Source organism: Stenotrophomonas sp. CFBP 13718, from assembly GCF_014842145.1.
Taxonomy (GTDB): Bacteria; Pseudomonadota; Gammaproteobacteria; order Xanthomonadales; family Xanthomonadaceae; genus Stenotrophomonas.
In genome coordinates this window covers 1-57671 of the sequence record NZ_JACYVC010000007.1, presented here as the reverse complement: position 1 = coordinate 57671, position 57671 = coordinate 1, and the positions used below count along the sequence as shown (strand labels likewise).

Annotated in this window: 48 protein-coding genes, 1 tRNA gene and 1 pseudogene (1 of these 50 running past the window's edge); 33 read left to right on the top strand and 17 right to left on the bottom strand. The window is 66.2% G+C overall.

The window, feature by feature from the left end:
* Positions 1–1354: the 3' portion of an ATP-binding cassette domain-containing protein gene (locus IFT58_RS12360; RefSeq protein ID WP_192081009.1), read on the top strand. Its footprint begins 509 nt before the window's first position; only the last 1354 of its 1863 coding nucleotides appear in the window; its start codon lies off the left edge, out of view; it ends in the stop codon at positions 1352–1354.
* A gap of 265 nt (positions 1355–1619) precedes the next feature.
* On the opposite strand, the gene IFT58_RS12355 is transcribed toward IFT58_RS12360, so the two are convergent.
* The gene (locus IFT58_RS12355; protein WP_192095251.1) at positions 1620–2483 is read right to left on the bottom strand and encodes a LysR family transcriptional regulator; all 864 of its coding nucleotides are present in this window, start codon (positions 2481–2483) and stop codon (positions 1620–1622) included.
* Between the two features lie 176 nt (positions 2484–2659).
* Between IFT58_RS12355 and bla the strand changes: the two genes are divergently transcribed.
* Entirely contained in the window at positions 2660–3574 is a 915-nt protein-coding gene (gene bla, locus IFT58_RS12350; protein ID WP_192095249.1) for a class A beta-lactamase, read from the top strand.
* A 161-nt stretch (positions 3575–3735) separates the two neighbouring features.
* Here bla and ggpS read toward each other — a convergent pair whose 3' ends face one another.
* Both ggpS and IFT58_RS12340 read right to left on the bottom strand, forming a co-directional pair.
* Entirely contained in the window at positions 3736–5976 is a 2241-nt protein-coding gene (ggpS, locus tag IFT58_RS12345) for a glucosylglycerol-phosphate synthase (RefSeq protein ID WP_192095404.1), read from the bottom strand.
* Positions 5977–6044: 68 nt separating this feature from the next.
* The gene (locus IFT58_RS12340) at positions 6045–7286 is read right to left on the bottom strand and encodes an MFS transporter (RefSeq protein WP_192095247.1); all 1242 of its coding nucleotides are present in this window, start codon (positions 7284–7286) and stop codon (positions 6045–6047) included.
* A gap of 120 nt (positions 7287–7406) precedes the next feature.
* Here IFT58_RS12340 and IFT58_RS12335 point away from each other — a divergent pair.
* Both IFT58_RS12335 and IFT58_RS12330 read left to right on the top strand, forming a co-directional pair.
* Positions 7407–7607 (top strand): annotated as a pseudogene (locus IFT58_RS12335) (zinc ribbon domain-containing protein); the annotation flags it as partial.
* Positions 7608–7689: 82 nt separating this feature from the next.
* Complete coding sequence (locus IFT58_RS12330) at positions 7690–8331, top strand: hypothetical protein (RefSeq protein WP_192081014.1); 642 nt, start codon at positions 7690–7692, stop codon at positions 8329–8331.
* 219 nt (positions 8332–8550) lie between these two features.
* Here IFT58_RS12330 and IFT58_RS12325 read toward each other — a convergent pair whose 3' ends face one another.
* The gene (locus IFT58_RS12325) at positions 8551–9321 is read right to left on the bottom strand and encodes a DUF3011 domain-containing protein (RefSeq protein WP_192095245.1); all 771 of its coding nucleotides are present in this window, start codon (positions 9319–9321) and stop codon (positions 8551–8553) included.
* Positions 9322–9479: 158 nt separating this feature from the next.
* On the opposite strand from IFT58_RS12325, the gene aspS reads away from it, so the two are divergent.
* Entirely contained in the window at positions 9480–11228 is a 1749-nt protein-coding gene (aspS, locus tag IFT58_RS12320) for an aspartate--tRNA ligase (RefSeq protein WP_192095243.1), read from the top strand.
* Between the two features lie 57 nt (positions 11229–11285).
* The gene (locus IFT58_RS12315; RefSeq protein ID WP_192095242.1) at positions 11286–11840 is read left to right on the top strand and encodes a GNAT family N-acetyltransferase; all 555 of its coding nucleotides are present in this window, start codon (positions 11286–11288) and stop codon (positions 11838–11840) included.
* Between the two features lie 12 nt (positions 11841–11852).
* Here IFT58_RS12315 and IFT58_RS12310 read toward each other — a convergent pair whose 3' ends face one another.
* Positions 11853–13598, bottom strand: coding sequence for a hypothetical protein (locus IFT58_RS12310; RefSeq protein WP_192095239.1), 1746 nt, complete (start codon positions 13596–13598; stop codon positions 11853–11855).
* A 112-nt stretch (positions 13599–13710) separates the two neighbouring features.
* On the bottom strand, positions 13711–14100 hold the full coding sequence (locus IFT58_RS12305) for a hypothetical protein (RefSeq protein WP_192095237.1): 390 nt from the start codon (positions 14098–14100) through the stop codon (positions 13711–13713).
* 349 nt (positions 14101–14449) lie between these two features.
* Between IFT58_RS12305 and IFT58_RS12300 the strand changes: the two genes are divergently transcribed.
* The 17 genes from IFT58_RS12300 to IFT58_RS12220 all read left to right on the top strand — a co-directional run bounded on the left by IFT58_RS12300 (position 14450) and on the right by IFT58_RS12220 (position 28865).
* Positions 14450–15475, top strand: coding sequence for a hypothetical protein (locus tag IFT58_RS12300; protein ID WP_192095233.1), 1026 nt, complete (start codon positions 14450–14452; stop codon positions 15473–15475).
* Entirely contained in the window at positions 15472–16104 is a 633-nt protein-coding gene (locus IFT58_RS12295; RefSeq protein WP_188324738.1) for an alpha/beta fold hydrolase, read from the top strand. Before IFT58_RS12300 ends, IFT58_RS12295 begins: the two co-directional genes overlap by 4 nt.
* A 117-nt stretch (positions 16105–16221) precedes the next feature.
* Positions 16222–16947 carry a YebC/PmpR family DNA-binding transcriptional regulator gene (locus IFT58_RS12290; protein ID WP_192081020.1) on the top strand — a complete coding sequence of 242 codons (726 nt, stop codon included), beginning with the start codon at positions 16222–16224 and terminating at the stop codon, positions 16945–16947.
* A 12-nt stretch (positions 16948–16959) separates the two neighbouring features.
* Complete coding sequence (gene ruvC, locus IFT58_RS12285; RefSeq protein ID WP_188324736.1) at positions 16960–17481, top strand: crossover junction endodeoxyribonuclease RuvC; 522 nt, start codon at positions 16960–16962, stop codon at positions 17479–17481.
* Positions 17482–17494: 13 nt separating this feature from the next.
* Positions 17495–18088, top strand: coding sequence for a Holliday junction branch migration protein RuvA (gene ruvA / locus IFT58_RS12280; RefSeq protein ID WP_188324735.1), 594 nt, complete (start codon positions 17495–17497; stop codon positions 18086–18088).
* A gap of 105 nt (positions 18089–18193) precedes the next feature.
* On the top strand, positions 18194–20044 hold the full coding sequence (locus tag IFT58_RS12275) for a potassium transporter Kup (RefSeq protein WP_192081064.1): 1851 nt from the start codon (positions 18194–18196) through the stop codon (positions 20042–20044).
* A 453-nt stretch (positions 20045–20497) separates the two neighbouring features.
* Positions 20498–21538 (top strand): Holliday junction branch migration DNA helicase RuvB, encoded by a 1041-nt coding sequence (ruvB, locus tag IFT58_RS12270; protein ID WP_188324734.1) that lies wholly within the window; start codon positions 20498–20500, stop codon positions 21536–21538.
* Positions 21531–21989: a tol-pal system-associated acyl-CoA thioesterase gene (gene ybgC, locus IFT58_RS12265; RefSeq protein WP_192095231.1), complete on the top strand. Its 459-nt coding sequence runs from the start codon at positions 21531–21533 to the stop codon at positions 21987–21989. Before ruvB ends, ybgC begins: the two co-directional genes overlap by 8 nt.
* Positions 21986–22762 (top strand): protein TolQ, encoded by a 777-nt coding sequence (gene tolQ / locus IFT58_RS12260; protein WP_192095229.1) that lies wholly within the window; start codon positions 21986–21988, stop codon positions 22760–22762. Before ybgC ends, tolQ begins: the two co-directional genes overlap by 4 nt.
* Positions 22763–22781: 19 nt before the next feature.
* Positions 22782–23207: a protein TolR gene (gene tolR / locus IFT58_RS12255; RefSeq protein ID WP_188324731.1), complete on the top strand. Its 426-nt coding sequence runs from the start codon at positions 22782–22784 to the stop codon at positions 23205–23207.
* The gene (gene tolA / locus IFT58_RS12250; protein WP_192095227.1) at positions 23197–24261 is read left to right on the top strand and encodes a cell envelope integrity protein TolA; all 1065 of its coding nucleotides are present in this window, start codon (positions 23197–23199) and stop codon (positions 24259–24261) included. The genes tolR and tolA overlap by 11 nt, the downstream gene beginning before the upstream one ends.
* A gap of 177 nt (positions 24262–24438) precedes the next feature.
* Positions 24439–25758: a Tol-Pal system beta propeller repeat protein TolB gene (gene tolB / locus IFT58_RS12245; RefSeq protein WP_188324729.1), complete on the top strand. Its 1320-nt coding sequence runs from the start codon at positions 24439–24441 to the stop codon at positions 25756–25758.
* Between the two features lie 64 nt (positions 25759–25822).
* A complete protein-coding gene (gene pal, locus IFT58_RS12240; RefSeq protein WP_188324728.1) occupies positions 25823–26338 on the top strand; it encodes a peptidoglycan-associated lipoprotein Pal in 516 nt (171 codons plus the stop codon).
* A 3-nt stretch (positions 26339–26341) separates the two neighbouring features.
* On the top strand, positions 26342–27160 hold the full coding sequence (gene ybgF, locus IFT58_RS12235; protein ID WP_188324727.1) for a tol-pal system protein YbgF: 819 nt from the start codon (positions 26342–26344) through the stop codon (positions 27158–27160).
* Positions 27161–27236: 76 nt separating this feature from the next.
* Positions 27237–27935, top strand: a complete 699-nt coding sequence (gene queE, locus IFT58_RS12230) for a 7-carboxy-7-deazaguanine synthase QueE (RefSeq protein ID WP_188324726.1) — start codon at positions 27237–27239, stop codon at positions 27933–27935.
* 74 nt (positions 27936–28009) lie between these two features.
* On the top strand, positions 28010–28675 hold the full coding sequence (queC, locus tag IFT58_RS12225; protein WP_192081024.1) for a 7-cyano-7-deazaguanine synthase QueC: 666 nt from the start codon (positions 28010–28012) through the stop codon (positions 28673–28675).
* 114 nt (positions 28676–28789) lie between these two features.
* Positions 28790–28865 (top strand) — tRNA-Lys (locus tag IFT58_RS12220).
* 46 nt (positions 28866–28911) lie between these two features.
* On the opposite strand, the gene IFT58_RS12215 is transcribed toward IFT58_RS12220, so the two are convergent.
* On the bottom strand, positions 28912–29148 hold the full coding sequence (locus IFT58_RS12215; protein ID WP_192095226.1) for a hypothetical protein: 237 nt from the start codon (positions 29146–29148) through the stop codon (positions 28912–28914).
* A 290-nt stretch (positions 29149–29438) separates the two neighbouring features.
* On the opposite strand from IFT58_RS12215, the gene IFT58_RS12210 reads away from it, so the two are divergent.
* Positions 29439–29738 carry a hypothetical protein gene (locus IFT58_RS12210; protein WP_223202892.1) on the top strand — a complete coding sequence of 100 codons (300 nt, stop codon included), beginning with the start codon at positions 29439–29441 and terminating at the stop codon, positions 29736–29738.
* 45 nt (positions 29739–29783) lie between these two features.
* Here the strand turns inward: IFT58_RS12210 and yghX are convergent, their stop codons facing one another.
* Positions 29784–30671 (bottom strand): YghX family hydrolase, encoded by an 888-nt coding sequence (yghX, locus tag IFT58_RS12205; protein ID WP_192095224.1) that lies wholly within the window; start codon positions 30669–30671, stop codon positions 29784–29786.
* 67 nt (positions 30672–30738) lie between these two features.
* Positions 30739–31158 (bottom strand): response regulator, encoded by a 420-nt coding sequence (locus IFT58_RS12200; protein ID WP_188324722.1) that lies wholly within the window; start codon positions 31156–31158, stop codon positions 30739–30741.
* 372 nt (positions 31159–31530) lie between these two features.
* Between IFT58_RS12200 and IFT58_RS12195 the strand changes: the two genes are divergently transcribed.
* Positions 31531–31857 (top strand): zf-TFIIB domain-containing protein, encoded by a 327-nt coding sequence (locus tag IFT58_RS12195; protein ID WP_192095222.1) that lies wholly within the window; start codon positions 31531–31533, stop codon positions 31855–31857.
* Between the two features lie 22 nt (positions 31858–31879).
* Here IFT58_RS12195 and IFT58_RS12190 read toward each other — a convergent pair whose 3' ends face one another.
* The 6 genes from IFT58_RS12190 to IFT58_RS12165 form a co-directional block, all read right to left on the bottom strand.
* On the bottom strand, positions 31880–32395 hold the full coding sequence (locus IFT58_RS12190) for a GNAT family N-acetyltransferase (protein ID WP_192095220.1): 516 nt from the start codon (positions 32393–32395) through the stop codon (positions 31880–31882).
* Positions 32396–32467: 72 nt separating this feature from the next.
* Positions 32468–33355, bottom strand: coding sequence for a copper resistance protein B (locus IFT58_RS12185; protein ID WP_249405698.1), 888 nt, complete (start codon positions 33353–33355; stop codon positions 32468–32470).
* Positions 33356–33417: 62 nt separating this feature from the next.
* Complete coding sequence (locus IFT58_RS12180; protein WP_249405692.1) at positions 33418–35196, bottom strand: copper resistance system multicopper oxidase; 1779 nt, start codon at positions 35194–35196, stop codon at positions 33418–33420.
* 89 nt (positions 35197–35285) lie between these two features.
* Complete coding sequence (locus tag IFT58_RS12175) at positions 35286–35657, bottom strand: CopL family metal-binding regulatory protein (protein ID WP_192095216.1); 372 nt, start codon at positions 35655–35657, stop codon at positions 35286–35288.
* 113 nt (positions 35658–35770) lie between these two features.
* Positions 35771–37579: a DNA helicase RecQ gene (gene recQ, locus IFT58_RS12170; RefSeq protein WP_192095215.1), complete on the bottom strand. Its 1809-nt coding sequence runs from the start codon at positions 37577–37579 to the stop codon at positions 35771–35773.
* Positions 37580–38172: 593 nt separating this feature from the next.
* A complete protein-coding gene (locus tag IFT58_RS12165) occupies positions 38173–38736 on the bottom strand; it encodes a Dps family protein (RefSeq protein ID WP_223202890.1) in 564 nt (187 codons plus the stop codon).
* 89 nt (positions 38737–38825) lie between these two features.
* Between IFT58_RS12165 and hrpA the strand changes: the two genes are divergently transcribed.
* Complete coding sequence (gene hrpA, locus IFT58_RS12160; RefSeq protein ID WP_192095213.1) at positions 38826–42914, top strand: ATP-dependent RNA helicase HrpA; 4089 nt, start codon at positions 38826–38828, stop codon at positions 42912–42914.
* Between the two features lie 502 nt (positions 42915–43416).
* Positions 43417–44388, top strand: a complete 972-nt coding sequence (locus IFT58_RS12155; RefSeq protein ID WP_192095210.1) for a serine protease — start codon at positions 43417–43419, stop codon at positions 44386–44388.
* A gap of 46 nt (positions 44389–44434) precedes the next feature.
* Here IFT58_RS12155 and IFT58_RS12150 read toward each other — a convergent pair whose 3' ends face one another.
* Entirely contained in the window at positions 44435–44947 is a 513-nt protein-coding gene (locus IFT58_RS12150) for a hypothetical protein (RefSeq protein WP_188324714.1), read from the bottom strand.
* 153 nt (positions 44948–45100) lie between these two features.
* On the opposite strand from IFT58_RS12150, the gene IFT58_RS12145 reads away from it, so the two are divergent.
* Positions 45101–47254, top strand: a complete 2154-nt coding sequence (locus IFT58_RS12145) for a RelA/SpoT family protein (protein ID WP_192095208.1) — start codon at positions 45101–45103, stop codon at positions 47252–47254.
* Between the two features lie 30 nt (positions 47255–47284).
* Entirely contained in the window at positions 47285–48847 is a 1563-nt protein-coding gene (locus IFT58_RS12140) for a hypothetical protein (protein ID WP_192095207.1), read from the top strand.
* A gap of 2 nt (positions 48848–48849) precedes the next feature.
* Here IFT58_RS12140 and IFT58_RS12135 read toward each other — a convergent pair whose 3' ends face one another.
* On the bottom strand, positions 48850–50949 hold the full coding sequence (locus tag IFT58_RS12135; protein WP_192095204.1) for a glycosyltransferase: 2100 nt from the start codon (positions 50947–50949) through the stop codon (positions 48850–48852).
* 94 nt (positions 50950–51043) lie between these two features.
* On the opposite strand from IFT58_RS12135, the gene mrcB reads away from it, so the two are divergent.
* From mrcB to tsaB, 4 genes are all read left to right on the top strand, one after another.
* A complete protein-coding gene (gene mrcB / locus IFT58_RS12130; protein WP_192095401.1) occupies positions 51044–53473 on the top strand; it encodes a penicillin-binding protein 1B in 2430 nt (809 codons plus the stop codon).
* Between the two features lie 5 nt (positions 53474–53478).
* Positions 53479–54006 (top strand): hypothetical protein, encoded by a 528-nt coding sequence (locus tag IFT58_RS12125; RefSeq protein ID WP_192081036.1) that lies wholly within the window; start codon positions 53479–53481, stop codon positions 54004–54006.
* Positions 54007–54492: 486 nt separating this feature from the next.
* Positions 54493–56517, top strand: coding sequence for an ATP-dependent DNA helicase (locus tag IFT58_RS12120; RefSeq protein WP_192095202.1), 2025 nt, complete (start codon positions 54493–54495; stop codon positions 56515–56517).
* 14 nt (positions 56518–56531) lie between these two features.
* Complete coding sequence (tsaB, locus tag IFT58_RS12115; RefSeq protein WP_192095201.1) at positions 56532–57236, top strand: tRNA (adenosine(37)-N6)-threonylcarbamoyltransferase complex dimerization subunit type 1 TsaB; 705 nt, start codon at positions 56532–56534, stop codon at positions 57234–57236.
* Positions 57237–57671: the final 435 nt, after the last annotated feature.

The following is a 57671-nucleotide window of genomic DNA, read 5'->3' as shown; positions in this document are numbered from 1 at the left end:
GCTGCTGCTCGATGAGCCGACCAACCATCTGGATCTGGACGCGGTGTACTGGCTGGAGCAGTGGCTGTTGAAGTATCCGGGCACGCTGCTGCTGATCTCGCATGACCGCGAGTTCCTCGACAACGTCGCCACCCATACCCTGCACCTGCATAACGGGGGCGCCAAGCTGTACCCGGGCGGCTACACCGATTTCGAGCGGCAGCGTTCCGAACAGCTGCGCCAGCAGCAGATCGCGCACGAGAAAGAACAGAACGAGCGCGCCCACCTCCAGAGCTTCATCGACCGCTTCAAGGCGACCGCGTCGAAGGCCGCGCAGGCACAGAGCCGCATGAAGCGACTGGCGAAGATGGCCGGCACCGAAGCCGTGCGCGCCGAGCGGGAGTTCCGCATCGAGTTCGCCCCGCCCGCGAAGCTGCCGTTCTCGCTGATCCGGCTGAACCATGTCGAGGCCGGCTACGGCGCCGATTCGGTGATCCTGCACGATGTGGGCTTCGGCCTGGAGGCGGGCCAGCGCATCGGCCTGCTGGGCCCGAACGGCGCCGGCAAGACCACCCTGGTGAAAACCCTGGTGGGCGAACTGAACCCGATCGCGGGTGACCGCGCGGCCCATCCGGACCTGCGTATCGGCTACTTCGCCCAGCACACGGTGGAATCGCTGCATGAAGGGCAGTCGCCGATGGAGCACTTCCGCGACATCGCGCCAGATGCGCCGAACCAGTCGTTCCGGGATTTCCTCGGCAAGTGGAATTTCGCCGGCGACCGTGCCTTCGAGCCGGTGGATGGATTCTCCGGTGGCGAGCGCGCGCGCCTGGCCCTGGCACTGATCGCCTACCAGCAGCCGAACGTGCTGCTGCTCGACGAGCCGACCAATCACCTTGATCTGGAAATGCGCGAAGCGTTGGCCGAGGCGCTGAGTGACTTTGAAGGCGCGATCGTGATGGTGTCGCATGACCGCCATCTGATCGGTCTGGTCTGCGATACGTTCTGGCGCGTGGCCGATGGCGTGGTCGAGCCGTTCGATGGCGATCTGGATGAATATGCATCGTGGCTGCGCACCCGCCCGCAGGCGCAGGGCACCAAGGGCAAGCTGCCCGAGCCGGCCGCCGCTGCGGTCAAGACCGAGCCGGTCGCCCAGGTCGTGCAGAAGAAGGCACCGAACCCGCACAAGCTGGCCGCTGCAGAGGCCAAGGTGGCTGAGCTTGAAGCCAGCCTGGCCGAGTTGGACCGCCAGCTGGCCGACCCGGCCAGCTACGCCGATCCGACGCGGATGGCGGTGCTGGGACGCGACCGCGAAACCACCGCCGCCCAGCTGGAAAAGGCGGAAGCGGCCTGGATGGCGCTGCTGGACGGCTGAGCCGCGGCGGCGCTGATGGTGGCGCTGACGCTGGCGGTAGAGCCGGGGGTAGAGCCGACTTCAGTCGGCTGCCCCGTAAGAACTAATGTCAGTCGGCAGGAAAGAGCAGCCGACTGAAGTCGGCTCTACCAGGACCGCGCCCCCGAGGCCGCGCACGCCCCCGACGCCGACGCCGCCCCCGACGCCGCGCACGCCGCCGACCCCGACGCCGATCACGCCCCCGAGCACGCCCGCAGCCGCAGCCGCGTCCTCACCTCACCCCCCATCACGCGTTCTGCAGCCATTCCCGGAAGCGCGCGGCGGGCTCGCGCTCCGGCCGCGAGCGCAGGCGCGCCAGCCAGTAACTGCCCAGCGCGACGGTCTGCGGGAACGGTTGCAGGAGACGACCCTCGGCCAGTTCCTGCTCGAACATGCATAGCGGCAGCAGGGCCACGCCAGTGCCTCCTGCCGCTGCCGCTGCCAAGGTCAACGAGGAATCAAAGACCGGGCCGCGCGCTTCCACGCCTTGCACGCCGGCAGCCTGCAGCCAGCAGGGCCACTCATCGCTGCGGTACGAACGCAGCAAGGTGAGTTGGGCGAGATCACGCGGGCTGTGCAGCCGACGCGCCACCGCGGGTGCGCAGAGTGGCGCGAATGGCGCGTCGAGCACCTGTGTGCACTCTTGCCCCTGCCAGTCTCCGTCACCGAAGCGGATGGCCAGATCGAGACCTTCCCCGGCCAGGTCGATCCGGTTGTTATGGGTCTGCACGCGCAGCTCGATGTGCGGGTGAGCGCTCTCGAACGAGGACAGGCGTGGCAACAGCCAACCGCACGCGAATGTGCCGACCACCCCGATGGTGAGCACATCCCGCCTGCCGCTGGCGCCACCGAATCGCGCCACCGCCGCCCCGATGCGGTCGAAGGCCTCGTTCAGCACGGGATACAACGCGGCCCCTTCGTCGGTCAGTGCAACGCCGCGTGGCAAGCGGTGGAAAAGCCGCGTACCCAAGCGGCCTTCGAGCTGCCGGATCTGGTGGCTCAGTGCGGCTTGACTGACACACAGCTCCAAGGCGGCACGGGTGAGATTCTGGTGGCGTGCGGCGGCTTCGAACGCACGCAGCGCGGCAAGCGGAAGCTGGGAACGCAGCATAGGGGAGCCGTGAGCAAGGGTTATGGAATCCACTCATTCTAGATTCAATGCGTCGATTTTCAGGGTGGGTTATGGCAGAAGGCATTCATCTGGCTCATGGCTCCTGCTGAAACTATCAGCTGGTTGCGCTGCATGTTCCCTTCGATACTCACGTTTCATCGCACTGGAGATTTCCCATGACCGACCGACGCCGTTTCCTGAAGGCAGGGGGCGCTGCACTCGCCTCGCTGGCTGCTGCTCCCCTGTTGGCACGTACCGCGGCGACGGGGACGCCCGCGGCCGTTTCCGCCGCAGGCGCCATTGCAGAGGCGACGGATTTCGACGCGCTCGAGCGCATCAGTGGCGGGCGCCTCGGTGTGGCCCTGATGGACGCCCAGGGCAAGGTGATCGCCGGGCATCGACAGAAGGAGCTGTTCCCGATGTGCAGCACCTTCAAATGGCTGCTGGGTGCCGCCGCGCTGCATCAGTCCGAGCGCAGTCCTGGCCTGCTGGACCGGCGCATCCCGATGCGGGCGGTTGACCTGATCGAGCATGCGCCCATCACGTCCCGCCATGTGGGCAAGGATCTCACCGTGCGTGATCTGTGCCGGGCAACGATGATGACCAGCGATAATCCGGCGGCCAATCTGCTGTTGCGGCTGCTCGGCGGGCCGGCGGGCATCACCGCTTTCCTGCGGGCCAACGGCGACGACGTGACGCGCAATGACCGCTACGAGCCGGAAATGAACCGCTTCGAGCCCGGTGACCCGCGCGATACGACCAGTCCGGTGGCAACGGCCGGCAGCCTGCGCCGCATCGTGCTGGGCAACGTGCTGAACGACGCATCGCGGCTGCAGTTGACCGATTGGTTGATCGATAACGCGACCGGCGATGCCCGCCTGCGCGCAGGCCTGGGTCAACGCTGGCGTATCGGCGACCGTACCGGGGGGGATGGCAAAAGCATCAGCAATGACATCGCCGTGTTGTGGCCGCTGGCCGGCGGCACGCCGTGGATCCTGACCAGCTACTTGCAGGGGGCGACGGTCGACGGCACGATGCGCGACGTGGTGCTCAAGCAGGTAGGCGTGCTCGCGGATCGAATGATCGCCTGACGCCCTGTAAGCGCCGGGCTGTAGCCGCGCCAGGCTGGGCGACTACAGCCTGGCGCCCTGCTGGCTGATGCAGGCCGTGCGGTGCGCGCGCCGAGCATGGCTCGGCGCTACTTCAGTGCACCGCGCAATGCGCGGTGCCGCCGATTCGGCATTGCGCCTGCTCAGGCGCTCGCTCTGTCCACCGCGTCGAGGAAATCCCGGCCCCAGCGGTCTACATCGTAGTGTTCGACGATGCCATACAACTGGCGCAGGCGACCGCCGGCTTCTTCGTCCGGCATGGACAGGGCCTGCATCAAGCCGGCGGCAAGATCGGCCGGATCATGCGGGTTGGTCAACACGGCGCCCTTCAGCTCGGCTGCTGCTCCCGCGAACTCGCTCAGCACCAGCACGCCGTTGCTGCCTTCGATGCCTTGCGTGGCGACGAACTCTTTCGCCACCAGGTTCAAGCCATCGCGCAGCGGGGTGATCCACATCACCTGTGCGGCGGCGTAATGTGCAACGACCTCCTCGAACGGCAGGGCCTGGGCGAAGAAGCGCACCGGGGTCCAGTCCAGCCGCGCGAAGCGTCCGTTGATGCGACCTACGGCCTGCTCGATCTGGTTCTGCAGGGTGCGGTAGATGGTCATTTCGCGTGCCGCGGGCACACAGACCATCAGCAGCGTGACCTTGCCCTGCTGTTCGGGATGCTGCTCCAGCACGCGTTCGAAGGCTTCCAGCTTGGCGAGCGTGCCCTTGGTGTAGTCCAGCCGCTCCACCGACAGCACCAGCTTGCGCGCCCCGATTTCGCGGCGCAGCTTGAAGATGTCATTGCGCACATCGCTACGCGCCAGCGTGTCGTGGATACGGCCCAGATCGGTGCCGACCGGGTGTGCGCCCAGTGCCACTTCCCGGTCGCCCACGCGCAGGCGCGTGGTCATGGTGTCCAGGCCCACCGCGCAGCCGTAGGTGAGGAAGCGGGGTGCGCAGTTTTCCCACGCCAGCCGCTCCACCGGAGCCGCCCCACGCACCACGTCGACGAAATTCTCGACCTGGCGCGGGATGTGGAAGCCCACGTAGTCACACGCCAGCAGGCTGCCGATGATCTCGCGACGCCACGGCACCACGTTGAACACATCCGCGGAAGGAAAATAGGTGTGATGGAAGAAGGCGATCTTGACGTCCGGGCGCAGCTCGCGCAGGTACGCCGGCACCATCCACAGGTTGTAGTCGTGGATCCACACCGTCGCCCCGTGGGCGGCTTCGGCGGCGGTGGCTTCGGCGAACTTGCGGTTGACCTTCAGGAAGACCTGCCAGTCATCCTCGCGGAAGCGCGCGCGTTCCCAGAACACGTGCAGCATCGGCCAGAAGGCTTCCTTGGAAAAGCGCTTGTAGAAGATGTCCACTTCCTGGCGGCTGAGCGGCACCCGTGTCGCGCGCAAGGTGGGGTACTGCGCTTCGTCTACGGTCACATGTCGCTGGAACGGCCGATGCTTGGGATCATCGATGCCCCAGGCAATCCAGCTGCCCTGTTGCCCGCCTTTGAAAAAACTCAGCAGCGACGGAATGATGCCATTCGGCGAGCGCGGCGGCCGTTGCACCAGCTTGCCGTCTTCGAAGCTCTCATCGAACGGCATACGGTGATAGACCATCAGCAGCTTGGCGCCTTCGTGGGACACCGGCGCCGGTGCGGCCAGGTGCGGATCACGGGCGTCGAGAAGACCGAAGTGTGTGATGGCTTCGAGGATGCCGCCACAGCCGGGTGCTTCGGCATGCAGGGTGCGCTCCTGCCCGTCGGTCGCCTCCAGCAGCGCGGGCTCTGACTGGCCCACGCAGACGCCGCGGAAGCCGGCGACATACATCGACAGGTCGTTGAGTGTGTCGCCGGCCACGAGGATGCGATCGACCTCCAGGTCCAGCGTACGTGCCAGTGCGGCCAGCGTGCGGCCCTTGTCAGTGCCGGGCGGCAGGATGTCCAGGTAACGGTCAGCCGAGTACAGCACGTCGCAGCCGAGCCCGCGCGCGGTCTGTTCGATCTGCGCGCGCAGTGGCGCCAGCGTGTCCGGATCGCAGAAATACGAGCACCGGCGCTCCTGGGGCACATCCTGGCGCTGCAGGGCAGTGAATGGCCGCATGGCCTCGGCGACCACGTGTTCACCGGGCCAGTGCGCATCGATCATGGACTGCAGCGGCTGCACGGGCTGCAGCGTGTGGCCGTCGACCACCGTGGCGCCGACGTCGCAGACGATGTAATCGGGCACCGGGATGGAGGGGTCGGACAACAACGGCATCACCGCTTCCAGGCCGCGGCCGGTGATGAAAATGAGGGAGATGCCGGGATGCTGGTCGATCAACCGGTAGAGGCGGTGCCGTTGCGCGGCGCTGCCGGCAAGGAAGGTGCCATCGAGGTCGGTGGCGAGGATCAGCTGTGGCGGTGCTGCGATTTCAGTAGCGGGGACAGCGGGTTCGGTTGCAAGGGTAGGGTACTCGACAGTCAATGTGTTTCCTTTTCAGGGTGGAGGGGAGTTTCGGTTTCCGGCATCAGCTCCAGCGCGGACGGGGTGGTCCGCACCATCGCGCGGAAGGGAGCCGGATGGGTGCGCAGGCGCGCGTGGCGCAACAGGCGGGTGGCGGTGAAGGCGGCCAGACAGGCCAGCACCACGGCGAAATACAGCGGCAAGGCCGGTGCCCCGAAGCGCGTCATCAGCGCGCCGGCGATGGCCGGCCCGATCGCCGCGCCCACGCCATGGACCAGCAGCAGGCTGCTGCAGCCGGACAGCAGGTCCTCGCTGGCCAGATAATCAAGCATGTGGGCGACCGCGAACGGATACAGCGCGAACACCAGGCCGCCGTAGCAGAACACCAGCAGGAACATCACGTGGATCTGCTGCTGGATCAGTGGCATCGCCGCCAGCACGCCCAACCCAGCGGCTGCCAGGCTGACAGCCAGCAGGCCGATGCGGCGGTCATGCCCGTCGCTGATGCGCCCGAGCGGCCACTGCAGCAGGGCGCCGCCGGCGATGGCAGTCAGCATGAACAACGGCACGCCATCGCCGCTCAGGCCGATCTCGCCGGCGTACACCGGCAGCAGGCCCCAGAAGGGCCCCATGGCAAGCCCGGAGAGGCCGGCAGCCACGGTGGCGACGGGGGCCAGCGTGTAGAGGTTGGCCAATTTCAGGCGCGGCACATTGGGCACATCGGGCTGCTGCAGGCGGGTAGCGGTGACCGGCAGCATCGCGGCGCAGACGAGCAGGGCGGTGACCGTGAACATCTCCGCTGCACCGGCATCGCCGAGCATCAGCAGAACCTGGCCCAAGGCGAGCGCGGACAGGTTGATCATCATGTACAGCGAAAATACGCGGCTGCGTCGTTGTGGATCCGGCTCGGCGTTGAGCCAGCTTTCGATCACCGTGTACAGGCCGACCAGCGCGATGCCGGTGACCACGCGGAGCAGCCCCCAGCCCCATGGGTCGAGCCACAAGGGATGCAGCAGGACGGCCATCGTCGCCAGCGCGGCATGGAAGGCGAAAGCGCGACTGTGGCCCATCCGGCGGATCAGCGGCGGGGCGGTGAACGTGCCGACGAAAAAGCCGGCGAAATAGCCGGACATCACCCAGCCCAGCGCGTTGGCGCTGAAGCCTTCCTGCCCGCCGCGCACGGCCAGCAGGGTGCCGAGCAGGCCGCCGCCGGTAAGCAGCAAAGCCACGCCAAGCAGCAGGGAAGTCAGCCGCAACATGGGTGCGACCTTCGTGGGGAAGGTTGGGCAAACACGTCAACGACCTTAACACAGCGGACCTGACCTCCCTGTTGCAATGGCTTACCATGCGCGGCTCGATACCCCTGCGATGCCAACGCCATGCCGATCTACGCCTTCGCCTGCACCGACTGCGGCCATGCCTTCGACCGTCTGCAGAAAATTGCCGACGCCGACCCCGTCGACTGCCCCCAGTGCGGCAAGTCCACGGTGAAGCGGCAGATCACCGCGCCGTCGTTCCGCCTGGCCGGTGGCGGCTGGTATGAGACCGACTTCGGCAAGAACAAAAAGAACCTCGTCGAGAAGCCTGCCGCGGCGCCGACGAGCAGCGGCGACTGATCACGGCAGGTTTGCGCGGAGTGGCGTGGCTGCGTAGGGTGGAGCGATGAACATGCTTCGACTCATACCCATGATGGGGCTGCTGGCCCTGGCGGGCTGCGATGGAAAATCCCGCGACGTGGTGTCCAACGAGGTGGCTACGGCGCCCGCGGATGCTTTCCTGGCCAGCGTGGCCGCGCACTGCGGCAAGGCCTACGCCGGCGAGATCGTCGAGGATAATCCGGTCGCCACCGGCCCCGACCCGTTCGCCGGCAAGCGCTTGGTGATGCACGTACGCGGCTGCGAGGACACTTCCCGCGAAGTGCGCATTCCGTTTCACGTGGGTGACGACCATTCGCGGACGTGGGTGCTCAGCCGCACCGAGCACGGCCTGCGGCTGAAGCACGACCACCGGCATGAAGACGGCAGCCCCGATGCCATCACCCTGTATGGCGGCGACAGCAAGCCACCGGGTACGGCGGAGCGGCAGCAGTTTCCGGCCGATACCGATTCGGTGGCGATGTTCCGCAAGGCGGACATGCTGGCCTCCACGCACAACACGTGGGCAATGGAAATCAAGCCGGACGAGGAGTTCGTTTACGAGCTCACGCGCCCTGACGGGCGGCGCTTCCGGGTAGTGTTCGACCTGACCCGCCCCGTGGCGCTGCCGCCGGCCCCGTGGGGTGCGGACCGCTCAGCCGCACCCTGAACCCGCGCGCCGTGGTAGCGCCGAGCCATGCTCGGCGGAATGCGTGGACACCCGTGCCGCTGCGCTCGCCGACCATGGGTCGGCGCTACCAGCCTCGGACGCCCGTGCCGCTGCGCTCGCCGACCATGGGTCGGCGCTACCGATCCCGCACGCCCTGGTAGCGCCGAGCCATGCTCGGCGGAATGCGTGGCCGCCCGTGCCGCCTCCGTTGCCGGTGTCTCAGCGCAGGCCGAAGCGGGCGCGGCAGCCGTTGCTGACCCACAGGCTGCCATTGCTGTAGCCCCAGCTCTGGCCCTCGCGACAGGCGCTGCCGGACAGTTGCTGCAGCAGTACCGGCTGGCCGCGGCGGGCTTCCCACGCGCAGGTGCTGCGGCGCTTGTCATTGCTGCTGCAGGTGACACTGTAGTTGGCGTTGCCACTGTTCCAGCCACCGCCCCAGTTGCCGCCGTTGCCTTGCCCGCGCGCTTCCGCGAACTCGGCGCGGCAGCCGCCGTTCACCCATACCGCGCCATCCCGCACGCCCCAGGTGCGCCCTTCCACGCAGGCCGTGCCGGATATCTGGCGGACCAGTCGAGCATTGCGCCAGCCGGCGTTGCAGACGCGCTCGCGGTTGTTCTGGCTCTCGCAGCGGATCGTCCCGCCATTACCGGCGTTGCCGCCGTGACTGCCACCCGGCCGGCCATCATTCCACCCGCCGGAACCGCCTTGGCCGGCGCCTCTCAGTGAGGTGGATATGTCCTGCTTGATGCGCGAAAACGCCCAGCCCGAGCTGACCTGGTCCAGATAGAAGCGCAGTTGGTCGTCCGGAATGCGCCGTCCGTTGGACTGATCCGCATATTCCTGGCTGATCACCCGGATCCGGTCATTGGCCGTGAGCTGGGCGAGGTTTTCCGGCGCGTAGGCACGGGTCCCGACCTGTGCGTGCGCAGCGGGCAGGGCGGTCGAGCCGGCCAAAGCGACGGCCAGACAGGCCAGAGTCCAACGGTTCATGGCGACATCCCCGAGCAGTCGATGGTGCGCGACTATACGAACCGGGTGGATTAAATCCACGTGACCGCGCGGGATTTGCCCCCGGAGGGGGCTGGGCCGCAGAATAACGGGCTTTCCGGCCCCTCCTGGTGCCGGCGTACTCCAGCGGAGCTTCCCCCATGCGTACCCACTTCTGCGGCCTGATCGATGAAACCCTGATCGGCCAGACTGTCACCCTCGCCGGCTGGACCGACGTGGCCCGTAACCAGGGCGGCGTCTGCTTCATCGATCTTCGCGATCATGAGGGCATCGTGCAGGTGACGGTGGAGGTCGACAACGCCGCCGTGTTCGCGGTGGCCGCGTCGCTGGGCTATGAGGACGTGCTGCAGGTGGAGGGCGTCGTGCGTGCCCGCCACGCGGTCAACGACAAGATGCGCACGGGCAAGGTGGAAGTCATCGCCACCGCCATCACCGTGCTCAACAAGGCAGCCCCGCTGCCGTTCCACGCGCATGAAAATCCGGGCGAAGAAACCCGCCTGAAGTACCGCTACCTGGACCTGCGACGCCCGGAGATGCAGCGCATGCAGCGCACCCGCATCAAGCTGGTGCAGGCCCTGCGTCGCCACCTGGATGGCGAAGGCTTCCAGGATATCGAAACCCCGATCCTGACCAAGGCCACCCCCGAGGGCGCCCGCGACTTCCTGGTGCCGGCGCGCATGCACCCGGGTGAGTTCTACGCGTTGCCGCAGAGTCCGCAGCTGTTCAAGCAGATCCTGATGGTGGCCGGCTTTGATCGGTACTACCAGATCGCGCGCTGTTTCCGCGACGAAGCCCTGCGCGCAGATCGCCAGTTGGAGTTCACCCAGCTGGACATGGAGTTCGCTTTCGTGCGCGAGCAGGACGTGCAGGATTTTGTCGAGAACATGATCCGCGGCATCTTCAAGGAAGTGATCGACGTCGAACTGGCGGCGAGCTTCCCGCGCATGACCTGGGCCGAGGCGATGCGTCGTTATGGGTCGGACAAGCCGGACCTGCGCATCGCACTGGAGTTGGTGGACGTGGCCGAGCTGGTCAAGTCCAGTGAGTTCCCGGTGTTCACGGCCGCTGCCCACGATGCCGACGGCCGCGTCGCCGCGCTGCGCATTCCCGGTGGCGCGAGCCTGAGCCGCAAACAGATCGACGAGTATGCCGCGCACGCTGCCAAGTACGGCGCCAAAGGTCTGGCTTACATCAAGATCGCCGACAACGGCGAAGTCAGCTCGCCGATCGCCAAGTTCTTCACTGAAGAAGCCTTCGCCTCGCTGGTCGCCCACGTGGGGGCCGGCAATGGCGATATCGTGTTCTTCGGCGCAGGTGGCTACAACAAGGTGTCCGACTTCATGGGCGCGCTGCGGCTCAAGGCCGGCAAGGAATTCGGCCTGGTCGCCGACAGCTGGGCGCCGCTGTGGGTCACCGATTTCCCGATGTTCGAATGGGACGAGGAGGCGCAGCGTTACGTCGCCCTGCATCACCCCTTCACCGCGCCTGCGGTGGATGACATCGCCGATCTGCGCACGAACGCGAAGACCGCTGTGTCGCGCGGCTACGACATGGTATTGAACGGCAACGAGATCGGCGGCGGTTCGATCCGTATCCATCGCCCCGACATGCAGAGCGCGGTATTCGAACTGCTGGGCATCGACGCGGACGAAGCCCGCGCGAAGTTCGGCTTCCTGCTGGATGCGCTGAACTACGGCGCACCGCCGCATGGCGGCATCGCCTTCGGCATCGACCGCATTGCTGCTTTGATGGCGGGCACCGAATCCATCCGCGATGTCATTCCGTTCCCGAAAACCACCGGTGCGCAGTGCCTGATGACGGATGCACCGTCGCCGATCGCCGATGTGCAGCTGGCAGAAGTGCATATCCAGGTGCGACCGAAGGGCTGACCCGTTTCCTTGGCGTGTCGGCTTCCCGCCGGCACGCTCGCCACCCTGGAGAGCGCCATGACCGCAGGCCACTACGCCATCCGCCGTGCCACTGTCGATGACGCCGCGACCTTGTCGGTGCTGGCAACGCGCACCTTCACGGAAACCTTCGGTCATCTGTATCCGGCACAGCATCTGCAGGTCTTCCTTGACGAGCACTACGTCGTCGAGCGACAGCAGGTGATCCTCGGCCACCCCGACTACGCGGTGTGGTTGCTGGAGCGTGACGGAGTGGCGGTTGGCCATGCCGCGGCAGGACCGTGTGGCCTGCCGCACGCCGAGGTCCAGCCCGGTGACGGGGAACTCAAGCGGCTGTATCTGATCAAGGACGAGCAGAGCTGTGGCTGGGGCAGCCGGCTGCTGGAGACCGCGCTGGCCTGGCTGGAGCGCGACGGCCCGCGTCCGCTGTGGCTGGGCGTGTGGTCGGAAAATTTCGGCGCACAACGCTTCTACGCCCGCTACGGTTTCCACAAAGTGGGCGAATACCTGTTCCCGGTGGGTGAGACCCAGGATCTGGAGTTCATCCTGCGACGGCCGCTGGTCGCTGCCGCCGATCAGCCGGCGACAGCGTAGGCAGGGGCCGGCTCAGCGGGTACGTGGTGCGGCGCTGAACGTTCCGGGCAACGCGGCGGTCTGCGCCGCCGTGCTACGGCTCTGCGTCATCGCCACCAGCAGTTTCAGCTCGTTGCCGCTGAGGATTCCGCTGGACAGGTCGTCCCCCATTCGCGATAGCGACTGCTGCCGATCAGGCCAGGGGCCGTGCACCGGCTCTGCGGCACCCAGATTGAACCTGCGCTGCAACGTCTCGCTGAGCAGGCTGCGCAGCTCGTTGCCACGGTAGGTTTCGCTTTCCTTGTTGCGGTAGCCGGTGGTGTGATGGGTGATCAGCCGGTGGTAGGGAATGACGCCCTGCCAGCAGGCATGGCGGTCTGGCGTGAACATGTCGTGGTGCTCCAGATAGATCACCTGGTGCCCCATCAGCGCGAACGGTTCCAGCGCGCCGCTGCGGATGCCGATTACCGGGCCACCGACGGTGTCCAGCAGCTTGTGCATGAAGTACCACTGGTGTTCACGCGGTGCCAGCACGCGCTCACCGTTCAGTTCGGCCGCCCAGAAACGTCCGACATGTGGATGCAGCTGCGGACGATACGGATGACGGTCGGTGAGCCGATCCTCGCCGCTTTCATCGCGTGCGCGGTTGATGTAGGTATCGGCGATGCAGTACACCGGGGTACCTGCTGCGCCCGGTTTATCTGGGCCCAACGCATCGGCGATCTGCTCGAACATCATCGGTCGGGAGATCGCCTCTGCTTCGCGGGCATTGGCATATTCGCGATCGGCGATCCACAGCGCGGCAGCACCGGGCTGGATGCCCTGTTCGGCAATTACCGTGTCGACGAGCGCGTCGATGCGCGTGCGTTCGGCCGGATCGACCAGTGCGATGAGCTTGTTGCGGACATCGATGCAACGATCCTCGGGCGACATGTCCGTTTCGCGGAAGCGGCGCGCGATCAGCTCGGTGGTGGCGGATATGTGGAACACGTGCGTGCCCTGGTGCTCGGCATCGCCTGCCAATGGCGAGGCCGCACCCTCCACGTGCCTGAAGTCCGCGCGCGTCGCGCTGTCGTCCAGCGACTCACGCGCGTCCTTCAGGCTTTTGCCGGTGTGTTCGTACAGCGACACCCGATCGGCCGCGTCCGCCTGCCCACTGGCGGTGAGAGCGGTGCGGATGACCTCGAAAGCCTCGCGGGCATGGGCCTGCTCGGCCTGGTTGCCGCGGCTGTAGGCGATGGATACGTTGAGCTTTGGATTGATCAACATGGCAAGGATCAGCGAGTAGCGGTCGCCGGTGGCATAGCCGGGCAGGAAGGTGTGGATGCTTGAATCCGGGGCTTCCAGGGCTGCGCTGAAATCCACGTCGCGGGGATGCAGGTAGGGAACGCCCTGGCCCGTGACGGCATCGATCCGATAGCCCTGCCGCAACTTCACATCTTCCAGAGGTACCTGCAGGTCCAGCCGCTGCGCCTGCTCGTGGACCTGCGCCAGCGCGGTGCGGCCGATTTCCTGGCGCACGCTCTGGCTGTCATGCGAATGGTGCTGGTAGGCCTTGAGGTAAAGGTCGCGGGTGGCCTTGTCGGTGGGGTTGGCTGCGGTGAAGAAGGCAGCTGGATGGATCCGCTGCTCCGCGGCAGGGACTTCGACGCTGCCGCCGAGCATCGTCACGCACGCCCAGCCGGCGACGAACTTTCGCGAGTCACGGCCCACGTCGAACTCGGCCGCAGCGCGTGACTGGCTGAGCGCCGGTGCCGAGGGCCCGGCCGCACTGAACAACTGAGAGGCGTGTTCGCAGATGGGAGAGCCTGCGCCACGTGATGGTTCAGCAGGAAGCAGACAGGGGGAGGTCTGGGGAACGCTCAATGTCAGCATGGAGGAGTCCGGAAGTTCAGAGGGAGTGGAGCAGTTGCTGGCGTACGACCTGCAGGCGCTGCAATGCGCCGGGCAGGTCGTCCAGCGCAGGAGAGTTGCTGGCATGGGCCTGTACCAGGCGCAGGACACCGGTCCGTGGATCGAGCGCGATGGATGCGCCGTCCATTACCTGTGGCTGGTGATGGTGGGCCAGCAATGCCCGTAGCTGGTCGGCATCGCAGTGCAAGCCATCATCGGCAAGTTGGCAGTGGATCAGCAGCTGCTCGGCCGAGCACTCCAGGTGCCATTCCACCCCGACGGCGTCGAGCAGCGTGTAGGCTGCGGCGGAAATGTCCAATGGCAAGGGAAGGTGCTGCGCGGCGCGCTGAAGGATCGGCAGTGCCCAGGCTGGCAGAGATGCAGTCATCGACGTGTTCGGGTGCAGGGAGGGAGGCATAGCCTGCACGGTGCGTGTGCCCGTTACGTTGAGGCACGCCTTAATACGGGAAAGTCAATCGAACTTGGCGTTGTCGTAGGCAATTTCACTGCGCATATCGCTCGTATCCGTGGTGAAATCAACGGCCCCGATGATTCTCCAGTACGCGTTCTTTCAAGCGCTCGCTTTCCGCAACGATCGTTGGCGTCGAAAGCGACATCAACGCAGCAGATGCAGACCGGACACCATGCCTCCTTCGCCTTCCTCCCTGCTGGTCCCGCCGGCACCGATTCCTCGTCCCGACCTGCTCTGCGTTTCCGCCACGTCGTCGCGGGGCACAATGAAAAGAATCCGCGTGCACAACGCCAGCCTGCCTCCTGCAGCAGCACGCGCGGCGGAGCACTGGCATGCTGTGGTGAAAGGGCGTCAACTGCGCCGCTCGATTCATGTCACCACGCTGGCGCCGGGGATGGTTGCCGTCCACCTGCAGGCATCGCCGGCGTTGCTCCAGCGCATGGGCCTGCAGCACGCCACGACGGCCGCGCTTGCAGAAGACCCTCCTGACGCAGTGACCAAGCGGCTTGCGTGGATGAGCCTGGATCCCCGTCGTTTCAGTGGCCACGTGGTGCAGGGCGATGCGCTGTTGGACCCCTGCGTGCGTCCCGCGGGCGAGGCGGCGGCAAGGCCGTGCGCGCGGATCAATGGCGGGTACTTCAACTTCCGCCAGCGCGCCTGCGTCGACCGCCCCGAGCATCTGTCCATCGGGCCATTGCGGACGCAGGGCGGAACGCCGCAGCCCACCCTGCCGCTGCCACCGGCCTTTGCCGATGACTATCACGAACTGGGATTCGCGGACGGCTCCTCGCTGGCCTGCGCGCCGCTGCTGGCTGAGCAGGGGGCGCCGGTGTTCGCGGCCAAGGCCAGCGGTAGTCCGCTGTACCAGCTGCCGCGGGATTTCGCCTTCGAGCGGGGCGACCAGGTCGCTCCCGGCGTGCTGTGGCATGCGCATGATGCCAACCCGCGGGCAGCGGTCAGCCTGCCCACCACCGCGGACAGCGGATGTATCCGCCTGGTGGCAGCCCCGATGACCGATCGCGGCTGTGCCGACTCCGGCTGGACCCTGGCGGAATTTTCCGGCGCGCTGGCCCGCCTGGATCGTCTGGGTGGGCAGCACGGACCGCCGAATATCTCGCTCAACCTGGACGGTGGCGAGTCCGTGGCCCTGTTGGCCTGGACCGAAGGGCGACCGGTTCTGGATATCCGGCAGACAGCCCAACCGCGGCAGGTCGGCAACCTGATTGAATTCCGGGCAGCGGCCTGCCTGCGGTCGCCGGAAATGGTCAGATGCGTCAAACTTGGCGGATGAAGCAATCGGTTCTCCTTCTGCATGGCATCTGGAACGCCCGCGCCTGGGTCGGGCCGTTGGCATGGCGGCTGCGCGCGCGCGGCTTCAACGTGGAGACCTTCGGCTACTCCAGCGTGCTGGGAGGGCCGGACATCGCCGTGCCGCAGTTGCTGCAACGCTTGCAGGACAGCGGGCCGGTGTCGCTGGTCGGCCATAGCCTGGGCGGGTTGGTGGCGCTGGAGGCGCTGCGCCGGAATCCCACGCTGCAGGTGCAGCGGGTGGTCTGCCTCGGCTCGCCCCTGCGTGGCAGTGGCACTGCCCGTACGCTGGCCGAGCACGGCTGGGCAGCGGCATTGGGTCGCAGCAGCGAGCTGTTGCTGGACGGCCTGCCCGACTGGCAGGGTGAGGCCAAGGTCGGACTGATCGCCGGCTGTGTACCCCATGGCCTCGGCAGTCTGCTCGGGGTGTTCGACGGGGATTCCGATGGCACCGTGGGGCTGGATGAGACGCGTCTGCCGGGATTGGCCGATCATTGCGTCGTCCGCTGCAGCCACAGTGGCCTGGTCTTCTCGCTGGATGCCGCCCGGCAGACCGCCCAGTTCCTCCGCCACGGGCATTTCCATCCGGGCCGCGACGCCGCGGCAGCCTGAGGACCGCCGGGCCGGGATGGGGGTTCCTGCTGATCCCTTTGCCCGTTCGACACGGTGCAGCCACGGGATCAGGTAGAATCCGCGCCCTGTTCCTGACGCTGCGAAACGGAAGCCCCCATGGGTAGAGGTCCCTCGATTGAAGGCCGCAAGAACGCGTCTGACGCGAAACGCGGCAAGATTTTCACCAAGATCATCCGCGAGATCGGCGTTGCCGCGCGTGGTGGCGGAGGCGACCCCAACAACAACCCGCGGCTGCGCGTGGCGATGGACAAGGCGCTGTCGTCGAACATGTCCAAGGACGTGATCGAACGGGCGATCAAGAAGGCCACCGGCGAGCTGGAAGGCGTCGAGTACGAAGAAATCCGCTACGAAGGCTATGCGCCCGGTGGCGTGGCCGTGATCGTCGACTGCCTGACCGACAACAAGGTGCGCACTGTCGCCGACGTCCGCCATGCCTTCAGCAAGTGCGGTGGCAACATGGGCACCGAAGGGTCGGTTGCCTTCATGTTCAAGCGCTTGGGCGTGCTTCACTTCGCTTCCGGTGCCGACGAAGACACCATCACGGAGGCGGCCATCGAGGCCGGTGCGGACGACATCATCGTCTACCCGGAAGACGGCGCCATCGACGTCGTAACCGCCGCAGACAGCTACCATGCCGTGAAGGATGCGCTGGAATCGGGCGGCTTGAATCCCGATCATGCCGAGATCACCTTCCGCGCGGACAACGATATTGCCGTGGAGGGCGATACCGCCCTGCAGGTGAAAAAGCTGCTGGACATGCTGGAAGACCTCGATGACGTGCAGGATGTCTACTCCAACGCCGATCTCGGCGTGCACGCCTAGACCTGAGACCCCATGACCCGCATCCTCGGCATCGACCCCGGTTCGCAACGTACCGGGGTCGGCATCATCGACGTCGATGCGGCTGGCCGCGTTACCCATGTCCACCATCAGCCGCTGGTGCTGCTGGGCGCTGACGATTTCCCGCAGCGCATGAAGATCCTGGTGCTCGGCCTTGCCGAGCTGATCATCGAGTACCAACCGCAGGAAGTGGCCATCGAAAAGGTGTTCATGGCGCGCAACCCGGACTCCGCCCTGAAGCTGGGCCAGGCGCGCGGCGCCGCCATTTCAGCGGTGGTGATCCGTGACCTGCCGGTGAGCGAGTACGCGGCCAGCGAGATCAAGCTGGCCGTCGTAGGGCGGGGTGGGGCGGAAAAACAACAGGTCCAACACATGGTCGGGCTCATGCTCGGCCTGAAGACGAAGCTGCAGGCCGACGCCGCTGATGCGTTGGCCGTGGCCATCACCCATGCCCATGTACGGGCGACGGCCAACCGCCTGGGGCTCAGTGCCCGCCAGGCGTGGGGCCGGAAATGAGGAGCAACGCTGCATGATCGGTCGCCTGCGTGGAATCGTGGCTTACAAGGCACCGCCGTGGCTGGTGGTGGACGTCAACGGGGTCGGCTATGAGCTGGAGGCCCCGATGAGCACGTTCTATGACCTGCCCGACATCGGCCGTGAGGTGATCCTGTACACGCACTACGCGCAGAAGGAGGACAGCGTGTCGCTGTACGGCTTCCTGCGCGAGGGCGAGCGCCGCCTGTTCCGCGATGTGCAGAAGGTCAGCGGCATCGGTGCGAAGATCGCGCTGGCCGTGCTGTCGGCCGTGACCGTGGAAGAGTTCGTGCGCATGGTCCAGTCCGGTGACATCACCGCGCTGACCCGCATCCCGGGCATCGGCAAGAAGACCGCCGAGCGCATGGTGCTCGAGCTGCGCGACCGCGCTGCCCAGTTGGGCGCCGGTGGCGCATTGCCGTCCAGCAGCGGCCCCGCCGCGGCCGATCCGGTGTCCGAAGCCACCGTGGCGCTCCAGCAGTTGGGCTACAAGCCCGCTGAAGCGGCACGGATGGCGCGCGATGCGCATGCCGACGGCGACGATGTGGCCCAGGTCATCCGCAAGGCGCTGCAGTCGGCGCTACGCTGAGCTGAGCAGTCTTACTCCCCTTCGTTACCTCCACCGAGCCCTTCCATGTCCAGCCCTTCCAACGCGCCTGATGGCACTCATGGCCATGCTCCCACCGGGAGCAGCATGGCCCTGGTCATCGGCGCCATCGGTGTGGTGTTCGGTGACATCGGCACCAGCCCGCTGTACACGCTGAAAGAGGCGTTCTCCGGGCATTACGGGCTGACCAGCGATCACGACACCGTGCTGGGCGTGCTGTCGCTGGCGTTCTGGGCGCTGATCCTGGTGGTGACGCTGAAGTACGTCACCATCATCATGCGCGCCGACAATGACGGCGAAGGCGGGATCATGGCCCTGATGGCGCTGACCCAGCGCACGTTGCGCAAGGGGTCGCGTTCGGCTTACGTGGTCGGCATCCTGGGCATCTTCGGTGCATCGCTGTTCTTCGGCGATGGCGTGATCACGCCGGCCATCTCGGTGCTGGGTGCAGTGGAAGGCCTGGAAATCGCGGCCCCCGGCCTGCACAAGTTCATCCTGCCGATCACCATCGTGGTGCTGTTGGCGGTGTTCGCCGCGCAGCGCTTCGGCACGGAAAAGATCGGCAAGGCATTCGGCCCGATCACCACCGTCTGGTTCCTGTCGTTGGCGGCGATCGGCCTGTACAACATCGTCGATGCGCCGGAAGTGCTGAAGGCCTTCAATCCGTGGTGGGCGATCCGCTTCTTCATGGACCACGGCTGGCACGGGGTGTTCATCCTCGGCGCCGTCGTGCTGGCGGTCACCGGTGGCGAGGCGCTGTATGCGGACATGGGCCACTTCGGCGCCAAGCCGATCCGCCACGCGTGGTACTTCTTCGTGCTGCCGTGCCTGGTGCTGAACTACCTGGGACAGGGCGCGCTGGTGCTCGAGCACCCGGAAGCGGTGAAGAACCCGTTCTTCGAAGCGGTGCCGGACTGGGCGCTGTACCCGATGATCATTCTCGCCACGATGGCGGCGGTGATTGCGTCGCAATCGGTCATCACCGGTGCGTTCTCGGTGTCCCGGCAGGCCATGCAGCTGGGTTACATCCCGCGCATGCGGATCAAGCACACCTCGCACGACACCATCGGCCAGATCTACATTCCCGGCATCAACTGGGGCCTGGCGGTGATGGTCATCGGCCTGGTGCTCGCGTTCCAGAGTTCGTCGAATCTGGCGGTGGCCTACGGCATTTCGGTATCGGGCACGATGCTGATCGACACCCTGCTGCTGGCCTTGGTCGCGCGCAGCCTGTGGCCGAAGTCGCGGCACTGGATCGTCGCGCTGTGCGTGGTGTTCTTCATCATCGATCTGGGCTTCGTGATCGCCAACGGTGCCAAGCTGATGCAGGGTGCCTGGTTCCCGGTGGTACTCGGCATCCTGCTGTTCACCCTGATGCGCACCTGGCGTCGGGGGCGTGAGCTGCTGCGTGACGAGATCCGCAAGGACGGCATCCGCCTGGATACCTTCCTGCCGGGGCTGATGCTGGCGCCGCCGGTACGGGTGCCGGGCACGGCAGTCTTCCTCACCGCCGATCCGACGGTGGCCCCGCATGCGCTGATGCACAACCTGAAGCACAACAAGGTGCTGCACGAACGCAACGTGTTCCTGCACGTGGTCACCCTGCCGGTGCCCTACGCGGCGGAGGGCCAGCGGCTGAAGATCGAGTCGGTGGGGGATGATTTCCATCGGGTCTACGTGAAGTTCGGCTTCATGGAGACGCCTGACGTGCCGCTGGCGCTGATGCGCTCGTGCGACCACGGGGGCATCTACTTCGATCCGATGGACACCACGTTCTTCGCCAGCCGCGAAACGATCGTGGCGACGGCCAACCGCGGCATGCCGATCTGGCGCGACAAGCTGTTCGCGCTGATGCATCGCAATGCGGCGCCGGCGACCGGCTTCTTCCGTATTCCCGGCAACCGGCTGGTCGAACTGGGCGCGCAGGTCGAGATCTAGTTTTCTTCCGCTGCGCTCGACTTCGAAGCGGGAGCAACGGCAACGGCAACGGCAGAAGCAACGGCAACGGCAGAAGCAAAGGCAAAAGCCGCACGGCCGCATGTCGGCGGGGCGGGGTGGGTTGGCGGGGGACGGCAAAAACTGCGTCCTGCGTGCCTCGTTTCGTGCCATCCATGGCACTCAACGCCCNGCTACCGCTTTTCTTCTTTTTTTTTACGCGGCTGGCGGCCACGGAATGTGTCAGGGGGCCGGGCGGTGGGGCTGGGCGGGGGCGTTGAGCGCCATGGATGGCGCGAAACGAGCGCTACATGGACGTACTTGTGCGCGTCCCCCGACCAGCCCCACCGCCCGGATCCCAGCTGCAGCTTGAAAGCAGCCAGCCGCGAGGGGGTCTCACCCGTTCGACGGCCGCCAATCGCACGGGACGCGATCGATTTGCCGCATAATCACCGGATGACCGAGCACCGCATCATCGGCGCCGACGCCACCCGCGAGGATGACGCCGTCGACGCCAGCATCCGCCCCAAACGCATGGCCGACTACCTCGGCCAGGTGCCGGTGCGCGAGCAGATGGACATCTACATCCAGGCCGCCAAGGCGCGCGGTGACGCGCTGGACCACGTGTTGATCTTCGGCCCGCCCGGGCTGGGCAAGACCACGCTCAGCCATGTCATCGCCAACGAACTGGGCGTTGCCCTGCGCGTGACGTCCGGGCCGGTGATCGAAAAGGCCGGTGACCTGGCCGCGCTGCTGACCAACCTGCAGCCGCACGATGTGCTGTTCATCGATGAGATCCATCGCCTGTCGCCGGTCATCGAGGAAGTGCTGTATCCGGCGATGGAAGATTTCCAGATCGACATCATGATCGGCGAAGGCCCGGCGGCCCGCTCGATCAAGCTCGACCTGCCCCCGTTTACGCTGATCGGCGCCACCACCCGCGCCGGTCTGCTCACCGCCCCGCTGCGTGATCGCTTCGGCATCATCCAGCGTCTGGAGTTCTATACCGCCGAAGAACTGACGCGCATCGTGCGCCGCTCGGCAAAGATCCTCGGCATCGACTGCACGGCAGACGGGGCAGGGGAGATCGCACGGCGGTCGCGGGGTACCCCGCGTATCGCCAACCGGTTGCTGCGCCGCGTGCGCGACTACGCTCAGGTCAAAGCCAACGGGCACATCGATGAGGATGTGGCCAAGGCCGCGATGGTGATGCTGAAAGTCGATCCGGAAGGCTTTGACGAGCTGGATCGCCGTTTCCTGCGCACCCTGGTGGACTACTTCGAAGGCGGCCCGGTCGGCGTGGAGTCGATGGCGGCGGCGCTGTCCGAAGAGCGGGGGACATTGGAGGATGTGGTGGAACCGTATCTGATCCAGCAGGGCTTCCTGGTGCGGACCGCCCGTGGCCGGATGGCCACGCACCGCGCGTATCGCCACCTTGGGCTCAAGCCGAAGGTCGCCCCCGTGGATCTTTTCAGCGAGCCATCCGACAATGAGTGAGGCGCGGTTCAGTTGGCCGACACGCATTTACTGGGAAGATACCGACGCAGGTGGCGTGGTCTACCACGCGCGGTACGTGGCCTTCATGGAACGGGCGCGTACGGAATGGATGCGGGCGCTGGGCTTCGGCCAGGAGCGCATGCGCAGCGAGCACGGCATGGTGTTTGCGGTCCGCTCCATGGAGATGGATTTCATCAAGCCGGCAAGGCTGGACGATGCACTGGCGGTCACCGCGACGCTGGTGCAGTGCAAGCGTGCCAGCCTGGTCTTCGCCCAGCAGGTGCTGCGCGACGGTCAGTTGCTGCTGGACGCGAAGGTGAGGATTGCCGCACTGGATGCGCAGACCTTCCGCCCGCGCGGCATGGACGACGCGCTGCTGTTGGCGCTGAAACCACATCAACACCCTGATACTCCGAACAATCCTGATTTGCAGACTGAGGAACAACGATGATCGCAATGCTTCTGGGCCTGCAGGCCACGGTGGTCGAGGCGCTGCCGGAGGACGTCACCAGCGCCGCCGCCGAAACCGCCGCACAGGCCTCGCGCAGCGGCATCAATTACTGGGAGCTGATGACCAAAGCCAGCATCCCGGTGATTCTCATCGTGCTGCTGCTGCTGGCCGGCTCCTTCATCAGCTGGGTCATCATCTTCCGCAAGGCCCGTGTGTTCTCGCAGGCGACCCGCGAGGCCGACGAGTTCGAGAACCGGTTCTGGTCGGGCGCCGACCTGGGCAAGCTGTATTCCTCGGCCACCGACCGCAACCGCAGCGTGGCGGGCCTGGAGGCGATCTTCGAGGCAGGTTTCCGCGAGTACAACCGTCTGCGTGACCGTCGCGGACTGGACGGGCGTGCGTTGCTGGAAGGCGCACAGCGCGCCATGCGCACCACCTACACCCGCGAAGTGGACCGGCTGGAACGTAATCTGGAGCTGCTCGCCAACATCGGCTCCACCGCCCCCTACGTGGGCCTGGTCGGGACCGTGTTCGGCATCATGGTCACCATGCACGACATGGTCAACAGCGGCGAGCAGGCCGGCATCGCATCCGTCGCACCGGGCATCTCCGAAGCCCTGTTCGCCACGGCCATCGGTCTGTTCGTGGCCATTCCAGCCGTCTGGGCCTACAACCGCTTCACCACCCGCGTCGAGCGCATGGCGGTCCGGTTTGAAACGTTCGCCGATGAGTTCAGCTCCATCCTGCAGCGCCAGACCGGCGTAGACGACTGAACCCACCGAGGAGCCCGCCATGAGTGCTATCGGTCGCCGCAAGCGTCGCAAGCTCAAATCTGAAATCAACGTCGTGCCGTACATCGACGTCATGCTGGTGTTGTTGATCATCTTCATGGTCACCGCGCCGCTGCTGACGCTGAGCTACGACGTCGACCTGCCGCGTTCCAATGCCAAGGCACTGGACAGCAAGCAGAATCCGATCATCGTGGCCGTCCGCCAGGATGGCCAGCTCAGCCTGAAGCTGCCTGATGACAAGGAGCCCAAGGCCATGGGCGCCGAGGAGCTGCAGGCGCGGCTGGGCGGCATCGTGGCGCAGGACAAGGACGTACGCGTCATCCTGGCAGCGGACCGTGCCGTCGCCTACCAGAAGGTGATGGATGCCATGGACGCGTTGAAGCGCGCGAAAGTAGAAAAGCTCAGCCTGGCCAGCGATGCACAGTGACGCCCTGCCACCGCCGCGCAAGGAAGAGAGCGACTGGGGTTGGCCGGTTGGCTTGGCCCTGCTCATCCATCTGCTGCTCGCACTGATCTTCATCGTGGCCTGGCTGTGGTCGCCCGAGCGCTCCACCGATGCGGCAGCCGGCGATCCCGGCGTGCAGGCCGAGATGGCATCGGCCGCTGAAATGTCCGAGGCGCGTCAGGCGCTGCGCCAGTCCGAACGGCTGGAGACGCTGCCGGAGCCGATTCCCGAACCCATCGCCGAGCCCGAGCCGGTGCCGGAAGACACCGTACCGCCGCCGCAGCCGTTGCCCGAACCGCGCCCGATGGACGCGCCGACGCAGCAGCAGGCCCAAGCGCAGGAGCGCGTCGCGCAGCCGGACAAGGTCGACCAGGATGCGGTCAGCGCGTTGGCCATTTCGCAGGAAAAGGCCAAGCAGGAGCAGGAGGCCAAGCGTCGTCAGGAGCAGATCGATCTGACCGAGCGCAAGCGCCAGGAAGAGGCCGAGCAGCGCGCCCGACTGGCCAAGCAGCAGGAAGCTGACCGGCAGAAGAAGATTGCCGAGGATGAGCGCAAAGCCAACGAGACCAAGGCAGAGGCGGAGAAGCAGAAGAAGATCGCCGACCTGCGTTCACGCCGCGAGCAGGCCGAGAAGGAAGCGAAGCTGGCTGAGCAGCGGCTGCGCCAGGTCGCTGCCGCGAGGAATGCAGCGGCGGCCAGCTCGAGCGCCAGCGCCAATTCCACTGCGCAGCCGGCAGGTGGCGCGGGCGGAACCAGTGACGATCTGACCGCCAAGTACGCCGCGGCGATCCAGGCCAAGGTGCAGGATGCCTGGATCCGTCCGGAGAACATCGCCAGCGGCCAGCGTTGCCAGATCGTCATCACCCAGCTGCGTGGCGGCCGGGTGCTGTCGGCCAAGGTCGGCGCGAACTGTCCGTACGATGAGGCCGGCAAGCGCTCGATCGAGGCGGCGGTACTCAACGCGCAGCCGCTGCCCTATGCCGGCTTCGAGCAGGTGTTCAACCGCGAGCTGATCCTCAACTTCCGCCCGGATTGAGTGCCCCGGTAGTGACGGTCGCTGGCCGTCACAGGCTGCGGCCCAGCCTGTTGACGGCCAGCGGCCGTCATTGCCGGTGAGCAGCGACCTTGCTTTCACATGGGTCTGGTTCATGATTGCGAAACCATTCACCTCCATCCTGCTATCCCTCGCTGTGGTTCTTCGACTGAGCATTCCATGAAAAAGATGCCCCGCTGGTTCGTCGCGTTCGCGGCTTTGTTGCTTCCCTTCGCCGCGCTTGCGCAGCAGAAGGGCCTTGAGATCGATATCGTGGGCGGTAGTGCCTCTGCCACGCCGGTCACCGTGGTGCCGATGCCCTACGAGGGGTCGGCCGCTGCGCCGCAGACGGATGTAGCGTCCGTCATCCGTGCCGACCTGGACCGGTCCGGCCAGTTCCGCACCCTGCCCGAAGCCCAGATCGTCGAGAAGCCCACCCGCGGCGCGGACATCCAGTTCCCGACGTGGCGCGCGCTGAAGCAGAACTACATCGTGGTCGGCCGCGTGCAGGATGCCGGTGCCGGCGCCTACCGCGTCGAATACGAACTGTATGACGTGCCGAAGGGTGAGCGTCTGCTCGGCTTGGCAATGACCGCCCGCGGCAACGCGATGCGCGATGTGGCTCATCAGATGGCCGATGCCATCTACGAGAAGATCACCGGTGTACGCGGTGCCTTCTGGACCCGCATCGCCTATGTCACCGCCAGCGGTCGCGGCGATGCCATGCGCTATGCGCTGATGGTGGCCGACTCGGATGGCTACAACCCGCAGACGATCGTGCGCTCTGCCGAGCCGCTGCTCTCGCCGTCGTGGAGCCCGGATGGCGGCAAGCTGGCCTACGTGAGCTTCGAGCGTGGCAATTCGGCGATCTACATCCAGAACATCGCCACCGGCGCGCGTGAGCTGGTCACCAGCTTCCGCGGCATCAACAGCGCCCCCGCGTTCTCGCCGGATGGCCGCAAGCTGGCCCTGACGCTTTCGCGCTCGGGCAACCCGGAGGTCTACGCGATGGACCTGGGCAGCAAGCAGTTGACCCAGCTGACCAACCACCTGGCCATCGATACCGAGCCGACCTGGTCGCCGGATGGCAGCGCGGTGTACTTCACCTCCGATCGCGGTGGTCGTCCGCAGGTCTATAAGGTCTCCGCCAGTGGTGGCAGCGCAGAGCGCGTGACTTTCCAGGGCAACTACAACGCCAAGCCGTCGGTCTCCTACGATGGCAAGAAGATCGCCGTGGCGCAGGGCTCGGGGAACAGCTACAAGGTCGCGATGATGGACAGCTCGCTGGGCTCGCCGCGCTGGAGCACGCTCTCCACCGGCTCGCTCGATGAGTCGCCCAGCTTCGCGCCGAATGCCAGCATGGTGCTGTATGCCGCACGCGAGGGTGGTCGCGGTGTGCTGTATGCGGTGTCAGCCGATGCGCGCGTCCGCCAGCGCCTGGTGCTCGCCGATGGTGATGTTCGTGAGCCGGCATGGTCGCCTTACCGTACCAAGCGCTAAAAGAGTGTTAATATTTTCCTAGATTTACCCCATTCACCGGCTTAGGAGCCTCAAAGGTATCGCCATGAACAAGACCACCAACGTTCTGCTTGTTTCCCTGTTGTCCGTGGCCGTCCTGGCCGGTTGCTCGAAGAAAGTGAAGGAAGTCCCGGCCGAAACGACCGCACCGGCGACCACCACGCAGCCGTCGGGTCCGTCGACCTCCGGCCTGTACGGCCCGGGCGACCTGGACACCGACGCTTGCCTGCGCCAGCGCGTTGTCTACTTCGACCTGGACCAGGATTCGGTCAAGCCGGAGTTCCAGGCCATCATGGCGTGCCATGCGAAGTACCTGCGTGACCGCCCGTCCTCGCGCATCACCCTGCAGGGCCACACCGATGAGCGCGGTTCGCGCGCTTACAACCAGGCACTGGGCGAGCGTCGTGGTAACGGCGTGAACTCGGCTCTGGCTGCCAACGGCGGTTCGGCTTCGCAGCTGACCGTGGTGTCCTACGGTGAAGAGCGTCCGGTCTGCACCGATTCGGCCGAGTCCTGCTATTCGCAGAACCGTCGCGTCGAAATCGTCTACACCGCGCAGTAATACATGCGCATCGGCATCAATCTGATGCTGGTCGTGGCGGCAGCCTTCATGGCTGCCGCTCCGGCGTACGCGCAGCGGCAGAGCCTCGCCGACCGCGTTGGCACCATCGAGCAGCAGCTGTACAACAACAGTGCCAACCAGGACCTGTTGAACCAGATCACCGAGCTCCGCCAGCAGGTCCGGCAGATGCAGGGTACGATCGAACAGCTGCAGCACGACAGCGCACAGCTCAAGCAGGGTAACCAGGACGCTTTCCTGGATCTGGACGAACGCCTGAACCGCCTCGAAGGTGGTGCAGCGCCGGTCGTCCCCACGGCACCCGGCAGCAATGCACCGCTTCCGCCGGTTCCGGCTGTACAGCCACCCGCAGCGGCCACTTCCGAGCGGCCGCCTTCGGTACACGGTGATGCCGGCAGCCTGGCCGTCAGCGGTGATGAGCGCACGACGTACAACGTGGCCTTCGACGCACTGAAGGCGGGCAAGTATGACGACTCCGCGCAGCTGTTCCTCAGCTTCCTGGAGCTGTATCCCAACGGGGTATATGCCCCCAACGCGCTGTACTGGTTGGGCGAAAGCTATTACGCCACACGTAACTACCCGATGGCCGAGAGCCGGTTCCGTGAACTGATCTCGCGTTATCCCACGCACGACAAGGCATCCGGTGGCTTGCTGAAAGTTGGTCTTTCCCAGTTTGGCGCAGGCCAGGTGGAACAGGCCGAGCAGACCCTGGAAGGTGTCGTATCGCAGTACCCGGGCTCGGACGCCGCGCGCACCGCGCAGGATCGCCTGCAATCCATCCGGCTGGGCCAGCAGATCCGCTGATCGTGCCGCAGGATGCTTCACCAGTAGAGCCGGGCCATGCCCGGCTGCTCTCGTTTAAGAACACCAAGAAATCCGAATGCTCATTACGCCCGCCAACGCCGTCGCCACCCCCAGTGACATCGTTCAATCGCCCCTGTCGCGACTGAAGATCACCGAGATATTCACTTCGTTGCAGGGCGAAGCGGATACCGCTGGCTGGCCGACCGTGTTCGTGCGGCTGACCGGCTGCCCGCTGCGCTGCCAGTACTGCGATACCGCGTACGCCTTCCACGGTGGCACCTGGTGGGATATCGACGACATCGTCGCCGAGGTGCTCGCGCAGGGCGTGCGGCATGTCTGCGTGACCGGCGGCGAGCCGCTGGCGCAGAAGCGCTGCCTGATCCTGCTGCAGAAGCTGTGCGACGCCGGCATGGACGTGTCACTGGAAACATCGGGCGCGCTGGATGTGTCCGAGGTGGATCCGCGGGTGTCGCGCGTGGTCGACCTGAAGACGCCCGGTTCGGCCGAGATGGCCCGCAACAAGCTGGAAAACCTGCCGCTGCTGACGGCCCGTGACCAGGTGAAGTTTGTCATCTGCAGCCGCGAGGACTACGACTGGGCGAAGGCCATGGTCGTGGAGCATCAGCTGGCCGAACGCACCATGGTGCTGTTCTCGCCCAGCAAAGGAGAGATCACCGCACGTGACCTGGCCGACTGGATCGTGGCTGACCGCCTGCCGGTGCGCTTCCAGATGCAGCTGCACAAGATTCTGTGGAATGACGAGCCGGGCAGGTAACCGGCCACGTCGCCCTGCAACACCCCGGCGCGGGACAGCGTGCTGGCTCTTTCCCCCAACCGGATGATTCACCCATGAAGAAGGCAGTAGTGCTTCTCTCCGGCGGCATGGACTCAGCCGCCGTCATCGCGCTCGCCCAGGAGCAGGGCTTCGCCGTGCACGCCCTCAGCGTGCGCTATGGCCAACGCCACACCTCCGAGCTGGATGCCGCCGTGCGCGTGGCTGCGGCCCAGGGCGTCATCGTGCACAAGACCGTGGATGTCGACCTGCGCAGCATCGGCGGTTCGGCGCTGACCGCCGACATCGACGTGCCCGAAGCGGGCGGCGAGGGCATCCCGGTCACCTACGTGCCGGCACGCAACACCATCATGCTGTCCCTCGCGCTGGGCTGGGCGGAAGTGCTCGGCGCCAATGACATTTTCTGCGGCGTCAACGCGGTCGATTACTCGGGCTACCCCGATTGCCGCCCCGAGTTCATCGCCGCATTCCAGGCGCTGGCCAACCTGGCCACCAAGGCCGGCGTGGAAGGCGCAGGGATCACCGTGCATGCGCCGCTGCAGTTCATGAGCAAGGCGCAGATCGTCAGCGAAGGCGTGCGCCTGGGCGTGGACTTCGGGCTGACGGTGTCGTGCTACAACGCAGATGCCAGCGGCGCGGCGTGCGGTCACTGCGATGCCTGCCGCCTGCGCGCGCAGGGCTTCACCGATGCCGGTGTGGTCGACCCGACGCACTACGCCTGACGCTGCAGCACAGGGTGAGTGGCGGGGGTCGGGCTTTACGCGTTTACCCCCTTCACCCGGCCGCCTAAATCAGGGTAGAATGCACGCCCTCCGCTGCGAAGCGGGGGCAGCAATGGGCCGTTAGCTCAGTTGGTAGAGCAGAAGACTTTTAATCTTTTGGTCGATGGTTCGAATCCATCACGGCCCACCATTGCAGGCTTCACCATCAAAGCGCCCAAGTGGCGCTTTTTTGTTGCCTACAGGTGATCGAAATCGAAGCCCGACTGCTCAGGCATCCCCGACGAATCGGGCCTGCCGCGCGGCGCCAGATAGTTGATGACCGACCACAGCGCGTAGACCAGCGTCGCTGCGCCCAGCGTCCGCGCTGCCATCCGTCGCGTTCGCTGCACGACCTCCACACGTTCGTCCCGGCGGTTCGGCGGCAGCTCACGGTTCTGCACCATCAGCACCACCACCGGGTCGTGCAGTTCCATCACCGGCTTTCCGCTCGGAAGCTGCAGCACGATAGAAGGCCGTCGCATCGCGGGTCCGCTATCGGGGTGATGCGCACCGGGTGTGGCCTCCACGTTGCTTCTCTCGTTGGAAGAGAACACACGTTGGCAGGAGTCGGGTTGGGCGCGCTACCGGAAACCGCGCACCACGCTGAGGATTCGCAGTACTCGCTACTGCAACAAAGAGGGCTTCATGGCAGGTGCGGCGTCTCATTCAGAGCTGACATTGCAGGCGAGTATGGTCAAGACTGGTTCGGGAGGACAGCACACAGATGGCGAAGCATGAACGACAGGACATGGCTGAAATACGGTGGTTGAGTTTCAGGTTGCGCAATGGGCAGTCGATCGCACCCGCGAAGCTGCGCGCAGGTTGGGCGGCCGCTGCCGCTGTACCGGGGATCTCGGTCCGCCGTGAAGATATCGAAAGTGGCACCATCGTCTACGCGCTCTATGGGCCGAGCAGCCTCAATGCGCCACAGGTGGCCGAGATGCGCATGCGCCAGTTCCTCATGGACGAAGGCTACACCTTCACCATGGGTACGCTCGGCGCTCGCCCGGGCATCCGCCTGTAGACCCTCACCGCGTGATGCCGGGCCAGGCCCGGCGCACTGCGCTGCTTACGCGAGATAGCGACGGAACCAGGCGAGCGTCCTGTCCCACGCCAGCGTGGCGGCGGCCTCGTCATAGCGTGGCGTGGAATCATTGTGGAAGCCATGGTTCGTGCGGGGGTATACGTAGGCCTCGTACGTTTTGCCCGCCGCCTTCAGTGCCGCCTCGTAGGCTGGCCATGTCGCATTGACGTTGTCGTCTTTTTCGGCGAAGTGCAGCAGCAGGGGGGCGTTGATCTTCGTGACATCCTCCGGCCTGGCCTGACGACCGTAGAACGGCACTGCCGCGTCCAGTTCCGGATAGGCCACGGCGGCCGCGTTGGACACCCCGCCGCCGTAGCAGAAGCCGGTAATGCCGACCTTGCCGGTGCCCAGCGCTGAACTGCGCAGGTATTCAATGGCGGCGAAGAAGTCGTTCATCAGCTTCTGCGGATCCACCTGGGCCTGCAGTTCGCGTCCGCGCACGTCGTTGCCGGGGTAGCCGCCCACCGAACTCAGGCCATCCGGTGCCAGGGCAATGAAGCCGGCCTTCGCCACGCGGCGTGCAACGTCTTCGATATAAGGATTGAGGCCACGGTTCTCGTGCACGACCACAATGCTGGGCAGCTTGCCGGCTGCTTTGGCGGGTTTCACCAGATAGCCACGCACCTGGCCATGGCCGTTCGGTGAGGGGTACTGGATGTACTCGGCCACGATGTCCGGATCAGTGAACTGCACCTGCTGGGCAAGCGCGTAATCCGGGCTGAGGGATGCCAGCAGAGTGGTGGCCGTGACGCCGACCACGGCGAACGCTGCCGCACGATCCAGGAAATCACGTCGGCTCAGCCGACCGTGCACGTAGCCGTCGTAGAGCTCCAACAGATCGGGATGGAAATCCTTGGCAGTCAGTCGGGTCATGCGCGGCGCATCCGTTGGCAGGCAGGGAATGCTGAATCTACCACCGCTGGGGCATGGTCTGACGGCCTCAGGCGGCCTGCGGGGTGTCGTGGGCCATGCCTTCATGGGTGTGGCGGAAGCACACCCGGATGGCGTCCAGCAGCTCGCTCATGTTGTACGGCTTGGGCAGGAAGTGGATGCCTTGGTGCAGCAACGGCAGCACCTCGTGCTGGCACATGCCGGAGGTGACCAGAATGGGCAGGCGCGGGAACGCGTCACGCACCCGGTTCGCGGTTTCAATGCCGCTGATGCCGCCCAGGCAGACGTCGGTGAACAACAGGTCGAAGCGTTCGCCGGCATTGAGCAGGCCCAGCGCGGCTTCTGCCGAACTGACACCGACCACTTCGCAGGCCTGACTTTCAAGGGTAAGGCGGCTGAGTTCGAGGGTTTCCTCGGAATCTTCGATCAACAGCACGCGCGGCTGGACATTCTGCTTGGACAACAACATGACGCATGACTCCGTACAGCGGGTGGAACAGCTCCGTCCAGGGCTCACGGTCCCCGGCGGCGGGCAGATTATGCGGTCCGCCCCGGTGAGTTCTGCGTGCAGGAATCGAAACGCGGGTGTTACAGCGGGGTGGGGATCACGCATCGCAGGGCATCAAGCGACAACGTGCCACGACGGCCGGCGCGGCAGGGCAGGCAGGACGGGGCCAGCGTTGCAGTGCAGCATCCATTCGGGCGGCAAGGGCCCACTTTCGTGTTGCCGCCGCAGCAGGACCTGCGCCGGAGGTCGATGTGTCGATCGTCATGCCTGTTGCCATCCAGTCATCACGCGCCGGGTAGAGTGCGTGTTCCCTTCCCGGCAGGAGCGCCAGCAATGCTGTGCCCCGTATGCAAGACCCAGGCGCTTACCATGTCCGAACGCCAGGGCATCGAGATCGATTACTGCCCGCAATGCCGTGGCGTGTGGCTGGACCGTGGCGAACTGGACAAGATCATCGAGCGTTCGGCATCGGCGCCGGCCGTCCCGCCGCCCGCACCGGTCCAAGCGGCAGCGCCCGCTTACAGCCAGCCGCCGCCGCCGGTAGCCGTGCAGCACCGCGATACGCGTCATCTTGGCCAGAACCCTTACAACCCGCAGGGCCAGCACGGCTACAAGAAGAAAAAGAAGGAAGGGTTCCTGTCCGAACTGTTCGACTTCTGATCGAGCAGCAGGCACGCCGCCCCTAAGCGGGGCGGCGCAGGATGAATTCCAGGTCGCGCGACGCGCCCACGATGAAATCGTACTCGCCGACTTTGCTGCAGCCATGACGTGCGTAGAAGCGCTGCGCACCGTGATTCTCCGACCACACGCCCACCCACAGCGTGCGCCGTCGCGGCTGATCAAGCCACACAAGGAACGCGTCCATCAGGCGCGCGCCGTGGCCGCCGTTCTGGTGGCTGGCCTGAACGTACAGGCGTTTCAGTTCGATGTCGCCCGGCCGTGCCAGCGTATGCGGCAGGCTGTTGGGGCCAGCCGCCAGATAACCCACTGCGATGCCATCCTCCTCCAGCAGCCACGCGGCGCTGCTGGGATCGGCCAGTTCAGCGCGTTGCGGCATTGGACTGTAATGCGCCTGCAGGAAGTCCTGCAGGTCCTGCGCAGGATACGAGTCGCCGAAGGTTTCGGTGTAGGTCGCGATGGCGATGGTCGACAGCGCGTCGGCATCATCGACGCCGGCGCGGCGCAGGGTGACGGGCATGGGGGCAGGGCAGCAGTCAGCGGGGCCGCAGTTTACTGCCCCGGTGCGTGGCGCGCACCGGGGCGGCATGGATCAGAACCACATCCTGATGCCGGCAACCCAGCGTGTGTCACGCGCGTGGTCGCCCGTGGCATCGGCATGATCGGCACTGTCGCCGAATCGACGCTCATGGGTGATGCCGATGTAAGGGGCGAAGCGTCGGCTGAACTCGTAACGCAGGCGCAGTCCTGCTTCCGCTTTGTTCACCCCTCGCCCGATGCCTCGCTCTGGCTCATCGCGCGCAGCCAGGGTGGCCTCGAGCATGGGCTGCAGGACGAGGCGGTTGGTCAGAAGCACTTCGTACTCCACTTCGGCCTTCGCCATCACCTGTCCACCCGATCCGAGATACAGCGTTGCCGCCGTTTCGAACTTGTACGGTGCCAGGCCCTGGATACCCAGCGCCGCCCAGCTGCGTGACGGTCCGGTACCGACGTCCTGCTTCATGCCGGCCACCACGTCCCACCACGGTGAAATGCTGCGGCCGTACAGCAGCTCTACATCCGCCGTGCCGGTGCGCCCGCCGCTGCGCTCGCCTTCGCTGCGAAGCCACAGGCGGTTGATGTCACCACCGATCCAGCCACTGGCCTCCCACGCTTGGCTGCTGCCGTGGCGACCTTCCCCGTGCTCCAGGCGATCCACGCGCAGCAGGCTGTGGACGGAAGGTGCATGCTGCATGGCATCGTGGCGGATGGGTGGAAACGCGGCCACCCGATCCGCATCGGTCACGGCGGGGATGGGAACGCGCGGTTGCGCGGGCGCGGCCTGCCTGTGCGCGGCCCCTGTCGAGTCATCCCCCTGCTCATGCGCTGTGTCCGAATGGTCCATCGAGGAATGATCCATCGAGGAGTGGTCCATCGTGGAGTGGTCCATCGCAGCGGCAGGTGGCGCGGCAGGGTGGTCATGCGGGTGCGATTGCGCCATGGCGGCAAACGGGGCCAAGGCGACGAGCGTCAGCGCGCTGCGCTGGAGGGCCGTATGCAGGCTCATTCTTCGATCCTCACTTCGCGCATCATGCCGGCTTCCATGTGGTACAGCAGATGGCAATGGAAGGCCCAGCGGCCCAGTGCATCGGCCCGCACGCGGTAGCTGCGGCGGGTGCCCGGTGGCATGTCGACGGTGTGCTTGCGCAGGTGGAAGTTACCCTGCGCGTCCTCCACGTCACTCCACACGCCGTGCAGGTGGATGGGATGCTGCATCATGGTGTCGTTGACCAGCACGATGCGCATGCGCTCGCCATAGTTGAGCCGCAGGGGCTCGGCACCGGCGAAGGGGATGCCGTCGAACGACCAGGCGAACTTCTCCATGTTGCCGGTGAGATGCAGCTCGACCTCGCGGCCCGGCTCGCGACCATCGGGGTCATCGAACAGGCTGCGCATCGCGCCGTAGGTCAGTACCTCGCGGCCATTGTCGCGCAGGCCGATCCCCGGATCGTCGAGCTTCGGGTCGGTCGCGCTGCTTTGCATGTCCACCAGTGGATTGCCGCGTTCGCTGGCCGGGTGTGTCACGGCGACCGCCGTCGTGCCGTGCGACGCGTGCGCGCCGTGGTCCATGCCGGCCATGTCGTGGTCCATCCCGGCGGCCGCACCATGACCCATGCCGTGGCCCATGTCTGCCATGGTCAACAGCGGGCGCTGATCGCGTTCCGGCACTGGCGCCTGCAGGCCATGGCGCACGGCCAGCGTACCGGCGGCGAAGCCGGTGCGGCCCATGTCCTGGCAGAAGATCGTGTAGGCATCCTGGCCGCTGGGCTCTACCAGGACGTCGAACGTCTCTGCAGGCGCTATGCGGAATTCGTCGATGCTGACGGGATGGATGTACTGGCCGTCGGCCGCGACGACCGTCATCTTCAGACCGGGGATGCGCACATCGAAGTACGTCATGGCCGCGCCGTTGATGAAGCGCAGCAGTACTTTCTCGCCACTGCGGAACAGCCCGGTCCAGTTGCCGGCCGGCGCTGTGCCATTCATCAGGTAGGTATACGTGTGCGCGTTGACATCGGAGATGTCGGTGGGGGTCATGCGCATGCGTCCCCACATGCCACGGTCGGACAACGCCGCGCTCCAGCCGTCGCGGCGGACATCGCGCACGAAGTCGGGCAGCGTCCGCTTGTAGTAGTTGTCATGCTCGGCCAGCTTCTTCATGCGCCGGAACAGTGCACCGGGATCCAGGTCGGTCCAGTCGGAGAGCAGGACGACATGCTCGCGATCGAACGCGTAGGGCGGCGGCGCAGCGGGATCGATGATCAGCGCACCGTACAGCCCGGCCTGCTCCTGGAACATCGAATGGCTGTGATACCAGTAGGTGCCCGACTGGTTCAGGGTGAAGCGGTAGTGGTAGGCCTCGCCGGGCGCGATGCCGTTGAAACTCAGGCCCGGCACGCCGTCCATGTTGGCGGGCAGCAGGATGCCGTGCCAGTGGATCGAGGTGGGATGGTGGGCCAGCGTGTTGCGCACGTGGATGTCGACGGTCTGGCCTTCGCGCCAACGCAGGACCGGGGCCGGCAGGCTGCCGTTGACCGTGATCGCCGGGCGGGTCCGGCCGGTGAAGTTCGCGGCTGATTCGCCGATGGCCAAGTCGATGCGGGAGTGGCTGAGCACCCGTGGCGCACCCGCCAGACCCGGCCCCGCCGCCGCGAAGGCACGCGGCGTGATACCCGCCGCGGCGATGCCGGCGACCACGCCACCAGCCGCCAGCCCCTGCACGAACAGGCGGCGCGACGGCATCGCGGGCAGGCGCCCGCTGTAAGAAGAAGAAACACTCATGTTGGAAACTCCAGACGCAGGAGGTCACCGGCCGTGCCGTAAGGGCAGCGGGCCAGCGTCGAATCACGCTCGGGGCGTGCGCGTTGGACTCAACCGATGGGAGGACGTTGGATGCGCTGCAGCGAGGGCGTTGGAATATCCGTGGCGTGTTGCGGGAACGGGCCTGCATCGGCAGGCGCCACAGGCAACAGCAGGGCGCCCGTAGCCGCCAGCGCAGGCTGCTGTGCGCATGCACGCAGGCAGTCCTTCAGCTTGCAGTGACTGTCGTCGATGGGCGCCTGCAACTGGCTGGCGAGCGGCTCTGCGGCCATGTCGGCGTGCGTGTGGCACGGCGGCGCCGTCTTGGCTGCGGTTTCAGCCGTCGCGGGCATGGCTTGGGCACTGGCCATGGCGACGTTCAGCCCGTTGAACAGCAGGCTGAGCATCAACACTACGCGCAGCAGGGTGGAGGCAACGGACATGGGCGTACTTTAGCGGGAACCGGCGGCGGCTGCAGCCGCGGTCTGAACGGTCGGTTCAACGCTGGACCCGCACCAGGGCGGTGAGGGACGCGCGTTGTCAGTGCTGCTGGGGATCACCCTTCTTCGCGCACCACGTCGATCAGCTTGGGGCCATAGCGTGCGAGCTTGGTACCGCCGATGCCGCCCACGCGGGCCAGCTCGTCCAACGAGGTCGGCCGTTGTTCGGCGATGTTGCGCAGCGTGCTGTCGTGGAAGATGACAAACGCCGGCACGTTCTGCTCGCGGGCCAGCTCGGCGCGCAGCGTGCGCAGTGCGTTGAACAGCAGCAGGTCCTGCGGCAGCACTGACAGACCGCTGCCGCTGCGCGGGGTGCTGCGTTCGCGGCTGCTGCTGGGCGCGCTGTCACGCCGCATGCTGATCTGCCGCTGGCCTTTGAGTACGTCCCGGCTGGCATCGGTGAGGCGCAGGCCGCCGTGGCCGGCGGTATCCACCTCGAGCAGGCTCGTCGCCACCAACTGCCGGAACACGCTGCGCCACGTGCGGCTGTCCAGGTCCTTGCCGATGCCGTAGGTACTAAGCTTTTCATGCCCGCTCTGGCGGACTTTTTCATTCTCGCTGCCACGCAGGATGTCGATCAGATGGCCCACGCCGTAGCGTTGGCCGCTGCGATACACACAGCTGAGCGCCTTCTGCGCGGGGACGGTGGCGTCCCATGCGGCAGGCGGGGTCAGGCAGTTGTCGCAGTTGCCGCAGGGTTGCGGATAGGTCTCGCCAAACCCGGCAAGCAGCACCTGGCGGCGGCATTGCATGGATTCGCAGTAGCCCAGCAGGTGGTCCAGCTTGGAACGTTCAAGCTGCTTGCGCTCCTCGCCTGCTTCGGACTGCTCGATCATCTGCTTCAGCAGCACCACGTCGCCCAGTCCGTAGCAGAGCCAGGCCTCGGCCGGCTCCCCGTCGCGGCCGGCGCGCCCGGTTTCCTGGTAATACCCTTCCATCGACTTGGGCAGGTCGGTATGGGCGACGAAGCGCACGTCGGGTTTGTCGATCCCCATGCCGAAGGCGATGGTCGCGCACATCACGATGCCGTCTTCGCGCAGGAAGCGGCGCTGGTTGTTGGCGCGCACCTCTGCGGGCAGACCGGCGTGGTAGGGCAGCGAGGTGAAGCCTTGGCTGGACAGGAACTCGGCGGTTTCTTCGACCTTGCGCCGGGACATGCAGTAGACGATGCCGGCCTCGTTGCGGTGGCTGGCCAGGAAAGCGGTCAACTGCTGCCGCGCGTTGTCCTTCTGCACGACGGTGTAACGGATGTTCGGCCGGTCGAAGGAGCTGACGAAGTGGCGTGCCTGGGACAGGTCCAGGCGCTCGGCGATCTCACGTTGGGTGGGCGGATCGGCGGTAGCGGTCAGGGCCAGCCGCGGAATCTCCGGCCAGCGTTCGTGTAGCACGGTGAGCTGGCGGTATTCGGGGCGGAAGTCGTGGCCCCACTGCGATACGCAGTGGGCTTCATCGATGGCGAACAAGGCGATGCGGCTGCGCGAGAGCAGGGACAGGAAGCGTCCGGTCAGCAGCCGTTCGGGGGCGACATAGAGCATGTCGAGGTCGCCGGCCAGCAGGTCGCGCTCCACCCGGGCGGCGGTTTCGCCATCCAGGGTGGAATTGAGGAATTCAGCGCGCACGCCAAGCTGGCGCAGGGCTTCGACCTGGTCCTGCATCAAGGCGATAAGCGGCGAGATGATGATCCCGCAGCCGTCGCGCAGCAGCGCGGGCACCTGGTAGCAGAGTGACTTGCCACCGCCAGTGGGCATCAGGACAAGGGCGTCATGGCCGGCAGCGACGTGCTCGACGATGTCCCGTTGCGGGCCGCGGAAGTCGTCGTAACCAAAGACGCGGCGGAGCAGCTCGTGCGCGGGACTGGAAGGCATCCCGATAGTTTACCCCGTCGGGCGACTGCAGGTTTACCGGCAACGGCAACGTCAACGGCAATGGCAAAGGCAACGGCAAAGGCAAAAGCAACGGCAACGGCAAAAGCAACGGCAACGGCTGCAGGGCCTTGGGTTGGCGAGGCGGGGTGGGTTGGCGGGGGACGGCAAAAACTGCATCCATGCGGGCCTTGTTTCGCGCCATCCATGGCGCTCAACACCCCCGCCAACCCACCCCGCCCCGCCTTCGACAGGTCCATGGCGGCCATGGAACCGTCGGCATGCGGTCATCGGTAGCGCCGACCCATGGTCGGCGAGCGCAGCGGGCCGTTGGCGTGAACATTCCGCCGAGCACGGCTCGGCGCTACCACGGCAATCCTCGCCATCCAGCCGGGTGCAAGCCCCCTTTGTTAAGGGGGCGCGCCGAAGGCGGGGGGATAGGAGGAATGCGCGGGCAGGAGCCGGGCGGCGCAGCCGTTCGGCTCCTGCTAAGGGGGCGCGCCGACAGGCGCGGGGATAGGCCGGCGAGTGTTGCAGGGCCCATGATTCCGCTCGCGGAATCATGGAAATCCCGTAGGGGCGAAGCCGCGAAGGGATTACTGCAGCAGCGAACGCAGCATCCAGGCGTACTTCTCGTGGGTCTGCAGGCGCTGGGTCATCAGGTCTTCGGTGGGGGCGTCGTCGGCGTCGTCCGCGACGTCCAGTACCTGGCGGGCGGTGCGGCAGACCGCCTCGTTGGCGACCACCAACTGGCGTACCATCTCACGCCAGTCGGCGCTGTTGGTCAGGCCCGCTTCTTCCGGGATCGAAGTCAGCGCGGCGAACTCGCGGTACGAACCGGGAGCATTGAAGCCCAGGGCGCGGATGCGCTCGGCGACTTCGTCCAGTGCGGCCCACTGTTCGGTGTACTGCGTTTCGAACATGGTGTGCAGCGAGTTGAACATCGACCCGGTCACGTTCCAATGGAAGTTGTGGGTCTTCAGGTACAAGGTGAACGCATCCGCCTGATAGCGCGAGAGGCCATCGGCGATCTTCTTGCGCTCTGCTTCCTTGATCCCGATATCAATGCCAGGTGCCGACGGGGCGGCATCGGCCAGCTTCTGCTTGCCGGTTTTTTCCTTGGCCGCCGGGGCCTTGGTGACACTCTTGGTCTTTGCCATGGGGACGTTTCTCCTTGTGGGTGAGATGATCTCTACGATAGACCAGAACTAATGACTGGTCGCTTTCAAAAAATCAAACGAATCGATTGATGAAGTCTATTGAAAAAAACCAGGCGTCCAGCCTGCGCGATCAGCGGGCCGCCCTCGACGGCGCCATGACCCGGGACCGCTCGCGATTGCTCGCGCTGTTGTCCCGTTGGCAGGCGAAGCCGGGCGACGCTGGCCTGAAGTCGGCCTTCGAACAGGCGCTGCAGGCCTCGTTGCAGCGCCGGCAGGCGCGTGCCCGGCAGAAACCGGCCATCACTCTGGACCCGCAACTGCCTATCGCGCGTGAAGCCGAGGCGATCACGGCGCTGATCCGCGACCACCAGGTTGTCGTGATCGCCGGTGAGACCGGTTCGGGCAAGACGACCCAGCTGCCCAAGCTGTGCCTGGCCGCGGGCCGCGGAGAGGCCGGCATGATCGGCTGCACCCAGCCGCGGCGGATCGCCGCACGGGCGGTGGCCACCCGCGTCGCCCAAGAGCTGAAGAGCGAGCTGGGCCAGCTGGTCGGCTATCAGGTGCGCTTCAACGACAAGGTCAGCGAAGAGAGCCGTATCAAGTTCATGACCGACGGCATCCTGCTGGCGGAAATCGCCAGTGACCGGTGGTTGTCGCGCTACGACACGATCATCGTGGATGAGGCGCACGAGCGCAGCCTCAACATCGATTTCCTGCTGGGCTATCTGAAGCAGCTGCTGAAGAAGCGTCCGGACCTCAAGCTGATCGTGACCTCGGCCACCATCGATACGGGTCGCTTCGCCGAGCACTTCGACAATGCGCCGGTGATCAGCGTCGAAGGCCGTACCTTCCCCGTGGACGTGCGTTACCGGCCGCTGGAAGGCGAGGGGGAAGCGCAGGGCGAGCGCACGGTCAACGATGCGATCGTCGGTGCCATCGACGAGATCACCCGGCTGGACGCGCGGGGCGATGTGCTGATCTTCCTGCCAGGCGAGCGCGAGATCCGCGACGCCCACCAGTCGCTGGAGCGTCGCAAGTACCGCCAGACCGAGGTGCTGCCGCTGTATGCGCGGCTGTCCAACCAGGACCAGGACCGGGTATTCAATCCGGGTCCGAACCGTCGCATCGTGCTGGCGACCAACGTGGCCGAAACCTCATTGACCGTGCCACGTATCCGCTACGTCGTGGATCCGGGGTTCGCCCGGGTCAAGCGCTACAGCCCGCGGCAGAAACTTGATCGCCTGCACATCGAACCGATTTCGCAGGCCAGCGCCAACCAGCGTAAAGGGCGCTGCGGGCGCGTGTCCGAGGGCATCTGTTACCGCCTGTATGCCGAGCCCGATTTCCTGGCCCGGCCGGAGTTCACCGATCCGGAAATCCGCCGCTCCAGCCTGTCCGGGGTGATCCTGCGCATGCTGCAGCTGGGCTTGGGTCGCATCGAGGACTTCCCGTTCCTGGAGGCGCCGGACGAACGCGCCGTGGCCGATGGGTGGCAGCAGCTTGCCGAGCTCGGCGCGGTCGATACCGAGCGGCGCCTGACGGCAGTGGGACGGCAGATGGCGCGGCTGCCGGTGGACGTCAAGCTGGCCCGCATGCTGGTCGCAGCGCAGGCCGCCGGTTGCCTGAAGCCGATGCTGGTGATCGCATCCTTCCTCGGGATCCAGGATCCGCGGGAGCGTCCGCCCGAGGCGCGCGGTGCGGCCGATACGGCGCATGCGCAGTTTGCCGATGGACGTTCTGAGTTCGTGGGTGTCCTGCGATTGTGGGATGCCTACCGGCAAGCACACGAAGACATGACCCAGTCCAAGCTGCGCGACTGGTGTGGGCGCAACTTCCTCGGCTTCCTGCGCATGCGCGAGTGGCGGGAGCTGCATCGACAGCTGCGCCTGCTGTGCGAAGAGCTGGGGTGGGCGGAGGAAGGCAACGAGGCCTCGATGGCGCCGTTGCTGGCCGGCAGCAAGGCGCCCCCCGCGAGCACCGACGACGCCACGGCGATCAAGGCGACGCGCGGCCAGTTGCACCGCGCCGCGCGGCTGGCACGCGAGGGCAAGCCTGCCGAGCAGGCGCCTGCGCCGGTGGCGGCAAGTGCCCGCAAAGACCAGGCGCCAGAGGGCGGCGGCTTCAGCGAGCGTGCACGTGCCGCTGCCTACCAGACCCTGCATCGCGCGCTGATCGCCGGCCTGCCGACGCAGATCGGCCACCGCACGGAGAAAGGCGACTTCCAGGCCCCACGGCAGCGGCGCTTCCAGCCGTTCCCGGGATCCACGCTGGCCAAGCGGCCGCCGCCGTGGCTGCTCGCCGCCACCTTGCTGGACACCCAGAAAATATGGGGCCTGACCAACGCGTCGATCGAGCCGGACTGGGTGATCGCCGAGCTGCCCCATCTTCTGCTGCGTCGACACTTCGATCCGCATTGGTCGCGCGCGCAGGGTCAGGTGCTGGCGTCGGAGCAGATCAGCCTGTTCGGGTTGGTGCTGGCCCCGAAGAAGCCGGTGCATTACGGGCGCATCGAGCCGTCCGAAGCGCACGACATCTTTGTCCGTCAGGCCTTGGTGACCGGCGAAATCAACACCCGCGCCAGCGTCATCGCCGACAACCAGAAAGTGCTGGAGCAGGCGCGCGAAGAGGAGGCCAAGCTGCGGCGTGCCGGGATCGTCGCCGACGAAGGCTGGCAGGCGCGCTGGTACCTGGATCGCATTCCGTCGGAAATACATTCCGCCGCGGGGCTGGATGCATGGTGGAAGAGTCTGTCGCCTGCGCAGCGCCATGGCGTGAGCTGGTCACTGATCGACCTGCTGCCGGGCGAGGGCAGCGAGGAGGACCGATTCCCGAAGTACTTGTCGCTGGGCGATGCACGGCTGCCGCTGCACTACCGGTTCGAGCCGGGAGCGGACGACGATGGCGTGACGCTGGACGTACCGTTGCACCTGCTCAATGCGTTGGACCCGGTGCAACTGGGCTGGCTGGCGCCCGGTTTCGTGGCCGACAAGGCCACCGGGTTGATCCGCAGCCTGCCCAAGGCGATGCGGCGCAATTACGTGCCCGCACCTGATTTCGCACGTGCGTTCGCCGAAGCATTCCCGCAGCCCAGCGCCGATGACATCCGCGGTGAGCTGGCGCGCTTCCTGTCGCGTGCAACCGGTGCGTCCGTGGCGCTCGTCGATTTCGACCTCGACGCAGTGGACACGCACCTGCACATGAACCTGCGGCTGCGCGACGAGCACGGCAAGGTGTTGGCCACCTCGCGCGATCTGGATGGTCTGCGCGCCCGCTTTGGCGACAAGGCCGGGCAGGCGTTCGCGGCGCGTGCGGGCCGTGACATGGCGGAGGAGGGGCTGCGCGAGTTCCCCACCACGCCGATTCCCCTGCAGGTTCCCGGCGAGGCGGGCGTGCCGGCTTACCCTGCGCTGGTGGACGAGGGGGACAGCGCCGCGCTGCGCATCTTCGCCGACCGGCAGCAGGCAGCCGACGCGCATCCAAAGGGCGTGCGGCGCCTGCTGGAGATCGCCTTGGGCGAAAAAACCAAGCAGGCCCGCAAGCAGCTTCCCGTCTCCCCCAAGACCGGCCTGCTGTATGCCGCCATCGAATCACAGGAGCGGCTGCGGGGTGACATTGTCGATGCAGCGATGAACGCGGTGCTGGCCGATGGCCTGGCCGACATCCGCGATCCCCAGGCGTTCGCGCAGCGACGGGACAGTGCCATCAAGACGCTGTTCGGCGAAGCGATGGAGCGCCTGAAGCTGGCGGAATCCATCCTTGGGCTGGTGGCGGAACTGAAGCCGGCGCTGGAAGCACCGTTGATGGGGTGGGCGCGCGGCAACCTCGATGACATGGAGCGGCAGCTCGCAGGGCTGGTGCATGCTGGCTTCCTGCGTGAAACGCCGGCCGACGCGCTCGCGCAGTATCCGCGTTACCTGAAGGCGATGCTGCTGCGCACCGAGCGGGCCAAGCGTGATCCACCGCGCGACCAGGCCCGCATGCTGGAGCTGCATCCGTTCCTGGATGCCCTGGAGCGGGGTCGCGGAAAGCGGCTGCAGGACCGCCCGCAGTGGCAGGCACTGCGTTGGGACATCGAAGAACTGCGCGTTTCCCTGTTCGCCCAAGAGCTGATCGGGCGCGGCGGTATTTCGGCGAAGAAGGTGGCGCAGCGCGCGGCCGAACTGCAGAAGCTGGGCTGAGACCCTTTGTGGCAGCGGGGGCGAGGGGGCGGCACGACATGACCGGTGGTCGGGCAGCCTCGGCGTTTACACCGCGCTGCCGCATCCGGAAATCTTTGAATTCGTCAGCCGCTTCATCGGAACTGCGCCAAGGCCGCGCGTCGAACCAGGGCGGGTCGGTGGACCCGCCCTCGGCGGTCGGGATCGCGTTCGGCGTGGTTGCGGTCGTGCGCAGGCAGACCGAAGCAGTGGCACACAGCGAAGAAGGCGGCACGGACGTCCCAGCCGTGAGCAGGCGGGAAGGCACAGCAGGTCACGCGTCCAAGCCCGTCATGACGGAGTGGGGACAGCTTTCTGGCGATGAGCGCACGCGAATGGCGCACCTCACTGATGATCAGACCCTATCCTGATTCGCGGTTCGATTGGTTCTGCCTAGGGTGTCTGCTGGTACGTGTCTTACAGGCGAGTCAGAGAAAGATGCTTGCCAAGTCGGAGCTGTTCCGACGGACATCGAGGTCTTTAGATGATCAAGCAGAACCGTATCTTCATGGCGCCCAGTTCCAGGCAGGGCGTGGGTGGGAACCTGATCGCTCGTGCCGTTATCTTGGGTGTACTGGCGCTCGGCCCGCTACAGGCCTATGCCGCTGCCCCGGCCAGCAGCGCGGCCTCGCCGCAGCAGCAACGGGTCAAGCCCCTCATCATCGGAGGGTCCGAGGTTCCGCAAGGCCGTTATCCCTATGTGGTCGAGCTGGCGTCACAGCTACGGGGCAGCACTGCCGCACTGATCCACGACTGCGGTGCCAGCCTGATATCGCCGTCGGTGGTGCTCACTGCGGCGCATTGCGTGGAAGACATGGTGGGAAAGGAGGGTAAGGAGTCGGCTGACCCGCTGAGGCTGGTGTTCAACCGCGTCGACCAGCGCCAACGCCATCTGGGTGAGGAGCGGCGTCCCCGTTATGACTCCAGCAATGGCGAGTATCAGATCATTCTGCACCCGCGCTACCGCGAGGGTGGAACCTTGGCCTTCGATGTGGCGGTAATCCTGCTGGACAAGCCGGTGACCAGCGTGCAACCGCTGATGCTGCCGTCGCCCGGCTCGGATGTGCTTGAACGGCCGGGAAGCCTGCTGACGGTTGCGGGTTGGGGCAACACGTTCTCGGACGCTGGCGCCAGTGCTCCCTCGGTGTTGCAGTCGGTACGGGTGCCGGTTGCAGCGTCATGGGAATGCAGTTTCGCCTATCCGATGAGTAATCCCGATCCTGAGTTCCGCTTCCTGCCAGGCTCGATGATGTGTGCTGGCGTGCGTGGTCTCGATTCCTGCCAAGGCGACTCCGGCGGACCGTTGTTCACCGAGATCCCGGGAACCTCCATGGCCGTGCAGGTGGGCGTGGTGAGCTGGGGCGAGGGCTGTGGAAAAGCCGGAAAGCCGGGTGTCTATGCGAAATTGTCGGCACCGGAGATCTACGAGTTCGTCTCGCAGTACAGCGGCCAGTAACACCGTGCGCAACAGGCTGCCGACCGTATCGGCAGCCTGACCGCGGTTACTTGACCCGCTTCACCTTGGCGCGGGTGTTGACGCCCGGGATCTGCAGGAACCAGGCGCCGCTCACGGACGGGGCGATGGACACCTCAGCATCCTGGCGACGCACACCGGCCAGCGTGGCGCCGTCGGTCTGCTCCCAGCTCTGCCCGTTGGCGAGCACGTAGACGCGCCCTTGGGCGAATCCGCGGAACTCGCCCGGCAGCACGCTGACGATCGGCTCGCGGCTGCCAAAGTCGAAGAAGCCGCGGTTCTTCTCCACGACCTCCTTGCGGCCCTCTTCGCGTGCCACTTCCACCGCCGCTGCGGACGCGGCTTCGACCTTGCCCTGCAGCCAGCGGTTGAGTGCGCCCAGTTCATCGCGGCTCAATTTGTCCAGGCCGGCCGCCTTGAACTCGGTGGCGCTCATCTGGTTCTGCAGGTCGCCTTCAACCACGCGTTGTGCCAGCGCGGTGGACGATACGGCCAGCAGGGCGAGCGTACAGACGAGCAGGCGGGGGGATGGCAAGGACATGCGGCTTCTCCGTTGGATGGCTGGATTGTAGGGCAGGCGGTCATCCAGATGCGGCATCAGCAGATGCGGCACCGTCACGTACGGGGTCATTGTCCCTGAACGGGTGCGGCGCTAGTGTAGGTCGTACTTGTCTCAATCGTGATCGTCATCGTAGTGAACCGTGCTTCCGTACCCGGGCTGGATGCCTTGTTGAACCGCCCTTCCGCCGCCGTGGTCCCCGCGTCCCTGCGCGAGGCCTTGTTGGCGCAATCGAGCACGACGGACGCACACGGTGAGGGCGCGGCCAGCTGGTCCTTGCTGGGCGACACCTTCGACGCGCTGGCCCTGCTCTCGGCAGATGAGAGCGCGCTGGTGGCTGCGCTGCTGTTCGATCTGCCGGGCCTGCGGGCGGGTATCGCGGCGCTGCCGTTGTCCCACCCCGCGGCCGTGCACGGTCTGCTGGATGGCCTCGATGCGGCCGATCAGGTATGGGCGCTGCACGCAGGTCGCGAGGCGGGGCGCAACAGCGAGGGCCTGCGTCGCCTGCTGCTGGCGATCATCCAGGACCTGCGCGTGGTGCCGGTGCTGCTGGCCCGCCAGTTGGCGCGCATGCGCGCCGCCGACAAGCTGGATGAAGAACAGCGCCGCGCGCTGGCCCAGCTGACGCGGGACATCCATGCGCCGCTGGCCAACCGCCTGGGTATCTGGCAGTTGAAGTGGGAGCTCGAGGATCTGGCGTTCCGCTACCTGGAGCCGGACACCTATCGCCGTATCGCGCGCGAAGTCGATGAAACACGCATCGCACGCGAGCGCTACGTCGAGAACGTCAAGAAGCTGCTGCAGCGCGATCTTGCGGCCAATGGCATCAAGGCGGAGGTCAGCGGCCGACCCAAGCACATCTACAGCATCTGGCGGAAAATGCAGAAGAAACGGCTGTCCTTCGATCAGCTGTATGACATCCGCGCGGTGCGGGTGATGGTCGAGGACGTGGGCGCCTGCTACGCCGCGTTGGGCGTGGTGCACGCGCTGTGGGCGCCGGTGCCGAGCGAGTTCGACGACTACATCGCGCGGCCCAAGGCCAACGATTACCGGTCGTTGCATACGGCCGTGGTCGGACCGGAAGGACGCACCATCGAGGTACAGATCCGTACCCACGACATGCATGCGCAGGCCGAGCTGGGCGTCGCCGCGCACTGGAAATACAAGGAAGGCGGCAAGGGCGCGGAGAAAGCGTTCGACCGCAAGATCACCTGGATGCGGCAGTTGCTGGAGCAGGCCCAGGACGCACCGGGCGGCGAGCTGGCGGGCGCGTTGGACGCCGAACTCACCGAGGACCGGGTGTATGCGCTGAGCCCCAAGGGTGAAGTCATGGACCTGCCGCAGGGCGCCACACCACTGGACTTCGCCTACCACGTGCACACGATGGTCGGGCACCGCTGCCGCGGCGCCAAGGTCAACGGGCGCATCGTGCCGTTGACCTACCGCCTGCGCAGCGGCGACCGGGTCGAGATCCTGACGGCGAAAGAGGCCGATCCGCGCCGTGACTGGCTGTTGCCGGCCAATGGCTACCTGGCCAGCAACCGCTCGCGCGAGAAGGTGCGCAACTGGTTCCACAAGCTCGATCGCGCGCGCAACGTGCAGGCGGGGCGCGAATTGCTCGAGCGCGAGCTGAAGCGGTTGGGCCTGGGTCAGGCGGATCTGTCCAGCGTGCTGAAAAAATTTCACGCCGACAGCAATGATGACCTGTACATCCAGGTGGCATTGGGCGACACCGGTCCCAACCAGGTCAGCCGCGCCCTGCTGGAAGCCGAGCGGGCCGCCAACCAACCGCCTGCCCCGCCGGCGTTGCCACGCCCGACGGCGCGACGCGAAGGCCTGGGAAAGAGCAACTTCACCGTGCAAGGGGTAGGCAACCTGCTGGTGCAGTTGGCCCGCTGCTGCCAGCCGGTGGCAGGCGAGCCGATCGTCGGTTACCTGACCCGCAGCCGCGGCGTCACCGTGCACCGTGCCGACTGCGCTGCCTTGGCGCGTCTGTCGGCTGCCAGCCCGCAACGCATCCTGCCGGTGGAGTGGGGGCGTGCAGGCAGCGGTTACGAGGTGGATGTGGTGGTCGATGCGGTGGACCGGCGTTGGCTGTTGAAGGACATCACCAACCTGATCGCGCAGGAAGAAGCCTATGTGCTGGATATCCACAGTGACAACGTCCGCGACAGTGGACGTGCGCACCTGCGGCTACGCCTGAAGGTCACTGACTTCGACCAGCTGTCGGCGCTGCTCGGCAAGATGGATGCCTTGCCGGGTGTCATGCATGCGCGGCGGCTGGGGTAGGTTTCACGCTGCACCGGCTACGCTTGGCGCATGCACCGACCTCATCGCTCCGACAATCCGCATGCCCATGAGGCACTGGCGCGCGTGCGCCGTGAGGGGCGATGGTGGTGGTTGCAGGCACGCCACACGCGTCGCATCTGGCGCTGGGCACTGCTGGGAGCCGTGGTGCTGTTCGTGCTGCTGGCGGTGTTCCGCCGCCCACTGGCGGACTGGTTCTGGGCCGAGCCACGCATCGAACAATTGATAGAACAGGGCGACCACGCCCTCGCGGCCGGCCGCCTGAGCGCGCCGGATGGGAGTGGCGCGCGTGAGTACTACCAAGCGGCGCTGGCGCTGGACAGCGATCGCGGTGCCGCCCGCGCCGGACTGGCGCGTACCGGTGATGCGGCCTTGCAGGCCGCACGCAGCGCACTGCAGCGCAATGCGCTGGACACGGCGGCGGAGGCGCTGCAGTTGGCACGCCAGCTGCAGGTGCCGCAGGCACGCAGCGATGCCATCGCCTTGCAGCTGCGTGAGCGGCGGGCGGCAGGGGCCGGGCTGGACGCATTGCTGCAGCAGGCGCGCACTGCGTTGGCGGCACACCGACTCGATGGGGATGCCGATAGTGCGTTGCCGATCGTCCAGCAGGTGCTTGAGCTGCGCCCTCAGGAACTGGCAGCGCTGGAACTGCGCGAGGATGCACTGAGCGACCTGCTGCTGCAGGCCAGGCAGGCGAGTGGGGAGGGCGACGTGGTGCAGGCCGCCGATCTGGTGCGGCGTGCCCGCGGGTATGACCCCGGGCATGCCGATCTGCCTGCCAGCCAGGAGGCGCTGTCCCGCGCGCTGGAAACGCGCGTGCGGGCGACCGCCACGGCGCTGCGCCGGGGCCGCCTGGATGCGGCGGTAACGCAGTTCGCGCCGGCACTGCAGGCAGCGGCGGACGACGCGCTGGTCGCCGCAATGCGGGAGCGGATGGTTGCCGAGCTGCTGCAGGACAGCCGCGCGCGTGCTGCAGATTATGACTTCACCACCGCCCTGCAGCGGATCGACCAGGCTGCCGTACTTCGAGGCTCCCCCCGCGAGCTGGCATCCGCCCGGCAGGACCTCGAACGCGCTCGTGCGGCCCGCCATGCCATGCCACAGGCAAGCGGGGCCGGTACCGTGGCAGGAAAACGCAGATTGGACCGTCTGCTGTCCCAGGTGGCCGAGGCAGAATCCGAAGGACGTCTGATCTCTCCGCCGGGCGCCAGTGCCTACGACGCACTGCGTGAGGCGCAGGCACTCGCACCGGGTGATCGCCGCGTGGCCGCGGCCGCCGCACGCCTGCTGCCTGCCGGGCGGCAGTGCTTCGAGCAGGCATTGATGCAGAACCGGGTGGAGGCCGCAGGGGCGTGCCTGCAGGCATGGCAGGCGTTGGCCCCCGGGGGGGCCGGCATTGCCACGGCCAGGAACCGACTCGCCCAGCGCTGGCTCGCGGTTGGCAGCGAGCGCTTGGGGCGGGGCGACCTTGCCTTCGCCGAACATGCCGCGGCACAGGCACGGCAGCTGCAGCCTTCACTGTCGGAGCTGACGGCCTTCGAGGCACGGGTGCAGCAGGCTGCTGGAGGGCGTTGAGGTCAATCGAAGAAAGTGCGACGGATTCCTTCGCGTGCGGCCTCCATCGAAAAGTGCTCTGTAACATTCGCGAGCCCACCTTCCGCCAGACGCTGCCAGAGGACCGGATCGCTATAGAGGCGTACGACCGCAGCCGCAAATGCCTCCGCGTCATCGGCGACCAGAGCATCTACTCCATCCACCAGGTGCATCCCCTCCACCGCACATGAGGTCCCCACCACGGGTTGGCCGTGGGCCATGCTCAGGTTGATTTTGCCCTTGACGCCGGCGCCAAATCTTAGCGGCGCTACAGCAATGCGCACGCTCGCCATGTAGGGCACTATGTCCTCGACAAACCCGTGCATTCTCACCCCCGGCTGTTGGCCAGCAAGGTCGAGCAGAGCGTTCGGTGCACCGGCCCCAATGCAGTGAAGTTCAACCGTAGGTAAGGCACGGCGAATCCTTGGGAACACGTCGGAAATAAACCATTCCATGGCGTCCAGATTCGGTGGATGACGGAAGCCTCCCACGAATACAAGGTCAGCCCGCTGAGCAAATGGCTCCCCTGGCCCCGCCACCTCATGCAGATTTGATATCAGCTCTACGTGGACGCCCGGTGCGTCCTGTTGAAGGTGGTCTCTTTCGGCAACGCTGACGAGAAGCGTGACATCGCAGCGCTGCATCACCTGAAGTTCGCTTAGACGTGTGCGTTCTGCGTTTCGCCGCATTGCAAGATCCCCTGCGATCTGGGCGCCACGGCGTTCCCGCAGGTAGTGAAGATCGACGGTGTCGAACACGCGGCGGGCACAAGGCGCGAACTTCTCAAGCAGTGGAAGACATTCTTTGGCAAGGTGGTGACGTACCATCATGACCACGGCGAAGCGAGGCCCATGCACGCGTAGCCAACCAGCGATGCTGTGCAGATAGGGTGCATACCAGACCTCAACACCCATTTGTTGTAAAGCCTCGGTAGCTTGCCCGCCGTGCTCCCGTCTGGTGGGTACGAATACTACGTGCGCACCATTTTCGATCAACAATCTGATCAGATTGAACTGGCGAAGCGAAGCAGAATCGCGCTCCGGTCGTGGTACGTCCTCGTCAAGAATCAATATCTGCCGCTGGCCGGAGTGGAGGGCTTTAGGAGATGGGACTGTGCCGACAGGAAGTTGTTTCTGAAGATCGGTGGTCCACTTTTCCGAAAAACGCTGTTGGTTGCGCACCTGATAGGACTTCACGCCAGCGCGCGTGTCGGTGCCATTGCTGGTGCCTTCGTCGTGGATAACGCGACTATGCGGTTGAACCAGGACCCGGCGTCCCATCGCGCGAACCTGGAACGCCAGATCCGTATCCTCGTAGTAAGCCGGCCGATAGCGAAGATCGAATCCCCCAATGCGGTCCCACAGCTCCCGCTGCACCATCATTGCTGCGCCGGAACCGTAGTCGGTATCGCGCAGGCTGGCAAAACGAGGGTCATCCGCGGATTCGAATCGGCCATAACTCCAGCCGCTACCGTCGGCGAATATGATGCCACCAGATTCCTGCAATCGGCCGTCCGGGTAAAGCAACTGTGCGCAGACAAGTCCTGCGTCAGGCAGCTTTTCAAAAACATCGAGCAGTGCGTCCAGCCATCCTGGTTGAGGCACCGTGTCATTATTCAACAGGGCAACGTACTGCCCTCGAGAACGTCCGACGCCGTCGTTGCACGCTTCTATGAATCCTCCGTTGACAGCTCGCTTTTCATAGCGGAGGCCGGCAACGTTGGGCAGCTGCTCCGGAGTGGCATCTGTGCTTCCGTCGTCGATGACAAGAACTTCACAGGCGACTCTTGGCGGATGTGCGGCCAGCGCACGCAGGCAGGCGAGCGTATGATCGATATGGTTGTAGACGGGAATGACAATGCTGACGACAGGCTGCGTGCTGAACGGTAGACTGAATGTCTGAAATGCTGCATTCGGTGGCATGTAAAGAGCGCGCATGGGCGGCCCAGCCGCAGGCCTCGCGTGAACCGTCACCCGCTGCCATGTAGCACGCCATCCCCGTGCACGCAGGCTTGAGCCGGCCCGTCGTGTCAGTCCAAGCAGACGATGCAGGGTTGAAAGGGCCTGGGCCCACGATATGGTCACTCCGGCGCAACTCCAGCTTAAGCACGAAAAACGTTCGCGGCCACTTCCCGCGTCGCTGCGGTAGACTCGCCCAACCCTATATTGTCGCATGCCTGTGCCCCGACGCTACGATTCCGACGACATCGACGATCTCGACGACGACAACGAGACCGGACCTTCGCCCTGGCGCCGCCGCGTGATCACGTGGGCCATGGCCGCCGTGGCCCTCGGCCTTGGCTTCCTGATCCCGTACACGGTTTACCTGAATCACCAGGTCACCCAACGCTTTGGCGAGCTGCGCTGGCAGATCCCCACGCGCGTCTATGCCCGTCCGCTGGTGTTGCTGCCGGGGAAGGCGATGGACGCGGCGACACTGAAGACGGAGCTGGCCGCCTCGGCGTACCGTGACGATGGCAACGGCAAAGCGCCTGCCACCTACACCGTGCAGGGCACGCGCTTCACCATCTCCAGCCGCGGCTACAACGATGTGGACGGTCGCGTTGCCCCACGTCGGGTCGAGCTGAGTCTTTCCGGCGGTACGATCACCTCGCTCCGCGATCCTGACAGCCGCAAGGCGCTCAAGGCGGCCCGGCTGGACCCCGCTCGGATTGCCACGCTGTACGGCCAGAAGCAGGAGGAGCGTCGCCTGATCCGCATGGAAGAGGCGCCCGACCTGCTGGTCACCGGCCTGCAGGCGGTGGAAGACAAAGACTTCAACCGGCATCACGGCATTGATCTGTCCGGCATCGCGCGCGCCGTCTGGGTAACCGTGCGGTCGGGCGGACAGAGTCGGCAGGGTGCGTCGACGTTGACCCAACAGCTGGCGCGCAGTGGCCTGCTGGGTATCGGCAAAGAGCAGACCATCACCCGCAAGTTCAACGAGGTACTGTTCGCGCTGATCATGGAAGCGCGCTACGACAAGCGCACCATCTTCGAGGCGTACCTCAACCAGGTCTATCTCGGCCAGCGTGGCAGCCAGGCCATCCATGGCATGTCGTCGGGTGCGGAGTTCTGGTTCGGGCGCGATCTGTCCTCGCTGGAAAGCGAGCACATCGCGCTGCTGATCGGCCTGGTCAAAGGACCGTCTTTCTACGACCCGCGGCGTAACCCGGAACGCGCCCTCGACCGGCGCAACTTCGTTCTCGGCAAGCTGCACGAGGCCACGCTGATCGACGACGCCGAGTACCAGCGCGCCGTCAAGGCACCGCTCGGCGTGCCGGAAAACCCCGGCCTGGTGGCCGCGAACCGTTTCCCGGCCTACGTCGATCTGGTGCGCCGCCAACTGGGGCATGACTACCCTGAGTCGGTACTGCAGGGCGCCGGCATGAGCGTGATGAGCGGCATGGCACCGTCCGCGCAGGCGTATGCCGAAGGGGCTGTGACCCGCACCGTCAAGTCGCTGGAAAACAAGCGTCGGCCGGAAATCCAGGCGGGGCTGGTGCTGACCGATGTGCACAACGGCGACGTGCTGGCGGTGGTCGGCGGCCGCGACGTGGCTGCCCCCGGTTTCAACCGCGCCATCGAAGCGCAGCGGCCGGTGGGCTCCCTGCTGAAGCCGTTCGTGTACCTGCTGGCATTGGCGCAGCCGGATCGGTACTCGCTGGCCAGTTGGGTGGATGACTCCCCGGTGACCGTGAACCTCGGCCGCAACCGCAACTGGTCGCCCGGCAACGCCGACAACCGCAGCCATGGCACGGTGCGGCTGATCGATGCGCTGGCGCATTCCTACAACCAGGCGACGGTACGCGTGGGCATGCAGGTGGGGCCTGAGCGCGTCACCCAGTTGATCCATGTGCTCGCCGGCATCAAGGCCGACTCCAATCCATCGGTGATCCTGGGCTCCACTGACCAGAGCCCGTACGCGATGGCGCAGCTGTACCAGTTCCTGGCCTCCGGCGGCGAGATCCAACCGCTGCACGCGGTGCGTGGTGTGCTGGATCCGCAGGGCAAGCTGCTCAAGCGTTACGACAAGACCCCGGCACCCGCACAGGAGGGTGACTCGATTGCCGCCAACCTGATCAGCATCGGCCTGCAGCAGGTGGTATCCAGCGGCACCGCGCAGCGCTTGAATGCCGATGGCCTGGGCCGTTTGCAGGCGGCGGGCAAGACCGGCACGTCCAATGACGGTCGCGACAGCTGGTATGCCGGCTACACCGGTGACCACTTGGCGGTGGTGTGGATGGGCAACGACCAGAACGAGCAGACCGGCCTGTTTGGCGCGACCGGTGCGATGCGGGTCTGGTCGGGCATCTTCTCGCGCCTGCCGACGGCGCCGCTGAAGGTCAGTGGCAAGGGCGTGGACTGGCAGTACGTTGATGCCACCGGCAGCAGCGCCACCGATGAAACCTGCCCGGGTGCGCGACGCTTCCCGTTCGTGGTGGGCTATGCACCGGCCTATGCGCCGTGCACGCCACCGGCGGCGTTGCCGGAAGAAGGCGGCGAGGGCGAGGGCGGTGGCTGGCGCAGCTGGTTCGGTCTGGATCCCAAGCCGGAGGCGACTCCGCAACCTGCCGCGCAGCCGGCTCCTACGACGTCCCCGAGGTAACTGTCATGACCTTCCGTAACCTGCGTGTTTCCCTGCTCTGCGCGGCGCTGTGCGCATCGCTGGCCGCCTGCGTGACCGCGCCGCCGCCGGTTGTTGCGCCCGTGGACACTACGACCCCTGCACAGCGCATGGCCGCCGTGGAAAAGATCGCCGGTCACGACGACAAGGAACTTTCCGTACAACCGCTGCGCGATCCGCAGGTGGACGACCTGCGCCAGAGCGCCCAGGCCGCGCGCCAGGCGAACGACCTGGCAGGGGCGGCTGGCCACCTGGACCAGGCGCTGACATTGGTGGCGGAAGATCCGGCGGTGCTGCAGGAGCGTGCCGAAGTCGCGTTGCTGCAGGGCCAATGGGCACCGGCCGAGCAGTTCGCACAGCAGGCCATACAGCTGGGGTCGAAGACCGGACCGCTGTGTCGGCGCCACTGGGCGACCATTGAACAAGCACGGCTGGCGCGCGGTGAGAGCGAAAACGCGGTATCGGCGCACGCGCAGATCGAGCGCTGCACCGTGCCGGGCATCATGCGCTACTGAGGTTGGCGAACGGGTGGCACCCCCTCGCGGGTGGCTCTCAAGCTTGAGCTGAGCTTGGGCCGGGCGGTGGGGCTGGGCGGGGGACGGCAAGGGCCGCTCATGCGTGCCTCGTTTCGCGCCATCCATGGCGCTCAACGCCCCCGCCCAGCCCCACCGCCCGGCCCTCTGACAGGTTCCGTGGCCGCCAGCCGCGTAATAAAGAAAAAGGAAAAGCGGTAGCGCCGACCCGTGGTCGGCGAGCGCAGCGGGCCGTTGGCGGGAACATTCTGCCGAGCACGGCTTTGCGCGACCGCAGGCCGCATTGACCTATCTGGTGGAAGGAGCCCCTGAGTCAGGGGCGGCCGCGAAGCGGCGGGGTGTGGGTGCTGGTGAGACGGGGCCCACGGTTTGCGCAGCAAAGCGTGGGAGCGGCAGCGCGAATGCGATGACGTGGACCCGGGCGCCGCTCGGCGAAAAAAACCGCCAGCCGGTATCCTGTGGAGGTTGATGAAGCCTGATCTTGTCCATGCCAGCCGCGAGGCGCTGAGCGAGGGTGGGGCACTCGCCTCCCACGTGGATGCGTTCGTGCCGCGTCCGGCGCAACTGCGCCTCACCGAAGCGATCGCCGAGACGCTGCAACAGCGTGACCTGTTGTTGGCCGAAGCCGGCACGGGGACCGGCAAGACCTATGCGTATCTGGTGCCGGTGTTGCTGTCGGGCCTGAAAACCATCATCTCCACCGGCACCCGCGCGCTGCAGGACCAGTTGTACCACCGCGATCTGCCGCGCGTGCGGCAGGCGCTGGGGGTGGGCCATCGCAGCGCGTTGCTGAAAGGCCGCTCGAATTATCTGTGCCGTTACCGCCTGCAGCAGGCACGTGGTGAGCCGCGGTTCTCCACACCCCAGCAGGCGGCAGAGTTCCAGCGCGTGCTCGCCTGGTCCGGACGTACCCGCCACGGTGACATGGCGGAGCTGGAAGCCTTGGCCGATGACTCGCCGCTGCTGCCGATGGTCACCTCCACCGTCGACAATTGTCTGGGCACGGAGTGCGCGTTCTACGACGACTGCTTCGTGGTGCAGGCACGGCAGCGGGCGCAGGCTGCCGATGTCGTCGTGGTGAACCATCATCTGCTGTTGGCTGACCTGGCGCTCAAGCAGGAAGGCTTCGGTGAACTGCTGCCGGGAGCGGAGGCGTTCGTCATCGACGAGGCGCACCAGTTGCCCGAGCTTGCCGCGCAGTTCTTCGGCGAAGGCTTCGGCATGCGACCGTGGCAGGAGCTGGCGCGCGACTGCCTGCTGGAGTCACGCAGCGTGGCGGGTGCGCAGGCATCGCTGCAGGGCCCGGCCGGCGCACTGGAGCACGCGCTGCAGGATCTGCGCACGGCGATGGACGGCTTGCCGCCGCGTGGCACGCAATGGCGTGCGCTTGCGGTGCCGCAGGTGCGTGACGGATTCGATGCGGTGATGAGTGCCCTGCATCTGCTGCTGCAGGTGCTGGACACGCTGCGCGAAGCATCCGCCGGCCTCGATGCGTGTCATGCGCGTGCGCGCGAGGCGGTGTCCCGCCTGACCCGGTGGCTGGGCGACGATGCGCCACTGCTCGACTTCGACGCCGAGCCGGAGCCGCCGTCCGCGCCTGCGGCGGACGTGCTCTGGTATGAGCTGACCCCGCGTGGATTCCGCTGCCAGCGCACGCCGATGGATGTCTCCGGCCCCCTGCGTGAACACCGTGAGCGCACTATGGCCGCCTGGATTTTCACCTCGGCCACGTTGACGGTGGGGGGCGGCTTCGAGCATGTCATCCAGCGGCTGGGGCTGGACGATCCGCGTACGCTGCTGCAGGCCAGCCCCTTCGACTGGCCGCGCCAAGCGCTGTGCTATCTGCCCGAGGGCTTGCCTGATCCTGCGGCACGCGGCTTCGGTACCGCCCTGATCGCTGCGCTTCGGCCGGTGCTCGAGGCGTCGCACGGGCGCGCGTTCCTGTTGTTTGCGTCGCACCGTGCGCTGCGCGAAGCGGCCGAAGCGCTGCGCGGTGCGCCGTGGCCCTTGTTCGTCCAAGGGGAGGCGCCCCGCGCGACGCTGCTGCAGCGCTTCCGCGAATCGGGCAATGGCGTGTTGCTGGGATCGGCCAGTTTCCGCGAAGGCGTGGACGTGGTCGGCGATGCGCTGAGCGTGGTGGTGATCGACAAACTGCCTTTCGCCGCACCGGATGACCCCGTGTTTGAGGCGCGCCTTGAGGCCATCCGTACGCAGGGCGGCAACCCGTTCCGCGACGAACAACTGCCGCAGGCAGTGATCGCGCTGAAGCAGGGCGTGGGGCGCTTGATCCGCAGTGAAACCGACCGTGGAGTACTGGTGCTGTGTGATCCGCGCCTGCTCAACCGGAGCTATGGTCGGGTCTTCCTGGATTCGCTGCCGCCGTTCCGCCGCACCCGCGCGCTGGCCGATGTGCAGGCCTTCTTTGCGCCACAATGGACGCCTCCGGCGGCACAGGCTGACGATCCCCCGGGCACGCCCCTCTCTTTGTTCTGACCGCTGACCCCACGATGAAACTGCTCGCTTTTGAACTGTCCACCGAAGCCTGTTCCGTTGCCGTCCATGTGGACGGTGCGGTGCTGCAGCGCTTCGAGATCGCACCACGACGGCATGCCGAACTGGCGCTGCCGTGGGCCGAGGCGCTGTTGGCGGAGGCCGGCATCGCGCGTTCGCAGTTGGATGCGATCGCGCTGGGGCGCGGTCCGGGGGCATTCACCGGTGTCCGGCTGGCGATCGCGATAGCGCAGGGCGTGGCGCTCGCACTGGACCGGCCACTGCTGCCGGTTTCCACGCTGCAGGCGCTGGCGCTACGTGCGCCGGCGGATGCGCAGCACGTCCTGGCCGCGATCGACGCCCGCATGGGCGAGGTGTATGTGGCCCGATACCACCGCGTCGACGGCCTGCCGCAGTTGCAGGACACCGAGCGCGTGTGTCCGCCGCAGGCCGTGTCGGTGCCTGCCGGCCTGCGCTGCTTTGGCGTGGGCACCGGGTTCTCGGCCGCCGATGGCGCGGTGCCGACGTTGCTGGGCGGTACGCTGAGCGGCGTGGACGAAACCGCGTTGCCACAGGCATCGGATGTGCTGGCACTGGCGTTGCCGATGCTGGCACGGGGCGAGGCGGTTGCGCCGGAACGGGTGGAACCGGCCTACCTGCGCGACAACGTGGCGTTGACCCTGGTGGAGCAGCAGGCGCTGCGTGCGTCCAAGCTGAAGTAGGTCGGCGAACGGGTGGGACCCCCTCGCGGTTGGCTCTGACAGCAGGTTGCTTGCTTGGGGCCGGGCGGTGGGGCTGGGCGGGGGACGGCAAAAGCTGCATCCATGCAGGCCTCGTTTCGCGCCATCCATGGCACTCAACGCCCCCGCCCCAGCCCCCCCGCCCGCCCCCTGACAGGTTCCGTGGCCGCCAGCCGCGTAGTAAAGAAGAGAAAATCGGTAGCGCCGACCCATGGTCGGCGAGCGCAGCGGGCCGTTGGCGGAAACATTCCGCCGAGCACGGCTCGGCGCTACCGCAGGCCCCGTTGGCGCGTCGGGTGGAGGGAGCCCCTGAGTCAGGGGCGGCCGCGAAGCGGCGGGGTGTGGGTGCTGGTGAGACGGGGCCCAGGGTTTGCGAAGCAAAGCGTGGGAGCGGCAGCGCGAATGCGATGACGTGGA

Coding starts and splice junctions, on each gene's coding strand:
- IFT58_RS12215 (WP_192095226.1), bottom strand. CDS start 29,148: ATGGAACTGCACGACCCGGTGGTGGTGCTGATGGTGCAGAACCGTGAG.
- yghX (WP_192095224.1), bottom strand. CDS start 30,671: ATGACCCGACTGACTGCCAAGGATTTCCATCCCGATCTGTTGGAGCTC.
- IFT58_RS12155 (WP_192095210.1), top strand. CDS start 43,417: ATGATCAAGCAGAACCGTATCTTCATGGCGCCCAGTTCCAGGCAGGGC.
- tolQ (WP_192095229.1), top strand. CDS start 21,986: ATGATCGCAATGCTTCTGGGCCTGCAGGCCACGGTGGTCGAGGCGCTG.
- IFT58_RS12120 (WP_192095202.1), top strand. CDS start 54,493: ATGAAGCCTGATCTTGTCCATGCCAGCCGCGAGGCGCTGAGCGAGGGT.
- recQ (WP_192095215.1), bottom strand. CDS start 37,579: ATGCCTTCCAGTCCCGCGCACGAGCTGCTCCGCCGCGTCTTTGGTTAC.
- tolR (WP_188324731.1), top strand. CDS start 22,782: ATGAGTGCTATCGGTCGCCGCAAGCGTCGCAAGCTCAAATCTGAAATC.
- IFT58_RS12150 (WP_188324714.1), bottom strand. CDS start 44,947: ATGTCCTTGCCATCCCCCCGCCTGCTCGTCTGTACGCTCGCCCTGCTG.
- ybgF (WP_188324727.1), top strand. CDS start 26,342: ATGCGCATCGGCATCAATCTGATGCTGGTCGTGGCGGCAGCCTTCATG.
- IFT58_RS12185 (WP_249405698.1), bottom strand. CDS start 33,355: ATGGCGCAATCGCACCCGCATGACCACCCTGCCGCGCCACCTGCCGCT.
- IFT58_RS12305 (WP_192095237.1), bottom strand. CDS start 14,100: ATGACTGCATCTCTGCCAGCCTGGGCACTGCCGATCCTTCAGCGCGCC.
- queE (WP_188324726.1), top strand. CDS start 27,237: ATGCTCATTACGCCCGCCAACGCCGTCGCCACCCCCAGTGACATCGTT.
- IFT58_RS12125 (WP_192081036.1), top strand. CDS start 53,479: ATGACCTTCCGTAACCTGCGTGTTTCCCTGCTCTGCGCGGCGCTGTGC.
- IFT58_RS12165 (WP_223202890.1), bottom strand. CDS start 38,736: ATGGCAAAGACCAAGAGTGTCACCAAGGCCCCGGCGGCCAAGGAAAAA.
- aspS (WP_192095243.1), top strand. CDS start 9,480: ATGCGTACCCACTTCTGCGGCCTGATCGATGAAACCCTGATCGGCCAG.
- IFT58_RS12290 (WP_192081020.1), top strand. CDS start 16,222: ATGGGTAGAGGTCCCTCGATTGAAGGCCGCAAGAACGCGTCTGACGCG.
- IFT58_RS12175 (WP_192095216.1), bottom strand. CDS start 35,657: ATGTCCGTTGCCTCCACCCTGCTGCGCGTAGTGTTGATGCTCAGCCTG.
- IFT58_RS12195 (WP_192095222.1), top strand. CDS start 31,531: ATGCTGTGCCCCGTATGCAAGACCCAGGCGCTTACCATGTCCGAACGC.
- IFT58_RS12330 (WP_192081014.1), top strand. CDS start 7,690: ATGAACATGCTTCGACTCATACCCATGATGGGGCTGCTGGCCCTGGCG.
- ruvB (WP_188324734.1), top strand. CDS start 20,498: ATGACCGAGCACCGCATCATCGGCGCCGACGCCACCCGCGAGGATGAC.
- ybgC (WP_192095231.1), top strand. CDS start 21,531: ATGAGTGAGGCGCGGTTCAGTTGGCCGACACGCATTTACTGGGAAGAT.
- IFT58_RS12340 (WP_192095247.1), bottom strand. CDS start 7,286: ATGTTGCGGCTGACTTCCCTGCTGCTTGGCGTGGCTTTGCTGCTTACC.
- tolA (WP_192095227.1), top strand. CDS start 23,197: ATGCACAGTGACGCCCTGCCACCGCCGCGCAAGGAAGAGAGCGACTGG.
- ruvC (WP_188324736.1), top strand. CDS start 16,960: ATGACCCGCATCCTCGGCATCGACCCCGGTTCGCAACGTACCGGGGTC.
- IFT58_RS12315 (WP_192095242.1), top strand. CDS start 11,286: ATGACCGCAGGCCACTACGCCATCCGCCGTGCCACTGTCGATGACGCC.
- IFT58_RS12210 (WP_223202892.1), top strand. CDS start 29,439: ATGGCGAAGCATGAACGACAGGACATGGCTGAAATACGGTGGTTGAGT.
- IFT58_RS12300 (WP_192095233.1), top strand. CDS start 14,450: ATGAAAAGAATCCGCGTGCACAACGCCAGCCTGCCTCCTGCAGCAGCA.
- hrpA (WP_192095213.1), top strand. CDS start 38,826: ATGAAGTCTATTGAAAAAAACCAGGCGTCCAGCCTGCGCGATCAGCGG.
- pal (WP_188324728.1), top strand. CDS start 25,823: ATGAACAAGACCACCAACGTTCTGCTTGTTTCCCTGTTGTCCGTGGCC.
- IFT58_RS12180 (WP_249405692.1), bottom strand. CDS start 35,196: ATGAGTGTTTCTTCTTCTTACAGCGGGCGCCTGCCCGCGATGCCGTCG.
- IFT58_RS12200 (WP_188324722.1), bottom strand. CDS start 31,158: ATGTTGTTGTCCAAGCAGAATGTCCAGCCGCGCGTGCTGTTGATCGAA.
- IFT58_RS12295 (WP_188324738.1), top strand. CDS start 15,472: ATGAAGCAATCGGTTCTCCTTCTGCATGGCATCTGGAACGCCCGCGCC.
- tolB (WP_188324729.1), top strand. CDS start 24,439: ATGAAAAAGATGCCCCGCTGGTTCGTCGCGTTCGCGGCTTTGTTGCTT.
- IFT58_RS12140 (WP_192095207.1), top strand. CDS start 47,285: ATGCACCGACCTCATCGCTCCGACAATCCGCATGCCCATGAGGCACTG.
- IFT58_RS12190 (WP_192095220.1), bottom strand. CDS start 32,395: ATGCCCGTCACCCTGCGCCGCGCCGGCGTCGATGATGCCGACGCGCTG.
- IFT58_RS12355 (WP_192095251.1), bottom strand. CDS start 2,483: ATGCTGCGTTCCCAGCTTCCGCTTGCCGCGCTGCGTGCGTTCGAAGCC.
- queC (WP_192081024.1), top strand. CDS start 28,010: ATGAAGAAGGCAGTAGTGCTTCTCTCCGGCGGCATGGACTCAGCCGCC.
- ruvA (WP_188324735.1), top strand. CDS start 17,495: ATGATCGGTCGCCTGCGTGGAATCGTGGCTTACAAGGCACCGCCGTGG.
- bla (WP_192095249.1), top strand. CDS start 2,660: ATGACCGACCGACGCCGTTTCCTGAAGGCAGGGGGCGCTGCACTCGCC.
- tsaB (WP_192095201.1), top strand. CDS start 56,532: ATGAAACTGCTCGCTTTTGAACTGTCCACCGAAGCCTGTTCCGTTGCC.
- IFT58_RS12275 (WP_192081064.1), top strand. CDS start 18,194: ATGGCCCTGGTCATCGGCGCCATCGGTGTGGTGTTCGGTGACATCGGC.
- IFT58_RS12325 (WP_192095245.1), bottom strand. CDS start 9,321: ATGAACCGTTGGACTCTGGCCTGTCTGGCCGTCGCTTTGGCCGGCTCG.